Genomic DNA, 47,216 nt, shown 5'->3' on the forward strand with positions numbered 1-47,216 from the left:
GGTGGAGAATTTGGCGCAATAATTACCGATAACATCGACGTTCATATCGGTTACCGCTCTGCACATATTGAAATAGAGTCCATCGATGTTTCATCCAAAACAGCATACATTGGTGCAAGGTACCATTTCTAAAGTTCCGTCAATGGCTAGACCAATTTATTGCGGTCAACTAGCCTAACATTGCAAATAGTCCGATCTCTTTGAGGTCGGATTTATCATTATTGGTTCACTTAACTTCCTTTACATTGCCTCCAAATATAGACCTATTCTTCCACCAATATAAAGTTACGTTGCAACTTATTAAAAAAACCAGCGCTATTGCAAGATAAATCACTCAAACAGGCTGCTATTTTATGTTTAAATTTTGATCTATCAAGCGGTTATATGTTTTAACTTGGTGACTAAGCAAGCAAACACTATGCATTCACGCTTACATTATGAATTATAGTGTTAACATCAGACAATGTTGTAAACCAGGTGTTTGATATGTTGCCTAAACTTTATAAGTTCAGATCTCTTCACGATAGAAACATACAATCGATATCCGAGTGTTCGTTGTGGTTTGATTCCGCTAAGACCTTTAATAACCCTTTTGAATCTCATCACCTGTTCAACAAAGAACTTCAGAATGACTTCAAGGTAATGTGCTTCTCTCAATCGAATGACCATCCCATACTTTGGTCTCAGTATGGTGATAACTTTAAAGGTATGTGTATTGAGTATGATCTTAACTGTTATCACGGTGAGGCAGATCTCAATTGCTTTGAAGTTCAGTATGCTGACAACCCAAGCATGCTTAGTACTCCTTCGCTAGTTGACTTAAAAGCATCGAAATTAGCCGCGAGCGTACTTGGAATCAAACATTCAAACTGGCGTTACGAAAAAGAATATCGCTGGGTACTGCCCAATGAAGAGATTATTGGCAACAAGCTGTATCTGAATAAAGAGTGTATAAGCTCTGTGATTCTCTCAGAACATGCTCCTGCCGATAGAAAACTAAAGGTACTAATGACTTGCCAACACCTCGGCATCCCCGTTAAACACGCTGTCGCTAAACAAGATTCGTGTACATTTGGCACCTTCGGTTAAATAGATATCAGTAAAATGAACGCCCTACGAGACATATTGTCATATCAAGTGACAGTGCAACAAACTGGCATCTAACTCAGATCACCGTAATTCACTCGTATTCATTGGCATTTTAGACAATCATATTAATATCATTTAGTTATAGTGCATTATCCAGGTCAGTTTGTGATATGAAGTCGGATGTACTTTTCTGGGAAACTGTATTTGAACTGTTTCTTGTTTGGTAAGTGCTGTTTCGCCTGTCTACAAGCTTTACTATCGCCGGATGTTCTCACTCTCTTGATTTTTGTATAACCTTTGGAGTGCTTCATTTCAATCATCAGGTCACAATAACCATCGATTTCAACATTGCTCTTTTTTAGGCCTTTCATGACCGTCGCTTTGATTTTTTTGGCTACCGGATTGACCAATGCATCGTCGGGAAATACGACTGGGGATAAAAAAAACAACAAAAGGATTAGATATCTCATACTGTTCTCCTTTATTGGAACTGAGAACAGTATGACGATGGTTAAGGCAAGCGAAGAACTAACTTAGTATGAAAATTGACAAGATAAGACGTAATTCTTGACCATTACGCCTTCTTTGAACCTTTAGATTTGAAGCCGTTATGTGGGAATACATTACGAATACGTTGTTGCACGTTCTTAGGTACATCCTTTGTGAACTTGAGATTATAACCAGAGCGCTTTGCGTACACTTTTAATTCACCTTTAAAAGTGTTGTTGTGGCCAATCTCTTGAAGGTTGTGCTTAAAGCTGGGTGGAAGATGACCTTTAACTTGTTCGATCGCCCCATCGTTAAATTTGATTTTCAATACCGGCCTATCAACCGCGACTAACCAAAAAACCAACGCTGCACCGATTAAGATTACATACATCATAATGTCACCACTACTGTTGATGATTATTTATCGTCAGAAAGGAGCTTGCTTAAATCTTCTTTAAGATTGGTTACTGTCTTGCTGGCCTGTTCACTACGAGATGCTTCGCTTACCAAATACTCGATAGCATCTGATAGCGTACAACCTAGCTCGTTCGCACGCTGGGATAGCTTTTCCCATACACGATAATCAAGGTCGATTGATTTTTTCTTGGTGTGAACTTGTTCAGCATTAAAGTGACGCTTTCGCTTAGCTCGAATCGCTTGCTTGAGCTTGTTATCGAGCTCAGGAGACATGTTGTCAGATATCCACTCAAGAACACCTGTTGGTTGGTGTTCAAGCTTCAATAAGGCTTGTACAGCAACGTCAGCTTCACTTGAATCAATATGGCAGGTGATCGACTCGCCTTCTTTCCATTTTTTGACCAGATAGTTCCATTTCCAACCACATTCCAAGTTTTCAAGCTGCTGATATTTCATGTCTAATCTCGAGAGTTAATCCTAGTGACAGCGTAACCCAAAATAGGCTATTTAACAATTGTTGTCTTGAAAGAATAGACCAAGATCATACTTATATTAGCTTAGTGATTAGTAACTACAACATAGAGCTACAAGCGAGATCGGTTTTTCTATATACTCCCTACCTCATTATCATAATCAGAAACTTAAATGACTCTAGTAGATTGGCGACATGTTACGCCTCAGTACGACGAATATAGCGCTCAATTAGAGCAATTCCCTGACATCTCGCCTTTCCCATTTTCAGACATTCAACATAGATTCAACGATGCGTTAACCCGCTTTGTCCGTTTGTCCAACCTTTCGCGTGTTTTACTTGTCAACGCTCCGGACAATTCGATCTATCGTCAAATGATCGTTGAATCTTTAGTAACTGCTCTAGATGATCACACGTTACCAGTAATAAAAACTGAGTCTTTAAATGCTGTCTCTCTGTTTGACCAAGTTCAATCAAAAGATGGCCAAGTCGTTGCGACAAAGCCTGGCTTACTGGCTAGAGCGAACAATGGTTATCTGATTGTTTCAGCCAACTTGATTCTAGCAAACCCGGGAAGCTGGTTACTGCTTAAATCGGCACTTCTTGGTGAGGCCGTAGAGCCCATCAGTAGCAACCCTGAACACTTAAACCAATCTCCATCTTTACCGCTTACCTACAATATTAAGTTGATTGTGGTTGGAGACCGAGCTCAACTCGGCGATCTTGATTACCTAGACAGTGATATTCAAACCGGCTTCTGCCTATTCAGTGAAATTGAACAAGACATAAAGCTAACAGAAGAGACGTTGACTCAATATCTTGGTTACCTTAAATGGCTCCAACAACGTTATGAACTGCCAAACATCACGCAACAGGCGGTGACAGGCATTCTTACTGCTGGAGCAAGAGAAACTGAAGACCAAAGCTATATACCGTTGTGCCCGATTTGGCACAATGCGTTATTAAACGAAGCTTTGATTGAAGCCGACCATGGTGAGATTGATGGTCACCATATTCAGCAAGCACAACAACACAAATACAACCGCGAGTCGTACTTACCTGAACGTGCTCTTGATGATATTCGAGATGGCCAAGTTATTATCGAAACCGAGGGTGAACAAGTTGGACAAGTTAATGGTCTGACGGTTATCGATGTACCAGGACACCCTGTATCGTATGGTGAACCAGCCCGAATTTCATGTGTTATCCACTTTGGTGATGGTGATATTGCAGACGTTGAACGCAAAGCGGAACTCGGTGGTAACCTTCACGCCAAAGGTATGATGATCATGCAAGCATTTGTAAGCAGCGCGTTAAACCTTGAAGATCCGTTGCCCTATGCTGCTTCTGTTGTATTTGAGCAATCATACTGCGAAGTTGATGGCGATAGTGCTTCTCTTGCTGAGCTTTGCTCTTTGGTCAGTGCTTTGTCGGAATACCCTATCAATCAACAAATAGCGGTAACCGGTGCTGTCGACCAATTCGGTCGTGTACAAGCAGTTGGTGGGCTAAACGAGAAAATCGAAGGCTTCTATCATGTGTGTAAACACAACGGGTTAACTGGCGAACAAGGTGTGATCCTTCCAAGATCTAACTTACGACATCTTGCTCTGAAGCCAGACCTAATTGAAAGCATCAAAAACAAAGAATTCCATATTTGGTCTGTCTCTAATGTAGATGAAGCTATTCCTCTTATTATGAACAAACCATTTAGAGACGATGAACAAGAAAGCGTTCTGAGCAAAATTGCGGAACGTATTGAAAACTTTGAAAGACATGAGCACCCTATTGGAATTGTTGGACGCATTAAAAACTGGTTTGTCTAGTACTGATCGGACTTGTTTAGCGTACACCTGTTCACTAATATGCACCTATCAAAAATTGGAGTAATTGATAATGCAAAACAAACGTGATTCTTACACTCGCGAAGATCTTCTAGCATCAAGCCAAGGCGAACTATGGCCTGAAGGTCCTCAACTACCAGCACCGAACATGTTGATGATGGATCGCATCACTAAAATGTCTGAGACTGAAGGTGATTTCGGTAAAGGTTTGATTCTTGCTGAACTGGATATTACTCCTGACCTATGGTTCTTCGACTGTCACTTCCCTGGTGACCCAGTAATGCCTGGTTGTCTAGGACTTGATGCAATGTGGCAGCTTGTTGGCTTCTACCTTGGTTGGGTTGGCGGCAAAGGTAAAGGCCGTGCTTTAGGTGTAGGCGAAGTGAAATTCACTGGCCAAATCCTACCTACTGCGAAAAAAGTGACTTACGAAATCCACATGAAGCGTGTTGTTAACCGTCGCCTAGTTATGGGCCTTGCAGATGGTCGCGTACTTGTTGATGGCAAAGAGATTTATGTTGCTAAAGATTTGAAAGTTGGCCTTTTCCAAGATACGTCAGCATTCTAATCTAATCATTTAATTAGAGTAACGCAGTTAGATTTTAATAAAGCAGCCATTGGCTGCTTTATTTTCACTCCAATATATTTAGTTATAGTGCACTAGAGTGTGCTGATTAAACAAACTTTCTTATTCCGAAACTGTACTGTATTAGTCCACCAGCAACTGTGTATTCCACTACAAGTATCAGTATCAGCTTAAAGTGTTAGCTCTCTACGCCATTACATTTATTTTATCTAACTTATATGCCCACTCAGAAACTAACAAGGCTCCACTGCTGTACAACAATGGAGCCTTGATCTTTGAATATGTTCCGCCCTATCTATTTATAGAGACCTGATTGCTTATCACCTTTGGCGTCACGCCAACCACCTAACCAATAAGACCGAGAATCCATTTGGCTATATGGGCAAGCTTCTTGTGACCTACCGTTTATACCAGCTTTGTAGCCTTGAGATTGTGCTCGTTCTAGTCGATCACGCTTTTGTCTCTTCATAGTGCAGTCCTCATACGGGTGTTCTATTTACTAACATACAATGATTACAACTTTGCGGAGTTTTTGTGACTCCAACTTTAAGAATCGACCAGTTTTTCACTTTTCTCAAGGCGAAAAAAAGCCCGAATTCAGAATTGTGAACTCGGGCTCAAGAGGTGAAATTATTTAAATTTTCTACGGAACCCTAATAAGCCGAGTACAGTCAAAGCGAACCAACCTAAGCTACCGCCTTTACGATCGACCTTTGCTGTATCAGTACTACGAGCTTGGATATCACTCTTACCTTTACCTTCGATAGGAATCAATTTAACCGCAACAACCTCTTCTACTGCATTAGACGCAGCACCAGCACAGTATGAGTTGTGAGACGTTGTATCGTAGGCTCGTTCATCGTTACCTCTACCGTCTCCATTTGTATCGATCATACATTTTATAGCTGTTGCAGAGATAACACCCGCATCGTTGATACCTGAAGCATCAATGATTCGGAACTTGTTGTTCTCTCCAGAAACGTTGCCATCGTTTGTTAGATCGTCTAACCACCAAGCTTTCTCATTAAAGATATTTTTACGACGTTCGTCTTTCGAACTAGCAACATCGTAAGGGTAAATAAAGCCGCGGTGTCTACGCTCACTGCCATCAACTTCACGCGTTGTTTCTGCGTCAACTTGACCAACAATTTCATTGAAGTTGTTAACGGCTCTAGCTTCACCACTCGAACCAGCAAAGAAGATACCACCCGTTAGGTATGTCGCTGTTGGAGTCGCAACTGAAGCATCAGTAACAACAAACATCTTACTGCCTGCGCTACCATTTTCAGGCACTCGACCATTACGCTTAGAGTTACCAATAACAAACAAGTTTTTGTTGATATCGGTCGCTACAGAGTTACTGTATTTGTAATCATTAGACGAGTTAGAGTTGACCTTAGCCCCCTCAATTGATTTGGTCGTCCAAGTATTCGCGCTGTCAGCTAAGTCCAGAGATTTACTGATGAATACAGATGCATTCATATCTTGCAGATCACCACTACCATCAACAGTATTGTAGCCTACGCCATAAAACTTAGTATCCGATTCGGCAATTGAACGCATGCTACCTTGAGCATAGTAATCGCCTTGTCTAGCAGTTCCACCACGAGTCCAATCGATTTGCTTGGTATTCGTACCATCCCAAATAGCAGCTTTTGAACTAAATACAGGATCCGGCGTTGACGTCTCCGTAATGGTTTCACTAGTAGAAACACTACCTACATTGTAAACAGTACCATTACTTGCTTTGATAGCTTTCCATGCTCGAGTCTCAGAAGATCCTGCAGGCCCATTTGGTGACGTTGTAAAGATTGCGTTATTACGAATGCTACCTTCTGATTTGATACCTAAAGGCTTAACTTCTGATGCGTCGTTCACATAAAGGGAGTTGATCACTGTATTGCGAGTATCGAGTATTGCCCCGCCTTCTATAAATGCCTTTGCATTTACATAACTCAGGTTGTTTCTTTCCTTAAACCAAGTATCTTCCCAGCGAGTTTTCGCCCAGCTTTCACATGTGGAATATCTTAGTTCACGGTTACAATAGTTTTTGAAGTCATCGAACTCTTGTAAATATTGGAAGACAGCATCCATAGCAAAAGGAACTTCTTCACGGTAACTAATAGCTTCAAGTGAATTACGTGTTTCACCTGCTAGCTTAAAGCTATCACAAGCGACACCACCAATAGTACCGGTGGTAAAACAACTTTCAGTTCCGGTAACCGCCGCTGGTTGAATCGCGACACCAAACGTTTCAGAAGCTCCGACAATTGAGCTAGGAGTCGCGACTTCAACTACCTTGTACAGTGCAGCATTCGCGTTAGTTGCAGCCAAAACTAAGGCTGCAACTGTTGTTAATTTAAATTTATTACAAGTCATGATTACTTCTTAACTTTCCTGTTGTAGTGCCTCGAGCTCTTCCCAGCGCTCAAAAGCAACTTCAAGCTCCTGCTCTGCTGCAGATAGCTTATCTAATACTGGTTGTGTCTGCTCTACAGATTTTGAAAAGAAGCTAGGATCGTTGACTTCTTCCTGAAGAGTTTCAATTTGAGTTTCCAATTCTTCCAAACGCAAAGGTAGCGCTTCTAGTTCTCGTTGTAGCTTATACGATAACTTCTTAGCTTTAGCCTTAACTGGCGCAGTTTTGGGAGTTTCCTCAACTACTTTCTCTGGCTTTGATGGCTTTTCAACCTGTCGGTACTCTATAGCCTGCTTTCTTTGTTGCTGAGCATCGTGGTAACCACCAACAAATTCTTCAACAACGCCGTTGCCTTCAAATATCCAACTTGTCATAACCGTGTTATCAACAAACTGTCGATCGTGGCTCACTAAAAGAAGCGTACCCTGATAGTTGGCAAGCAAATCTTCTAAAAGTTCCAAAGTTTCGATATCTAGATCGTTGGTTGGCTCATCGAGAATCAATAAGTTATTCGACTTAAGGAAAATACGAGCTAATAACAGACGGTTTTTCTCACCACCAGACAGTGCCTTCACAGGAGTGCGAGCACGTTTAGGAGAGAACAAGAAATCTTGTAGGTAGCTAAGTGCATGGCGCTCACGGCCGCCTACTGTCACTTCTTGCTTGCCATCCGCCAGATTGTCAATTACTGACTTCTCAGGGTCTAGGATTTCGCGGTATTGGTCGAAGTAAGCCACTTCAAGTTTAGTACCACAATGCAGACGGCCAGAATCAGGCTTCAGCTGATCAAGAAGCAGTTTAAGTACGGTACTCTTACCACAGCCATTAGGGCCGATCAGAGCAATACGATCACCACGCATAATATTGAAGCTGAAATCTTTAACAATCTCTTTGCCTTCAAAGCCAAAGTTAAGATTCTCTGCTTCGAATACAATCTTGCCTGAACGTTGACCATCATCGATCTGAATAACCGCTTTACCCTGCACTTCACGACGATTGATGCGCTCTTCACGCAACTTCTTAAGTGCACGTACACGGCCTTCGTTACGCGTTCGACGAGCTTTAATGCCCTGACGAATCCACACTTCTTCTTGAGCAAGCTTTTTATCGAATTCAGCGTTCTGCATCTCTTCGACACGTAACGCTTCTTCTTTCTCTAGCAAGTAGTTTTCGTAATCGCCAGGGAACGAGCTCAGCTTGCCGCGATCAAGATCAACAATGCGAGTTGCCATCGATTTGATGAAAGCACGGTCATGCGAGATAAAGATGATTGAACCACGGAAGTCTTTCAGGAAGCCTTCTAACCATTCGATTGTCGCAACATCTAGGTGGTTAGTCGGTTCGTCGAGCAGAAGCACGTCTGGGTCACATACAAGCGCACGAGCAAGCGCCGCTTTACGTTGCCAACCACCAGACAAATCCGTCAGTTTTGTTTCAGCAGTGAGTTTAAGCGCCGCCATTACGTTACTTACGCGATCTTCGAAGCGCCATGCGTTGGCATGATCCAACTGCTCTTGCACACGAGTAAGACGATTTAAGTTCTTTTCGCTAGGATCAGTACCGATGAGATCCAAAAGATCATGATAGATCTTCAGCTGTTCGCCGATTTCCGCTAGGCCACCAGCAACGTAATCATAAACGGTGCCTTCTTCGTTACGCGGTGGATCTTGCTCAAGGCGAGACACAACCACATCTTGTGTGATTTGCATCTTGCCGTCGTCCATGATGATGTTCCCTGACAGGATTTTCATCAACGTAGACTTACCCGCGCCATTGCGCCCTACTAAACACACACGTTCGTTTTCTTGCAGTGCAAAGTCCGCACGATCTAATAACGGGTGATCGCCAAACGCTAATTGCCCGTTATGAATTGTAAGTAATGCCATTCTTTTTTAACCAATCATTAAGTTCTAACAAGCCAAATGGCCAGTTAAGCTCTGAGCTTTGAGAAAAGTCAGAGCTTTCAAATTTGAGCACCGGAATAGTGACCCCGTAACGGGAAAAGAGCTCATCATCAAATGCAATGTCGACAACGTTGACGTGATGGCTAATGTTTAACTGTTCCGTGAGTTTGAATGCCATCTCACATAGATGGCACCCTCCTGTACTGTAGAGAGTCAGCACGCTATATCCTTATACAATCTCTTAATTACTTATGTGTAATCAACCAGCAGTTATGAATGTGCTTGTTACGAGAGAAGTCCAATGGAAGCGTTTTAGATGAGATGTTCTGAGCTTTGAGACCTAACGCTTCTAGGCCTTCTACATCCATTTTGAAGTGACGCTTGTTGTTAGAGAACACAATCGTGCCTTCTTCACGAAGAAGACGCTTAAGGTTTTCCATCAATTGAATGTGATCACGCTGAACATCAAAAGATTGATCCATACGCTTAGAGTTTGAGAACGTTGGGGGATCAATGAAGATCAGGTCGTAAGAACCCTGCTCTTTAACCAACCACTGTAAGCAGTCAGCTTGAACAAACTGATGTTGACGACCAACACGGCCGTTAAGCTCCATGTTCTGTTTTGCCCACTCAAGGTAGGTATTAGACATATCAACGGTTGTTGTAGAGCGTGCGCCACCCACAGCAGCATGAACAGAGGCACTGCCTGTGTAAGCAAATAAGTTAAGGAAATCTTTACCTGCAGCCATTTCGCCGATACGACGACGAGTGATCTTATGATCTAAGAACAAGCCCGTATCTAAGTAGTCATGAAGATTAACAATCAGTTTAACGCCGTATTCGTTCACTTCTAGGTTAGAGGAGTCTTGAGCCATTTTTTGATATTGAGATCGGCCTTTCTGCTTCTGACGAACCTTAAGAACCACGTTGTTTGCTTCAACGCCAGTGACTTGAATAGAAGCACGGATGATATCGGTTAAGCGACGTTTTGCTTTCTCTTCCGGTACATCTTTAGGTGCTGCGTATTCTTGAATCACTAGGTGACCTGGGTATACGTCAATCGCTACATTGTATTCTGGTAAGTCCGCATCGTAGATTCGGTAACAATCTAATTGCTCTTTCTTAGCCCACTTGCCAATTTTTCCGATGTTCTTTTTAAGACGGTTTGCGAAGTCTGGGGCAATAAGTTGCTCTTGTTCACCCGTTGGACGCTCTGACATCGGACGGTCTGAAATTGAGTAGTTCTTTTGGTGACACGGTAACGCACCATTGTTCAATTTGAACTGTTTGTCTGCACGCATACGTAAGCAGCTAAGCAGTTCGTCAGAACTAGAGAAGATCGACGCGTTACAACCGCCAAATTCCGCTTTAAGTTGTGCACCGAATGCCGTGTAAAGTGCAATCAAACCCGGCTCTGTGCCAAGACGCTCACCATAAGGTGGGTTAGAAACAATCACACCATCAGTAAACTCTGTAGGACGCTTAAGCTTTGCAGCATCGCCTACTTCGAATTCAATCAGCTCTTCAACACCAGCACGACGAGCATTGTCACGCGCTGTTTTGATCATGCGCTCGTCATTGTCGTAGCCATAGAACTTACACTCTACTTTCTTAACGCCACGACGACCTTGAACGTTCGCTTCAGCTTTCACTTCAGCCCACAGTTCTGGTTCAAAATCTTCTAGTGATTCAAAACACCACTTCTGGCGCTTAACACCTGGAGCCATGTTCGCAGCCATCATTGCCGCTTCAATCACTAACGTACCTGAACCACACATTGGGTCTAGGAAAGGCTTAGTTGCGTCCCAGCCACTACGAAGAAGAATCGCTGCAGCAAGGGTTTCACGCAATGGTGCGCGGCCTGATTCTGGACGATAACCACGTTGGTGAAGACCGCTACCTACCATATCAACACCAAGAATCGCTTTATCACGATGTAGACGAACGTGAATACGAATATCTGGATTTTCTTTGCTGATAGACGGACGAGGCAAAGACTTTTTCTCAAAGCTATCAACAACGGCATCTTTTACTTTCATCGCACCGTATTGGCTATTACGGATTTCGTTGTTTGTACCGTTAAAGTCAACAACAAAACGCTTAGAGCTATGGAATTGATTTACCCAGTTAACCGCGGTGGTTAATAGGTACAAATCCATGTCGTCCATACAAGTGAATTCAGAAAGGACACGTACAAATCTAGAAGCCAAACGACTCCATAAACAACAACGATAAATTTGCTCATTGGTCGCTTTGAATTTAACACCTGCTTGAACAGGTTTTGCATTTGTAATCCCTAGTTGGGTTAGTTCTTCAACTAATAAATTCTCAAGGCCGTTTGAGGTAACCGCTAGATATTGATTCATAGTGTTCTTTTATTGATAAAAATTAGCTCGATTATACCTGAATTTGTTATTAGAGCATCACACTAAACTTGTCTTTTCATTGAATCTTTCGACTAACTGGCTAGCAAACACACAGTCATGAAGCGATCGCTTACCCACATCCCCTTAGAACATAAGACTTATCGAATCAGCACAATTTATGACCAAACATCGGCCAACGCGGCGGTGTGAATTTATATTCACCTTGAAATTGGTATATACCAGACCTAATTTAAGACTGAAAGTTAGCTACAAAAGCACAAAAACAGGGAATAAAGGGAGGTAATTTACACTTCTGGCGATGAAAATAGGCAGAAATTAAGATGAAAAAACAGTCACAAGTTCACTAATTAAATAGTTAAGCGGTGATGTATTTATCTGGATGAGGTTTTTTAGGCACAAAAAAATCGGCTATTGAGCCGATTCTAAGGAAGGTTTGATAGGTTTATGCGTTGCAATGTGTGTTAGAAATGATGAACTAAACTGGGGAATTAACCGACCATTGCAATATGTGTATGGTGAAAATGAAGAATAGAGTTCGCGTCTACCATCCTATCGTGCATCACCTTAATCGAGTCTCCAAAACTTAACCCTTTTGAAGGTGTGAGCAGAAACTCTTCTAAGTCGACAAATGCACATAGGCTCGCACACTCTCCCACTTCTAATACAATGAAGTAACCTAGGCTATGCTCGTTATTCATTTGTACGATATCCCCTTCTTGAGGAGATTCGTGGCCAGCGCCTTGTGAATCGAAGAACCAGCTTTTAGGCTGTACTGGCTTGTGGAAGCGCTTTGCTGCCACACAATATAGTGCGAGTTCAGCTTGGCGAGGCTCAGACAGTTCTAAGCCAGAAATTTGTTCTTTGAAGGTTTGGTATGAAGATGCGTCATCAACGGTGAATTCATTATCTCTAAACGCGCAGTCCACCAGCTTATTGCGGACCAGATTCGTTTTGAAAATCATATCCTCTCCGAGGTTTAGCATTAATGAACATTGCTGCTCATCGTAATACCAACTCCATGTATCGCTAGGTTTAAGCATCATTTCGTCTCACACTGTTGAACCATTCCATTAGGTAAAACGCAAAATTACCTTCAATTACAGTAATTTTACTGAGCAATAGGCAAAAAAAAAGAGGAAATGAATTCCTCTTTCTTATCGCTTCTCTCTACAACTCAGTGAGTTACAGTGTCTCTTTTAGTAAGACGATGCCAAATTATAGCTTTCCTAAAATAACCAAATCTTTTTGATAACTCTGTTTATAAAAGCTCTGGGTTTATAAAAGATCTGGTTTTCGGGGACTATAAATTTTTAACGATGTCGCCTACAAGACCTGGGCCTTTGTAGATGAAACCAGAGTAAACTTGTACAAGCTTCGCGCCTGCCATCATTTTCTCTTTCGCAGCAACGTAAGAGTCAACGCCACCTACCCCGATGATCGGTAATTGGTCACCCAACTCTTCGTGAAGTTTACGAACCACTTCAGTACTGCGAGATTGAACTGGACGTCCACTTAGGCCACCCGCTTCATCGCAATGTTTCATGCCTTCAACGATTGAACGATCCAATGTTGTGTTTGTTGCGATCACACCATCGATCTTATTTTTGATCAATGATTCACAAATTTGGCTAATTTCGTCATCACTTAGATCCGGAGCAATCTTAAGAGCAAGAGGCACATATTTACCATGCTTCTCTTCTAGTTCAGATTGTTTCGTTTTAAGTTCAGACAATAGATCGTCTAGAGCTTCGCCGTATTGTAGAGAACGAAGTCCTGGAGTATTTGGTGAAGAGATGTTTACAGCAATGTAACCAGCGTATTGATATACCTTCTCCATACAGATCAAGTAATCTTCAGCGCCCTTTTCAATTGGTGTGTCTTTGTTCTTACCGATGTTGATACCTAAGATGCCGTCGTAGTTCGACTTCTTAACGTTCTCAATAAGATTGTCGACGCCTAGGTTATTGAACCCCATGCGGTTGATGATACCTTCAGCTTCAACAAGACGGAACAGACGTGGTTTGTCATTACCGGCTTGCGGACGAGGAGTTACCGTTCCTACTTCAACGAAACCAAAACCCATTGCGCCAAATGCATCAATACATTCGCCGTTTTTATCTAGGCCAGCCGCTAGGCCAACTGGGTTTTTAAAAGTAAGACCCATGCATTCTACAGGTCGATTAGGTAATTGTTGGCGATACAAAAGATCAATAGGAGTGCCTGTGAAGCGTTTGAAATTTTGAATTGCAAGATCATGTGCCTTTTCGGCATCAAGTTGGAAAAAGCCAGTTCTGGCTAGACGGTAGAGCATTGTGCCTCCGATAGAAAAAAGCCCCGTGTAAACGGGGCGATATTATTTACTTATTTACTCAACTATTCAATCTATTACTGTCTGTAAGGGTAAGATAATCGAGTTTGTTAGCGAATGAGGTTCTTTATTAAGCAAACGTTATCGTTTCTGCAGTCAGTTTACTCATTTCTAGTCTCTACCATATTACAGCCACCCACTCTTTTAACAACAAGCAAGGTGTCCACGAAGTGGGTCCGTCAAAAGAAGTGGATCCGTAAAAAATCGTTAGACCTATTGATGCCACTTTATAGAAACGAAAAAGGCAAACCTTATGGCCTGCCCTTATGTCTTTCGTTTTATCTAATCACTAATCTGTCGACATGCAGTTTAGATTCAATAACATCAATTCACGCAGTGCTACTGAGAACTTGGCAAACTCATGAACCGAACCTACTTTGAATTCATTGAGGATACTTTCCCAACGATGTAGAGAAACAGAGTTACTTTCCATCCAATCATCAAGCGCTTTAATCACATCGATGTCTGAAGCACAACCGCAGTTAAGCACTTGGCCAGTTAGCTGACGTTGCTGCCAATCCAGATCTTCTCTGAATGCTGCACGTGCCAGCGCTTGCCAGTTGTTATCTACAGCTTGACCATTGATTTGCTTCAAGAACCAGTGCAGAGACAAACGGTCGCCAAGGTTGAAGTAAAGCTTCGACGCTTGTTGTACTGTTTTACCTGTCTCACGAGCCACTGTGGATATATCCAGTGCCGAGTACAAGCTAGACAAACGCGCAACTGAATTAGCCAACTCAGGGGTTACGCCTTGGTCAATCCATAACTGTGCCATTGCGTTATGCTCTTCTACTTCAGAAGCCACTAGGTTTTCATCCAGTTTCTCTGTGATAGTAAGAACATCGCCTTGGTAAAGTTCAATCAATGCTTTCACTGACTGTTTACCGCTACGGTTTCTTAGCAACCAACGAGCCAAACGACGAAGTGTACGACGAACATGGTAGATCAATTCATATTGAGCTTCAGAACTTGAAACATTGTCCAGTTCACGGATGCTCTTCAGAACTTTGCCAAGACCATAGATTTCACGTGTTGCTGCGTAAGCATTGGCAATATCAACGATATTTGCGCCCGTCTCTTCTTGCAGACGAGTAACGAAGTTACAACCCATCTCGTTAACCATTTGGTTAGCCAGTGCTGTCGCGATGATTTCAGAACGTAGTGGATGGTTATCCATGTGCTGAGAATAGTTACGACGTAACGCGGTTGGGAAGTACTGCATAAGCTGTTGAGCATGGAATTCATCATTAGCGATATCATCACTAACAAGATCTTCTTTAAGCACCATTTTACCGTAAGCGACAAGTACAGAAAGCTCTGGTCTTGTTAGGCCTTGGCCCTGCTTTTCACGCTCGAGCAGTGTTTCGTCATCTGGGATGTATTCCAACCCACGATCCAAGTACCCTGCTTTTTCCATTGTATGAATAAAGCGGATTTGCTCTTTTACTAAGCCAACACCTTGATGCTCAGTAACCGAAATAGACTCAGCTTGGCAATATGCGTCGTCTAGAACGATTTCGCCAACTTCATCTTCCATCGATTCAAGCACTTGGTTACGTTGCTTAACGGTTAGATCACCATTAGACACCAAACCATTCAAGAAGATCTTAATGTTTACTTCATTATCCGAACAGTCAACACCACCAACGTTATCAACAAAGTCGGTATTAACTCGGCCACCCGTCAGCGCGTATTCAATACGACCCAGTTGAGTCATACCCAAGTTACCGCCTTCACCAACAACTTTAGCTTTCAGGTCACGGCCATCGATACGCAGCACGTCATTTGCACGGTCACCTACATCTGTATGAGTCTCGTTTGAAGACTTAACGTAAGTACCGATACCACCATTCCAAAGAAGATCAACCTGCATAGACAAGATCGCTTTGATCAAATCATTCGGTGCCATTGATGCTTTCTTAGTACCCAGCATTTTCTGAATTTCAGGCGTCAGAGAGATAGACTTCGCTCGACGAGAGAAAATGCCACCACCTTGAGAAATCAGGTCTTTGTTGTAATCTTCCCAGCTTGAGCGAGGTAGATTAAACAAGCGCTCACGCTCTACCCAGCTTGATGCTGATTCTGGATTCGGGTCGATGAAAATATGCATGTGGTTAAACGCAGCTTGCATACGAATATGCTTAGACAACAGCATACCGTTACCAAACACATCGCCCGCCATATCACCTACACCGATAGCGGTGAAGTCCGTTGTTTGGCAGTTGATGCCCATTTCACGGAAGTGACGTTTAACTGATTCCCAGCCACCTTTCGCCGTGATACCCATGGCTTTATGGTCATAACCGTTAGAGCCACCAGAGGCAAATGCATCGCCTAACCAGAAATTGTATTCAGCAGATACTGAGTTTGCTAGATCTGAGAACGTTGCGGTACCTTTATCGGCGGCAACAACCAAATACGGATCATCTTCATCGTGACGAACAACGCTCTTAGGTGGAATAACCTCACCTTCAATGATGTTGTCTGATACGTCTAGTAGTGCACGGATGAAGCGTTTGTAACAACGTTGACCTTCAGCGAAGATCTCGTCTCGGCCAGACATAGTGTGCTGACGCTTACAAACGAAACCACCTTTTGCACCAACCGGTACAATTACTGTGTTCTTAACTTGTTGTGCTTTAACTAGGCCTAGAATCTCAGTACGGAAATCCTCTTGACGATCTGACCAACGTAAACCACCACGAGCGACTTTACCGCCACGTAGATGCACACCTTCAATGTCTGGTGCGTAAACGAAGATCTCAAACGCAGGAACCGGTGCTGGGATATCTGGGATCTCGCTTGGTCTCATTTTCAGAGCCAACCAAGGTTTAGACTGTTTGTTGTCGTCTAACTGGTAGTAGTTAGTACGAAGCGTTGCTGTGATCATTTCCATGTAACGACGAATGATACGATCATCATCCAAGCTTTCTACGTGATCCAACTGTTCAGTGATCTTCTTAATAAGATCTTGTTGGCCTTTCGCGCTGCCCTTCAATTTAGGATCAAAACGCTTGCCGAATAAGCTCACTAACCCTTTTGCTAGATCTGGGTAATGAGACAATGTGTCTTCAATGTATTGTTGACTGAATGGGAAACCCACTTGGCGCATGTAACGCGCATACGCACGTAAGATTGAGATTTCACGGCCAGAAAGAGCAGCACCCAATACCAAGCGGTTAAAACCATCGCTGTCTAATTCACCTTCCCAAATCGCAGCAAAGGCTTGTTGGAATAGATCGCGCGCTTCACGAAGATCAATCGTCTTGTCACTCTTATGTAGCATCGAGAAATCAAGGATCCAATAAGTCACCCCATTGGTCTTGCGTACTTCATAAGGTGATTCACCAATAACGCGCAGGCCAAAGTTTTCAAGCATTGGCATAACATCAGACAGGTGAATCGGCTCATCACTGTGGTAGAACAGCTTCAAACGAACAGCTTTAGAGTCTGCAGCCTCTTCTTGAGGGCGGTAGAAAAGCATACCCAGTTTGTTGTCTTCACTTAGTGCTTCTAAACGCTCGATATCTGCAACCGCAGAACCAGGCATCATGTCTTCTTTGTACGAACGTGGGAATGCACGCATGTACTCTTTCGATAACGGAAGACCTTTGCTCTCACCGAAGTTAGCAACGATTGATTCAGACAGGCGGTCATCCCACGTAGACGATACTTCCATTAAATTTTGCTCAATTGTTTTCACGTCCACATCCATGTTGTTGTTATCAACACGAACAATATAGTGCGTTCTTGCCAGTGGGCTTTCAGAGAAGTATGTCGTGAATTCGACCTCTTCTTCGCAACCGAAATACTGCTTCAAGATGCGTTGGGTTTGACGACGAAGTTCGGTGTTGTAACGATCTTTAGTAACGTAAACCATGCAGCTAAAGAAACGGCCAAACGGGTCTTTGCGAACAAACAAACGCAGAAGATCGCGATCTTGCATTTGAACTACGCCAGTACCGACTTCTAGCAATTCTTCTTCACGAGCTTGAAGCAGTTCATCTCGCGGGTAGTTTTCTAGAATGTTGTGCAGAGCTTTATAAGAGTATGAACCTTCACGGTAGCCACTCGCGTCTAAGATACGCTCTACTTTCTCGCGAACAAGAGGAATCGTTTCAACGGTTTGGTTATAAACGGCAGAGGTGTAAAGACCAGTAAAGCGGTGTTCACCAATGACCTTACCGTTCTTATCGAACTTCTTAATACCAATGTAATCATTGTAAGCTGGGCGGTGAATGCGTGAAGCCGTGTTGCCCTTGGTTACGATAAGTACATAAGGCTTTTTGGCTTCAAGACGTGCCGAATCCGAAAACTCAGACAGCTTAACGTTACGCACACGATCTGAATTCGCAAACAAACCAAGGCCTTGCTCCTTGGTCGGTTGTAGTTCTGTGTCGCCATTTACAGAAACAAGGTCATATTCCTTGTAGCCCATAAACGTAAAGTTGTGCTCGCCTAACCAACGAAGAAACGCCAACGTCTCATCAAAACGTTGGCCGTCTACAGGAATACTTTCTTTTTGCTTTTCAACTTGATTCGTTACTTCCTCAAGTTTTTCAACCATCTTCAGCCAATCGTTCACGACTAAACCAGTATCGGTAAAGATATCCAGTAGTTCCGTTTTGAGCGCTGTCATTTCAGCTTTGCTGCTAAGACGGTCTACTTCGATATGGAAAAGCGATTGGAATGCACCTTCGTTATTGCTCACGCCGACAACGCTGCCCTTATCAGAGCGAGAGATTTGTGTTGGATTGTGAAGCATAAGGTGAGAAGAAAGGTCTAGGCGAGTCAGCGCCATTTTTACAGAGTCTACAAGGAATGGGCTATCTGGTACGACTATCTCTACGATAGTGTGAGTAGATTGCCAACCTTGACGACTTACTGTCGGGTTAAAAACACGAACAGAGATTTGGTCAGCTTTCTTTTCATTGATGTGATGCCATAAGCTAACTACAGCACCGTATAAATCGGATTCGTTTCTCTGAGTTAGATCGTCGTGAGAAACGTTACTAAACAGGTGTTGAGCAAGTTGAGTTACGAGAGGTCGATGAGCAAGGTCAAGTTTGTCTTGAATCAGTTTGTAAACTTTTTCAAGTAAAACTGGAACCACAGTTTCACGTGCGGTCATAGTCACACTCCACAATTAGAATTTTATTTTATTATTAGGGGGCTTACTTAAGCTAGCGTTTGAATCAAGCCTTCAAGGCCAGTTCTACTAACGAGTTAAGCAAAGGTAATGCATTCATTTATTGTAAAAGCATTATTGATAAATAGTTAATTGTTTTAGAGGTGGTAAGAGGTGAAATGTTTGATTATGTGATTAAGATTCCCTTTAACTCACTAGGCACGCCAAGCTTTACAGAGCTTCCAACTTAATAAACTTATTTTTTTGGTCAGTTGTTAACCTAAACTGTCCTCTAACCCCTATTTGTGTAAGAAATGGTCTGAAGCGAGTTGCAGGTAGCTGTAAGCGTAACCCTGTTGTTGTTATCACTTGAACTTTACTTGCGGCACCCGAGTAGCTAGCCAAAAACTGCTGATATGAGATGTTAAGTTGGAAAATATAGCGATTCATACGATACCTGTATAAATATATAGTGCCGGTATTTTTGGCACTTAACGATGTCTGAAAGTGAACTTGAAACTGCTCTAGCTTATCGAAAATTCGATAAACCAGAAACAAAAAAATCAGTGGCAGATATTCTCTACCACTGATGACTTTTCGTTACTAGTAAACTGTTTATTAGCAAACCGCTTATGATCAAACAGTTACCTGAATAAGCGGCTGATTTAAGCCTCTAGTGCTTTTGCCACTTTCTCGAATAAGTCTTTTGCAAGGTTGTCCATGTTCTTCAGCGTCTCAAGTTCTTTTTTGATTAGAGCTTGGCGTTCATCATCGTACTTACGGAACTTAAGTAGCGGGTCAATCAAACGTGAAGCCACTTGCGGGTTGCTGCTGTTCAGTTCACGTAGGATCTCGCCAGCAAACGCGTAACCTTGTCCTGACTTGGCGTGGAATTGAACCGGGTTCATGTTTAAGAACGAACCAACCAAGTTACGAGTACGGTTCGGGTTCTTCAAGCTGAACGCTTGGTGCGACATCGACGCTTTAATCACTTCAAGTGCATTAGAGCTTGGGTTTGAACCTTGCAATGCAAACCACTTATCCATGACAAGACCATCATGTTTCCACTTGTCGCTGTAATCCGCCATCAAGGTTTCACGACATGGTAGTTGCGCACTGTTCGCCGCGCCCATCGCTGCCATTGTATCTGTCATGTTGTTTGCTTGTTGGTACATAGCAACAACCAAGTCATTACCCTTTTCAGTATGCGCTAAGTAACTTAGACAAACTTTACGTAGAGTACGCTTACCAATCGAATCGTGATCGATCGTGTATTCTGTTAGTGCATGGCTGTGATAAACCGCCGCTAACTCGTCTTCAAGTTCTGCAGCTAGTGTTACTTTCATTGAGTTAAGAACAGATGCGACCGCATCAATATCAACGCGCTCATACCAACCCGACACTTCGTTATGGCTCGGTAGAGAAAGCATTTCTGCAATAAACGCAGGTTCTAGTGAATCACTAAGCAGTACCCCGCGGAATGCATCAACAACAGAAGCAGAAAGTTCAAACTTTTGACCTTGTTGAACGTTATCTACGTTGCTACGGATGTATTTCGCTAGCAGCATTTGACCCGCATCCCAACGAGAGAACTCATTGCGAGCATTCACCATCAGGAAGATCAGCTCTTCATCTGAGTAATCGTATTCCAATTTCACTGGCGCAGAGAATTCACGAAGTAGCGATGGGATCGGTTGCTCTGAAACGTTTTCAAACACAAACGTTTGTTCCGCTTCTTTCACATCTAATACATTGTGAACTGGCTGACCGTTACATTGTAACCCAATCACTTCACCCGACGCGGTGTATAGCTCGATGTCTAGAGGAATATGCAGAGCTTGCTTATCCGTTTGCTCATGAGTTGGAGCCGTTACTTGGCGAGTTGTTAACGTGTACTCTTTCTTTTCTGCGTCGTAGTGACTTTCAACAGACAGCGTCGGCGTACCAGACTGGCTGTACCATAAACGGAACTGAGACAGGTCAACGCCCGACGCATCTTCCATTGCAGCAACGAAATCTTCGCAAGTTGCAGCGGTACCATCGTGACGTTCAAAGTAAAGCTTCATGCCTTTTTGGAAACCTTCCTCACCCAACAATGTGTGGATCATTCGGATCACTTCACTGCCCTTTTCGTATACCGTCAATGTGTAGAAGTTGTTCATTTCTATCACTTTTTCAGGGCGAATTGGGTGAGACATTGGACTTGCATCTTCAGCGAATTGTGGCCCGCGAATAATACGAACATTGTTGATTCGGTTTACTGCGCGAGAACCAAGATCAGATGAGAACTCTTGGTCACGGAATACGGTTAAGCCTTCTTTCAAGCTTAGTTGGAACCAATCGCGACATGTCACTCGGTTACCGGTCCAGTTATGGAAATATTCATGACCGATTACCGCTTCGATGCCTAGGTAGTCGGTGTCGGTTGCTGTTTGGTCGTTCGCTAAAACAAACTTAGAGTTAAATACGTTCAGACCTTTGTTTTCCATCGCGCCCATGTTGAAGAAATCAACAGCTACGATCATGTAGATGTCTAAGTCATACTCAAGATTGAAACGCTCTTCGTCCCACTTCATTGAGTTAATCAAAGAAACCATCGCGTGGTTTGCGCGGTCTAGATTGCCTTTGTCGACAAAGATTTCTAGGTCAACTTTGCGGCCTGATTGTGTGGTGTAAGCGTCACGAAGTACATCAAAGTCACCGGCAACAAGAGCAAACAAGTAAGCAGGTTTTGGATGTGGGTCTTGCCACTTAACCCAGTGACGACCATTTTCAGCATCACCTTCATCTATACGGTTACCATTACTAAGTAAGAATGGATTTTCTGCTTTGTCTGCGATTACCGTTGTGGTGAATTTTGCCAATACATCAGGGCGGTCCATGTAGTAAGTAATACGACGGAAACCTTCAGCTTCACACTGAGTACAGAATGCGCCACCCGACTTATACAAACCTTCAAGTGCACTATTCCCTTCAGGATTTACTTCCGTCACGATCGTGAGTGTGAAATCTTTCGGTAGTCCGCTCAGTGTCAGTTGAGTTTCAGATTGCTCGAATTGCGTCCACTCTTGACCCTCTACTAAAACAGAAACCAACGTCAAACCTTCACCATCAAGTACTAAGGTCGAACTATCTTTCTCTTGCTTAACACTAGACACCGCCGTAATGATGGACGCTGAATCGTACAAATCGAAAGTAAGATCGATTTGAGAAATAGTGTGAGATGGTGATTGATAATCTTTACGATACTTGGCTTGAGGTGTATGTGCCATGACGGGTTCCTTTTGATCGTTATACGTAATTGTATTTTAACTGTATATATCTAAAGGTTGAGGGCCAAGAACACAAGGGGAATATTGAAAAAAGGAGGCATTGTAGTAAAACGCCTCCATGTTTTGCTATTTTATCAACCAAATAAGAAAGGAACGGCTAATAAATGAACTGTGAGCCATATTATCAACAAACCTGACTTTGCGCATCCAACCCGTCATTATCGAATACGATTGAGTACTGCAAACATGTCGCCTTCTTCACCTTGAAGCGTCAAGACGTCGCTGTTTAATGTGTAACGAGTGCCGTGCTCGCCATTTTCATACAGAAGCACCAATTGATCGCCTTCTGTGTAATACACCCCACGACGAACAACCTCACTCCCCACTTCATCGGACACTCTGAACATAAATACAAAGTCAGGTTGAAGCACTAAATCCATTTTTTGAATGTTACTCGCGCGCAGGTCGCTACCTGAAAGCTCAGCACTCGACCAAATACCTGCCAGTGCATTCGGTAAGGCTTTGGTAAACATGACACCGTTGAGGTTCAACATATTATGGTTACTGCTATAGGCGTAAACTTGAGGTTCAGAGGTGTTTAAACCCAAAATAATGGTATCTTCATTGGCATTATACAAGCCTTCCCAATGGTCGACACTGTAGTCTTTCTTTTGAATATCAATGGAGAATGAATAATTTGAATCAAGGGTTAGCTTTATCGCTCTAAAATTTTCAGTACCTTGTTCAGGATCTGGGTTCATCAAATACCAATCACCAAGCAGTAAAGGAAGGTCAAAATGAGATAGATTGCTGTCACTTTTTGATTGCTGATCGCTTGAAGCGACCTCACTCCCAAAAGCAACAAAACTTAAACAAGATAAAAATAGTAGAATCCATTTCATACGCGCCCCCTCGTTTTCTTTAAGCTTAGGCACGTAATGAATAGAAAGCGAAAAAATTTGATCCAAGTCACTAAATTTTAAGTGCAAAGTAACTTAAATGTCATTATTCGACACAAAACAGAGCTAAATAACCCTGAACATTGAGTGTTCTTTGCGACAGTCTCAACGGTTACAATCAGGTATTCCTGTCAAATCATAGACACAAAAAAAGCGAGCCTAGGCTCGCTTTTTAAATTGTGCATCTTTAAACAATCACCTTTTAACAGGTATTTGCTCTATTTCTTGATCATATCCAGCATGATAGCAACAGATTCATCAAGATAAGCATCCGGGGCTTCGTAGTCTTTAGGGATATCATCCAACGTTTTAAATACCTCTAACTTAGCCGCTTTTTGACGTTGATTGATACGCTCTAGACGAAGCACATCCCCATCATCACTCTCTTGTTGACGTACTTTTTCGTTCAAAGAAAGGTCGTTATCATCTTTATCAGCCTTATATTTTTCAATATCTTGCGCGATAAAGCCAAACTCCATGTCTGTCGCAATACGAGCTTGGTGTTGAGCGGTTAAAGCAGTAACTTGCTCATCGTTACGCTGTAACACTGAATAGTTAGCTTTATCTATGCTATCCCAAGGCAGAGCATTATCTTCAACACTTTCACCAGTATCTGCTGGATCAATTGCCGTTGGGTAAGCAATATCAGGCACTACACCTTTGTTTTGCGTACTTCCGCCATTGATTCGGTAGAATTTCTGGATGGTGTATTGAACGTAGCCTAACTCTTTATCGAACAAATCATAAATATGATTCAAAGAGCGGTGTTGTTGCACCGTTCCTTTACCGAAAGAGTTTTCACCAAGGATGATTGCACGACCATAATCTTGCATCGCTGCTGCAAAGATTTCAGATGCTGAAGCACTGTAGCGATTCACCAATACCGTTAATGGACCTTGGTAACTAATTTCGCCATCAGTATCACTGTTCACTTTTACACGACCGTAGCTATCACGAACTTGAACAACGGGCCCCTCTTTGATAAACAAACCAGAGAGTTCGGTTGCTTCCGTTAGTGCACCACCACCGTTGTTTCGCAGATCAACAATGATACCTTCGACACCTTGCTCTTTAAGTTCGGTGATCAGTTTATCAGTATCTTTAGAAAGGCCAACATAGAAGCTTGGTACTTCTAGTACGCCAATCTTCTTGCCATCTTTCTCGATAACTTCTGATTTAACAGCGCGGTCTTCTAAGCGAATCTTATCGCGTACAATTGTGACAACGTGACTTTTTGCATCTTTACCATCTGGCAAGATCTGTAGCTTAACTTTAGTCCCTTTCGGTCCTTTAATTAATTGCACTACATCGTCTAAACGCCAGCCGATAACATCAATAATATCTTCGCCATCTTGACCAACACCAACAATACGGTCACCATCACTCAATTGCTTGCTGTTTGACGCAGGGCCACCAGCAACGAGAGATCGGATAACGGTGTAGTCGTCTGTCATTTGAAGTACAGCACCAATGCCTTCTAGAGATAGATTCATCTCAGACTGGAATTGCTCTGCATTTCTTGGAGAAAGGTAACTGGTATGAGGATCAACTTCTCGCGCGAATGCGTTCATGTAGATCTGGAAAGCATCTTCGTTGTGCGATTGCGTAATACGCTTCATCGCATTGTTGTAACGCTTTTCCAAAACTTCTTGAATCTCTGGCCACTCTTTACCTGTAAGTTTTAGATTCAACGCGTCGTATTTAACACGCTTCCTCCAAAGCTCATTCACTTCAGCGATATCTTTTGGCCATTCCGCTTCGCTACGATTGAGCTCAATACTTTCATCAGTATCAAACTTAATCTCAGTATCTAGTAAAGACAGCGCATATTGGAAACGTTCAAAACGCTTCTGCATGGACAAATTATAAACATCGAATGCAATTTGGTTATTACCGGCTTTCAGTTGGTCATCAATTTGTTTAGATGAAGTAGCGAAAGAGTCAATATCAGCTTGAGTGAAGATATTACGGTTATAATCCAACATCTCTAAATAACGATTAAAGATAGCTTGGGAGAAATCATCGTTGAGATTGAAGTGTTTATAGTGGGAACGAGTAAATCGAGAAGTAACACGTTTACTAGCAGTTTCGTGTTGAACCTCAGGAGCGAGTAGAGGTAAATCGTCCTGATTTAATTTGGCTTCAAGAGCCTGAGCTGAAGCTGCTAGCAAAAAGCTAGCAGCAATCAGTGTCAATTTTGAACGGCATTTCATGCGTAGGAGTATCTCCTTTAAGCGCGCAAGTGCTCCGCTTTAACAACCATTTGTAGGCCGTTTGCTAACTGAACACGCACATCTTCCTTATTGATTTCAACAATGGTCGCAGCCATGTTTCCTGTACCCATGTTCACATTTACTTCTTTACCAGTGATAAATTCATCGGCGTTCAAAGCGCGTGTTTCTACAGGCTTTTCTACTTTCGGTGCTTTAGGCGCTTGACGACGAGGCTGTTGAGCTTTCTTCGCTTTAGCTTTCGCTTTGCCTTCGTCACGAGCTTTCTGTGCTTGTTCTTTACGACGAGCCTGAACTTTCGCTTTGCTTTCTGCAAGTGTCGCTTTAGCGTGCTCAACGTGCTCTTCTTCTAGTGTGCCACATACGTTGCCGTCTAGGTCAACACGTTCTGCGCCAGCTTTTACGCCGTGCAGGTAACGCCATGATGATGTGTACTGTCTTAACGCTGCACGAAGCTGAGTCTTACTTACTTTTTCGTCTTCATTTAGACGTTCAGCAAGATCTTGAAAAATACCAATTTTAAGTGGTTTCGCTTCACCTTCTAGAGTAAAGCATTTAGGGAAACATTCAGCAACATATGCGATAACTTCTTTGCTGTTTTTTAACTTTTCAGTGTTTTCCATGTGGGTTCCTGGTTTTTGCGGTTTTCCGCGAGCATTAAGAAAATATTTTTACGTATTATAGAGAGATGCTTGGGAAAAACCACAGTAAGAGAATAATTTATGCCTTGTTCGCGTGCGAATTAAGCAGCTTTTCCACTTCTGCCATGAAAAATGTTAATCCGTCCTCGTCAATTTGAGAAAAACGACCAACATTTGGGCTATCGATATCAAGAACGCCCGCAATTTTCCCGTCAATCGAAAATGGTATAACGATTTCTGAGTTACTTGCAGCGTCACAAGCGATGTGTCCTTCGAATTCATGAACATCATGAATGCGCTGAACTGTATTCGTCGCGACCGCAGTTCCACACACACCACGCCCTACCGGAATTCGAACACAAGCTGGTTGACCTTGGAATGGGCCAAGCACAAGTTCGTCTTTTTCCTTAGATTGGTCCTGCTTCATTAAATAGAAGCCTGCCCAATTTAATTCATCCAACTCCATGAATAATAATGAGCTGATATTAGCTAGATTAGCAGTTAGATCGGGTTCTGATTCAATTAATGCAACGGCTTGTTTGGTTAAGCGTTGGTAATGTTCTATTTTCATATTAACTTCCAATTAAATTGAGACTTCCATTATCAAGAGAACGCAGTAAAATGCGGCCATCAAACTAAATAGGACTTATTCTCATTACAATGACCAATTCAGAAGACACTATTAGCCGTTCTTGGTTAATAACTCAAGTAAAAAAACACAAGTCCAAATTACTGTTTGCTAACATTATTGCCATACTTGCAACTCTCATTAGTGTCCCTATCCCGTTGCTCATGCCATTAATGGTTGATGAAGTATTACTTGATAAGCCGGCTTCTGGCTTAGAGATGATGAACCATCTACTTCCGACATCGTTGCAGACACCAACTGGCTATATTGCACTGACTTTGCTGTTAGTCATAATCATGCGTACTGTTAGCCAAGCGTTGAACATTCTACAAGGGCGTCAATTCACGCTTGTCTCAAAAACAATTACCTATCAAATGCGCAGTAAGATGATAGATAAGCTTGGCCGCATTAGTATTAGACAATACGAGACCAAAGGCAGTGGCGGTATTAATGCTCACCTGATAACAGACATAGAGACAATAGATAAGTTCATTGGTTCGACTCTATCTAAGTTCATAATTAGCTTCTTAACCGTTTTCGGTACCGCTATCGTGTTGCTATGGTTAGAGTGGCGTTTAGGACTGTTCATTTTACTGGTCAATCCTGTTGTGATTTATTTCTCCCGTAAACTAGGTAGCAGAGTTAAACACCTTAAAAAGTATGAGAACCAATCTTTCGAGCGCTTTCAAAACCGTTTAGTGGAAACCTTAGACGGTATTTACCAACTGCGTGCGGCAAACAAGGAACGTATCTTTCTCGATGAACTTAAGGTTCAAGCAAACCAAGTGAGAGTCGATGCAGACAAATACGCTTGGCAATCAGAAGCTGCTGGCCGTGTTTCGTTTCTGCTGTTCTTATTAGGTTTCGAGCTTTTCCGTGCCGTCGCGATGCTAATGGTGTTATTCAGTGACTTAACGATTGGTCAGATTTTCGCGGTATTTGGTTACTTGTGGTTTATGTTAGGCCCGGTACAAGAGTTGTTAGGGATTCAATTCTCTTGGTATAGCGCAAAAGCAGCACTTCAGCGCATCAACGACCTTCTTCAGTTAGAAGAAGAGAAGCGCCCTATCAGTAAAGTGAACCCATTTAATGAAGATCAAGAAGTGACAGTCGACATTGAAGACGTTACATTCTCTTACACATTAGAAAACACTGTTTTAAATAGGCTATCGCTGCACATTCCTGCAGGTAAGAAAGTCGCTTTGGTGGGTGCGAGTGGTGGTGGTAAATCTACGTTAATCCAGTTACTGATTGGTGTTTATCAAGCGGATTCTGGATGCATTCGTTATAACGGCGAAACCACCGACGACATCAGCTTCGATGTAATACGCAGTCAAATTGCCGTTGTTTTACAACAACCTATACTTTTTAACGATACATTAAGGCATAATCTGACGCTTGGTGCTGAATACGATGAAATGTCGTTGTGGCGTGCACTTGAAGTCTCTCAAATGCAAGATGTCATCAAGCAACTGAGTAATGGCTTAGATACACAAATTGGTAGGAATGGCGTTCGACTGTCTGGCGGGCAACGACAACGCTTAGCGATAGCCCGAATGGTGCTGAGCAATCCTAAGTTTGTTATTCTAGATGAAGCGACATCAGCACTCGATACAGCAACAGAGTCAGCACTGCATAAAGCGCTGAGCGAGTTTTTGAAAGATCGCACAACTTTGATAGTGGCTCATCGATTATCAGCGGTGAAACAGGCCGATCTAATCTATGTTTTAGAAGATGGGCAAGTTACACAGACAGGAACACATGGTGAATTGGTTGAACAACAAGGATTATATCAAACACTCTACGGCAGTGTGTAATCGCACGCCTGATGTTTATTGTTCTAGAGATTTAAATCAGTGTTGTTCTAGGCATTTAAATCAGGTTAAAAGTCTGATTAGTGTTTCAACTTGGGAGGTCGCGTGACCTCCCCATCCGTAACCAACTCTTTATCAACTAAGCAGCAGTTATCGACTCAGCACCAGTGCGACAGTAGCTCTGTACGTCTTTGTCAGGGCTGCGAACTTCCCGTTGATAAAATGGACATCCCTTTGGGGAAATCCGCTTACTGCCCAAGATGCGGTACTCAGCTTTATAGAGGCGGCCCCCCTAGCCTGTCTGGAAACCTTGCAATCGCGATTACCTGCTTATTGCTGTTTATCCCCTCACACTTTTTTGAATTCATCAGTATTCGCCTGATTGGTGTCATGATACCTGCGACGTTACCATCTGGCGTATTTACTTTAATGGGTGAAGGCTTCCCTCTACTTGGCTTGTTGATCTTATTCTGCAGTTCGATCGCCCCGTTACTTGTTTGTACCTCGGTACTCATCACCCATTTATCCTTGCGCTTTAAGATTTTCACACCATTTCGTTATGCATTAGCTATCATTCAGACACTTAAGCACTGGATGATGTTGGATGTATTTCTGGTGAGCGTGGCAATCTCGTGCTTCAAATTACAAGATTACTCAGATATTTTCGTCGGCCCTGGTTTAGTTGGTCTGATTCTACTGCAGCTTTTCAGTGTGTTACTGGTAAGCCGAATCAGTGTGCGTCGCTACTGGGAAGCTTGGGCTAAAGAGTCTCACTACTCTTTCGAACAAAGTAAGAACGTACACTGTCATAACTGTCACCTGTCTCAGCCTGACGGGCACACTTGCGTGCGTTGTCACCATGACTTATATCATCGCAAACCCTACTCTGTACAAAAGACATGGGCTCTACTTTTTGCCGCCTCAGTGGCTATCGTGCCGGCCAACGTCATTCCAATTTCTATCGTGATAACAAACGGGCAAAGATTAGAAGACACCATCATCTCCGGTGTCGCTTCGCTAATTAATAGCGACATGTATGGCATCGCAGCAATCATTTTTATTGCCAGTATCGTCGTGCCTGTCGCGAAAATACTTGGTCTAACGTATATCTTAATTTGTATCAAAATGAAGCGTGCGGTTTACCATAGACAACGTATGACCATCTATTTCATTGTGAAATGGGTGGGAAAGTGGTCGGTAATGGATCTGTTCGTTATTTCGATCATGATGACCTTGGTCGACCGTGGACAAATTTTAAACTTTACACCAGGTTATGGTGCAGTCGCTTTTGGCGTCGTGGTTGTTCTCACGATGCTGGCAGCGGAAAGCTTAGATCCTAGGCTAATTTGGGATAACTACACCTCTAAAGATGAGTCAGTGAATGAACAACGATAACCAATCACAAACGTCATATTCACCAGAAGTCAGGAAAAACAAAGGTATTTCCCCTTTGTGGATCCTGCCGATACTAACCGTCGCATTAGCGGGTTGGTTGGTCATGAAATCGATACACGATGCAGGACAACGTGTGCAGATATATTTCTCAGATGCCGCAGGTTTAGTCGCAGGTCGAACGACTATTCGCTACCAAGGCTTAGAGGTGGGTATGGTGCGCGACATCACCTTGTCCAAAGATTTATCGAGCATCTATGTCGATGCTGACATCTACCCAGAAGCGAAAAAGCTACTCTCAAAAGGCACGCGTTTCTGGCTCGTAAAACCAACAGCAAGTTTATCTGGTATCTCAGGGTTAGATGCGCTTGTTTCAGGTAACTATATTGCTATCCATCCTAGCGAAACCAAGCAAGAACCAGAAACCGTTTTCCAGGCCTTAGAATCATCCCCTTCTGACTTATTGGCTTCGGAAGGCCTGAATATTTCATTGACGACCAAAGACCTGGGGGGTGTGTCTGTTGGCTCTCAAATCGTTTATCGTAAAATTCCAATTGGTGAGGTTTACAACTACCAGCTAAACGACAATGCAAAATCCGTGACGATTCAAGCGGCGATTAAAGATGAATACAGCCATATCATTACCGACCAAAGCCGTTTTTGGAATGTCAGTGGCTTAGGTGCCAGTATCGGATTTTCTGGTGTCGACGTACGCTTAGAAAGCCTCAGTGCTCTGCTTGGCGGTTCAATTGCGGTCGACTCTCCTGGAGAGGGTCAACCCGTAGAGATGAACACCAAATTCAAACTTTACCCAGATTTGAAAACAGCCGGTCGTGGTATCTCGATCAAGATAGCCGTACCCGACGACAACAAGATCAGTGCAACGGGCGCTCCGATCATGTATCGAGGCATCGAAATCGGTCAAATCACTGACCTATCTTTAAGCGAAGGGCGTGAAAACGTCGTGGCATCGGCTGCAATCCAACCGGCATTCAGTGACTTTTTAAATAGCGGCAGTCAATTCGTTTTAGAGGAAGCTGAACTATCACTTACTGGAATGAAAAATATTGCCAACTTAGTCACAGGGAACTTTCTAACCTTGGTTCCAGGTGAGGGTGAAAAAGCGCGTCGATTTACTGCGATTCGCAAAAATGAGTTCAGTCAGGAACAAGAAAAATCCGTTGCGATTCGCTTAACATCGAACAATTCATTCGGGTTAGATGTCGGTACACAGCTACTCTACAAAGGCATTGCTGTTGGCTCTATCATCCAAGTAGGTTTAGTCGATGGTGTAGGTACTGGCTCTGATAAGCACGAAGTGTTTTTGGATGCACTTATCGATAACGAATATGCTCACCTAATCAAAAGCCATAACCGTTTCTTTGTGACAGGCAGTGCAACTGCAGAGCTAACCGAATCTGGCTTAAGTGTAACAGTTCCACCAGCCAAACAACTTCTTACTGGCTCAATTAGCTTTGTTAGCGAAGGTCAGTCGAAAGCACGAACTGACTATCAGCTTTTCCAAAGCAAATCGTTAGCAGAAATCGCCAAGTTTAATCAGTCTGGCTCAAAGACGCTTTCGTTGTTTGCGAGCGAGCTACCTTCAATTTCTAAAGGAAGCCCACTACTCTACCGCAACCTACAAGTGGGTAGCATTTCTGATTTTCAGCTTGTCGATGGTGGCGTGAGAATCAAAGTCACGATCGAAAATCGTTACACACACTTACTCAATGAACATACTGTTTTCTGGAACCGCTCAGGCGTTGAGATTGATGCGTCGCTATCGGGTATCAGTATTAAAGCAGCCCCCGTTAAAACGCTTATTCAAGGCGGTATTGCTTTTGACTCTCTTCCGGGAATAGACAACAAACTCGGTGATGTGTGGAAACTTTATAAAGATTCGAAATCTGCGCGAAAATTTGGTCGTGCGATTACGATTACCTCTTCAGGCGATCAAGAAGTCAGCAAAGGCATGGCGATCAAATATCAAGGCGTCACCGTCGGTGAGGTTACCTTGGTGGTTCCTAACTTCAATAAAGGCGGTATTGAAATTACTGCGCGTATTTTACCTGAGTACGTAGACAAGATTGCCGTTGCGAAGAGTCACTTCTGGTTAGCAGAACCTGAAATCGGCCTTAATGGCATCAAAAACGTCTCTGCACTGCTTTCTAAGCACATCAACGTAGACCCGGGCAATGGTGAAAGAAATACGAAATTTAAGCTTAGCAAGGGGCCAGTACAGCCTGAAGGCAAAATATTCCAGCTACAAAGCGAAACGCGAGGCTCGATATCTGAAGGCACACCTATCCTATTTCGAGAACTAGAAATCGGTAGTGTTATCGATGTTCAACTAGGCGAGTTTGCTGACCGCATCATCTCTACCATTCAAATAGAGCCTGATTACGCATATCTAATCCGCGCAAACACTGTGTTCTGGAACGTGTCGGGCGTCGATGTCTCTATCGGTCTCTCTGGTGCAAACATCAAAGCTGGAACGGTAGACAGCTTATTAAGAGGTGGTATTACATTCTCAACGCCACCGACCAATGAGCTTCAGCCAGTGGCAAACGAAGATCAGTCTTTCTATCTCTATCCTAAAGCTGAAGATGAGTGGAAATCATGGAGAACCGCAATTCCTCGCCCATAGAGTGAATCCTCAGAAGCTCCATGCAAATTAATACCGCTTAACGAAGAATAATTCATCATCAAAATGCAGCCATTCGGCTGCATTTTTGTTGTTTGCTATAAATATGGTTTAGGACGGCCTCATTTTGCTTTAAACTCCCCGCATTAATGCAATAAATCGAGACACTCTTTTGCACGCTAACGTATATATTCCTGAAGAATTTCTAACGCACATCGAATCAATCATGCCTAGTCATCTAGATATGGCTTCTTTTGTCGCATCATGCCAAAAACCACTTCGTAAAAGTATTCGAGTCAACACATTGAAAATCAGTGTTGAGGACTTCTTAGTACGTGCAAAAGAGAAAGGCTGGGAACTGGAACCTGTACCTTGGTGCGAAACGGGGTTTTGGATTACAGCGGACGAAAGTGAAGCGCCACTAGGTAATACGGCAGAACACATGTCTGGCCTTTTCTATATCCAAGAAGCCAGTTCTATGATGCCACCGTCAGCACTTTTCCAAGGTGAGGCTGACTACCAAGCCGTATTAGACACTGCGGCTGCACCCGGTTCTAAAACAACGCAAATCGCGGCGCTAATGAATAATCACGGCGTATTGGTTGCCAATGAATACGCAGCAAGCCGCGTGAAAGTTCTTCATGCCAACATCGAACGTTGTGGCGTTCGTAATGCCGCACTCAGTAACTTTGATGGTCGAGTTTTCGGTGGGTGGTTACCAGAACAGTTTGATGCTGTGCTGCTAGACGCGCCCTGCTCTGGTGAAGGTACGATTCGCAAAGACGCTGATGCGATGAAGAACTGGACGTATCAATCTGTAGTCGATATTGCTGACACTCAAAAAGATCTGATCGAAAGTGCTTTTCATGCTCTCAAACCTAACGGCGTGCTGGTTTACTCAACCTGTACGTTAAGCACGGAAGAGAACCAACAAGTGTGTCATCACCTAAAAGAGACCTTTGGTGATGCGGTTGAGTTCGAGTCTTTAGAAAACTTATTCGCCAATGCTAAAGCAACCACAACAGAAGAAGGCTTTCTACATATTTTCCCACAAGTGTATGATTCAGAAGGTTTCTTCGTTGCGCGCATCCGCAAACTAGCGTCTGTGACACCACCAGAAGTGAAAAAACGTCTGGGCAAATTTCCATTTGAAAAAGCGTCAAAGAAAGCTCAACAAAAAGTCGCTGAACAACTGCTGGGCGCACTCGATATCGAACTACCAAGTGATACTCAAGTTTGGATTCGTGACAAAGACGTTTGGCTATTCCCGGAAGCGCTAGAACCTATGATCGGTGAGTTCCGTTTCTCTCGCATGGGCATCAAGATCGCTGAAACCCATAAAAAAGGTTACCGCTGGCAGCACCAAGTCGCGACAACGCTCGCAACAGGCAATGAAGCCAACATTGTAGACCTTAGTATTGAAGATGCTCGTGAATGGTTCATGGGACGCGATGTTCGCCCTGAAGGCTTGTCAGGCAAAGGTGAAGTACTAGTGAAGTACAATGGTGCGATCATCGGCCTTGGTAAGTGGGTTGGCAACCGAGTGAAGAACGGTTTACCACGCGAACTCGTGCGCGATAAGAACCTATTCTAAATAGCTTTCGGGCTTAACGGCTTAACGGCTTAACGGCTTAACGGCTTAACGGCTTAACGGCTTAAAGAATCGCACAAACAAAAAGCCCAAACAATGTTAATTGTTTGGGCTTTTTGTATTCTACCGGTCATGTAACTCAGTGTGCGAGCGCTTGTAAATCAACGACTAATTATACAAACATCAATTCAAGTCACTATTTCAAATAAGAAAAATCGCACTTTAGGAAATCTAAACTAGACTTCAACCTAATAGTCAAAAGATTGGAACGATTAGCGTAGGCTCTTCGGAGCCCTTTCCCCTAAGCCCAAACAGGAAGGTTTGGGCTTTTTTTTGACCGAAAGAATCGCTTATTTAACTAAGCTGATACCTTCTTTGTCGATAGTGATCTTGCCAGATTTGTACAAACCACCAATTGTCTTCTTGAACGTACCTTTACTGGTTCTGAATGCAGAGAAAATAGCTTCAGGAGAAGACTTATCATTCAAAGGCAGGTAACCGCCCTTCTTCTCAAGAAGATCCAGAACCTTAGTGCTTAGGTCATCCATCTTGGCGACACCAATTTTCTGAAGAGACAAATCAATCTTACCGTCTTCTTCACGAACGTTTTTAATGTAGCCTTTTAGTGTCTTACCAATAAACAGCTTACCGATGATGTCTGATGGGAAAATCATACCCCAGTGTTCACCGTTCACGATCGCTTTGTAACCAAGTTGGCTGCGCTCAGCGATAATGAGATCGACTTGCTCATTTTGCTTATAAGTCGCAGGCGTGTTGTCTAACCATTTGTTGAACTTCGTTGTACCAACGATACGGCTCGATGCTTTATCGATATACACATATACTAAGATTGACTGGCCTTCGTTTAAACGGCCGCGCTGCTCGCTGAAAGGAACAAGAAGGTCCTTACCTTTCACGCCCCAGCTCATGAATGCACCAGTGCTGTTAACACCTTCAACCGTCATCAAGCCAAACTGCCCTACTTGAGCGATTGGTTTTTCAGTTGTGGCAGCGATCTGGTTGTCAGAATCAATGTATAAGAAAACATCTAGCTTTTGACCAATTTCAACACCTTCAGGAGTAAATCGTTTCGGCAGCAACACCGTTCCATAGTCGCTCGCGTCAAGGAATACACCGAAGTCTGCTTGTTTTACTACTTCTAGGTTGTTTATTTGACCAATATTAATCATCAAGATTGTCTCTACTTTAAATTTGGCGGTGATTATACGTGATCTCTGATATGCTTTCGCTAGTTTCATTCATATTTTTATATTCTAGGAGACATCGTTGATCACCGTTGATAAACAAGATGCGATAACACTTAAAATTAACCATGCGATGGCGAAGACCAAAAAGCTCGATATGGACGTTTATCTATTCATTCCCGGTGAACTCGGACTGACTCCTGAAGTACTTTCTGAAAGTGCCTTCTTTTACAGTTCAATTACTCAAAAGCGTGCTTACTACAGTGATAAGACACTATTACCATTGGTACACAGCCGCTTGGCAAAACGCGGACGCTTATCGACGACACAGTATCGTGTGAGTTTGAGTTTGTTCGCCTATCAATACGTGATTGCTTTAGATAAAGCCGTGAGCAGCTTGAATAAGACAGATAGTGACGACGTAACGGCTGATGACGTCGATGAAGTCATCGAACTGGCTTTGGATATCCTCAAGAAGCTTCGTCGTAGTATTCCTTATGAAGAAAACCTAAAGCGCTATTATGCCAATATTGATAACTACCTTTCTTGGTACACGGAGCAAAAATTCTTATCTTTGGTATCACATATGCCACGTGGCAGTGAATACTCAACGATAAAAGAGCGACTCTTGACGCTTTGTGAAAAAGAGACCGCCCATCGAAAACTTAATCGCTATAACTCAGCGAAGGTACGAGAAGACGTAACACGTTTGAGCAACAAGATGCGACTGTTGCGACGTTTGATCGAACACCCTATCGTCCTCAAAGAAAAGACGACATCAATGGGTAAAAACGTGAAGAGAGCCGTTAAAGGCATCGCCACAGGCTTGGTCATGGTGGTAGTTACCACAACCGTTATATTAGCTCGCGACTTTCTAGGAGAGATTACCGCATCTTTCATCGTATCGATGTCATTCATTTACGCTTTGCGTGAAATCTTCAAAGATGATTTAAGAGACATACTGTGGCGCTGGCTGCGTAAAGGCAAGCCCAAGTGGAAGCGTCGCTACTTTGATCCAACAACCAATAAATCTGTCGGCCACAAGCTTGAATGGTTGGACTACGCGAATTTTTCTAAGTTAGCAGACCGTATTCAATCCATACGTAAGAAACGTGTTGTTCAACGTGAAGAGCAAGTCTTGCACTATCGTTCACATACCGAGATGTCGACGTCAACATTCATGAGTGGTTACGAAGAGACTCGTGAAACGTTATCGATCAGCCTGAGAGCGCTGACACGCTTGATGGACAAGGGGTCAAATAACGTATATCGCCTGAATGAAGGGCAAGTAAGCCGCGAGTCTGTCGAAAAGCGTCACCTGCTCAACCTGATCATTAAAGAGAACAATCACGATGATGAGCCTACCTATTACCGCTGGAAAATAGTCATGAACCGTTCAAAAATCGTTGATATCGAGCAAATCACTCAAGAATCATAACATTGTTAGGATGTGCGGTACGGTATGTGGGTATTCAATTCACATACCGCTCTTCCACTTGTTCAACGACTTCTGTCGAACTATGATCTTCAGATTCAGCCCAACCTTATACTTCGGAGCTATTATCTAGCTGGGACTTTCTTAATCGAAAGTGTTAGCGTGAATTCCGCCATTGGTTCGTCGCCATGCAAAGACGGGCAGGTCGCTATGATGGTCACTGGTTGATTCACACGCTCGCCAGTAGACATGGTTTCTGCCAACATAGTGTTGATCAGCTCACCATCGTTACAAGTGAAGTGTACGTCACCTTCTGGACGCTTCAAGAAATTACCTGTCACATCTTTAAATGCCAAAGAAATCTTTTCGCCCTGCTGCTGAGATTTACTCATAGCAAGGAAACCACCTGCTACGTCAGCTCCCACAGCTAACACACCAAAATACATGCTATTGAGGTGATTCTTGGTTCGCCTTTTGAGTGGAATTTTCACTTCAACATGTTGATTATCCAGCGCGAGCAGTTTTGGTCGACATAGCCAGATCAGAGGTACTTTGAAAAAGCCAAACATGCTCAAGTAGAAATTTGCTTTTTGTAGAGGGGTCAGCATTCGGATTACCTAGTCAAATAAGTCATCAGACCAGTTAATCGATTAGCGATGTACATGTCAAAAAAATGTTACAAAAAAGAGATATCATCGCATAATGATATCTCCCTTTTTCTCTAAGCTTTAGTGACTTAGATAAACTCAAACAGCAAGTTGATTTATCTAAACAATAAGCTGGTTTATGCAGTGATGACTGTTTCTACACCTTCGAGATCCGCAATGAACCCTTGTAAGCGCGGGTAGTCCACCAAGCCTTGAGTCACAAGCAGGACGGGCTTCTTTGCGTTCAGCGTTGCTTTAACAATCATACTCAACAAGGTAATAACCGCCTCGTTTTGAGGATCAAAAGCGTGTTGCTGAGCTTCATTGTGCTTGTCTACACCTAAAGTGAAAGACGCTAAGCTATCAACGTTCACCACAACACCATCGAAGTAATGAAGTAACCTTTCGCTTAGTAGCACAGCAGACGGCACATCGCACGAGAACAGAACTTTCAAGCCATTCAGACCACGCGGTAAGCCTTGCTCTGCAAGCAAATCAATAATCTTAGCGGCATCGCTTAATGCTCGTACATACGGTACAACCACTTCAACGTTAATACCCTGCTCTCGCAGCACTTTAATAACCTGACACTCTAAAGCGAAAGCCTTGCTGTACTCGGCTGTCGCATAACGCGCAACCCCACGAACACCTAGTGCCGGGTTTATCTCTTCGGCTTCACAGCTACCACCAAGTAGCGAACGGAAGCCATAGCTATCAGCACTACTTAACGCAATACGAACAGTGGCGTGGTTTGGCTGAACGGCTGCTTGAATGGCAATCACTAAGGTCGAAACAAAATGCTCATCGACTGTTTTATCGCCAAGGATCGCATCTAAAGAGGTTTTTTCGATATCAGTCAGTGTTTCTAAATGACTTTCAATACTTGGATGATAGAAGACACGATCCATGACCAATTCAGATAATGAAACGTATAAGTGGTTGGAATTATTATTATCGTTGTAAGAAGGCAGCACATCACCTAAGACAAGTTCTGGGTGCAAAGTGCTTTGATTTTCTTGAGTCATTGCTGCTCCAGCATTTTTATGTTGTGTTCAAACGAAAATACCGATAGCTGCCTGCTAATACAAGTGAAAATCCCCCATTTGACGTTGGCCTGCTGATAAAAATGAGAATATTAGCAATAACAGAGATAACTTTGACTTAAGAGAGTTTATTCCTCTGTTCAATTCCGTTATCTTAACCACTTCGCAATAGAATAAAAAAGCTATCACATGCCATTAAAAACTGATGAGTTGAGAACCCAAGCTCTGGGTCCTATGCCAACTCCTGCCGAACTAGGCAATGCACACCCTATTACTGACGACGTTGCTGAGCGCATTAAGAATTCTCGCCGCCAAATCGAAGATATCCTAACGGGTCGTGATAATCGCCTATTAGTTATCGTTGGTCCTTGCTCTGTTCACGATACAGATGCGGCACTTGATTACGCTGAACGTCTAAGCCAGATTCAAGATCAATACAAAGACGAACTGTTCGTTGTAATGAGAACCTACTTCGAGAAGCCTCGTACTGTTGTAGGTTGGAAGGGTTTGATTACCGATCCGAACCTCGATGGTTCATACGCACTTGAAACAGGCTTGAATAAAGCACGTAAGCTATTGCTAGATATCAACAAGCTTGGCCTAGCTACCGCGACTGAATTCCTTGATATGATCACCGGCCAGTACATTGCAGACCTTATCACTTGGGGCGCAATTGGTGCTCGCACGACTGAATCTCAGATTCACCGTGAAATGGCTTCTGCACTGTCTTGCCCAGTTGGCTTCAAAAATGCAACTAACGGCAACATCAAAATTGCCATTGATGCGATTCGCGCTGCGCATGCTTCACACTACTTCTACTCTCCAGATAAGAACGGCCGCATGACGGTTTACCGTACTTCTGGTAACCCATACGGTCACGTAATTCTACGTGGTGGCGATAAAGGCCCTAACTTCGATGCTGAATCTGTGGATAACGCATGTAAGCAACTGGCTGAATTCGATCTACCTCAACGTTTGGTTGTAGACTTTAGCCACGCTAACTGTCAGAAACAGCACCGTAAACAGTTAGAAGTAGCGCAAGACATTTGTGAACAAATCAAATCTAACAAGAATCAAATTGCAGGCATCATGGCGGAAAGCTTCATTGTTGAAGGTAACCAGCCAATGACAGATATCAACAACCTAGAATACGGCAAGTCTATTACTGACCCATGCCTAAGCTGGGAAGATACTGCAACAATGCTAGATATGCTTGCAACAGCAATTAAAGATAGAAACTTAGCTTAAGGAAACAACACAATGCCATCATTTGACATTATCTCTGAAGTAGAAGCAGTAGAACTGCGTAACGCGGTAGACAACGCAAACCGTGAACTATCGACTCGTTTCGATTTTCGCGGCGTTGAAGCAAGCTTTGATTACAAAGATGAATCAGTAAAATTGACTGCTCAAGACGATTTTCAACTGAAGCAAATGCGCGATATCCTTCGTAGCAACCTAACAAAACGTAATGTTGATCCTAACGCGATGGAAGCGAAAGCAGCAGACCAAACAGGTCGTACTTGGCACCAAACGGTTATCTTTAAGCAAGGTATCGAAACGGATGTTGCTAAGAAGATCGTTAAGCTAATCAAAGACAACAAAGTTAAAGTTCAAGCTTCTATCCAAGGCGACAAAGTTCGTGTAACGGGTAAAAAGCGTGATGACCTACAAGCTGTTATGGCTCTAGTTCGCAGCGGTGAGCTTGGTCAACCTTTCCAGTTTGACAACTTCCGCGACTAATTTTTGGTTGGAGCGACCAATTATTTGAGTTGTTCATCTATCAACACAATGTCGTGTTTTAAATAGCAAAAAGCCACTTCTTTTAGGGAGTGGCTTTTTATTTATCGGGCAGCTTTATTCGTATACCGCGAGGGCATTTGAACCGAGCTAGATAGATCGAGCCTTAACTGAGCACTTTTGCAGCAGACAGTTTCAGGTCTTTGCCAACCAATAGATTAAACTCTACGCTTGCTGGTGGAATAAATACACACACTCGCAATTTCTCTGCTCTGGCTTGCTCAAGCTTGGTTGATAGCTCTCCGCTATTAACATAGCTCTCTCTTTCTGCATCTCGACGGCATAAGTCTATAAATTCGAATGGACAATCGATTGGTGAAAGTACTAGCTCTGCCTCTTGCATCAGACGTAAAGCCTTCATAGAAAGTAGCTCAACATCTTCTTCAAATTCGATCCAAGTGACCTGCCCTTCACTATCAACTTGCTCAGTCAACGACTGTTGATAGTACGATTCAAGTTGATCCCTATCCGTCACTTGATTAATAAAACTGGACGACAAAAAGCGCTCCCAGAATTTTCGGCGTTCATCAACAGTAGGAAAGGACTCTTTAATTGAATTGCGTTTTGATGCACCGAAATCCGCTATCAAACCTATGTTCTGTGGCAATACAGTTTCGAGTTTTTCTCTAATATTTCTCACCAAAACAGGTGATGCACCCCCACTTGAGATCGCTATTTGGATTCGTCCGCGATTTATCATTGAGGGTGTGATGAAGTCACAATAGGGTAAGTCATCGACCACATTGACAAGAATACCCATTTTTTTTGCATCATTATGTACTTGATGGTTTAGGTTTGGATTGTCTGTGGTTGCCCACACTTGTAAGTAGTTATTCGAGATAAGCTGTGACGAGTAAAAATTTTGAACCCAACGAAGTTTGTCTTCATCGGCTAGCTCTTTTAAGTAAGGTGCAACCTTAGGAGAAACCAAAGTTACATTAGCACCCGCTCGTAGCAAACTGTCGACTTTTCGGCAAGCAACCTCGCCCCCACCAACCACTAGAATTGGCTTATTCTCTACATCCAAAAACATTGGGAAATAACGCATGTTCTTCCTTGAGACTACTTCAATAACTATTCAGACATGCTACCAAATTTGGAGCATATTCATAACTATCCAAGCGTAATAAAAATATTTATTGACCAAATTTCCACCTTTCTTAAGGCTAATCCGCCATCAATACGACTTTAATTCAGAATATTTACCTAGACCACCATCAATATAAAAACCTAAATCTCGTTGCACCAACAGTGTGAACCGTTGCACTATTTACATTCAGTTAACATTTGGTCATTCTAATTGTGTTCGGATTTGTGATTTCATTCAAAATTCTTTTTAAATTATACATTTGTGAAACTACGGATCCTTTCCTAACCTTATAAACAGTTGTTTAAATCGCACACGGTTTCATTTGCAAAATGCAACTCGCGTAATTTGAGCAACAAGGTCATAGACAACGCAACACACAAGAGACACTCAAACGAGTATGAGTATCAGGTGTCACCTGGTTAACAAGGAAGGATACAAATGACAAATAAACTAACACTTCTTGCTTCAGTAGTAGCTGCATCAACTGCGATGATGGCGACATCAGCATCAGCGGCAGAAAGCACTCTGGACAAAGTCACATCTCAAGGTTTTCTAACTTGTGGTGTAAGTACAGGTCTTCCAGGGTTCTCTAACCCTAACTCAAAAGGTGAATGGGAAGGAATTGATGTTGAGTATTGTCAAGCTCTTGCAGCGGCTGTACTCGGTGACAAGACTAAAGTTAAGTATGTACCGCTAACAGCAAAAGAGCGTTTTACCGCGCTTCAATCTGGTGAAATAGACGTACTATCTCGTAACACAACATGGACGCTACATCGTGACACTGCTCTAGGTTTGAACTTCGTAGGCGTTAACTACTACGACGGTCAAGGCTTCATGGTTAAGAAAGAACTTGGACTAACAAGTGCTCAAGAACTAGATGGCGCTTCAGTGTGTGTTCAATCAGGTACAACGACTGAACTTAACCTAGCCGATTACTTCCGTAACAGTGGCATGTCTTACAAGCCAGTGGTATTTGATACGGCAGCACAAACATCAAAAGGTTTCGACGCGGGTCGTTGTGATGTTCTTACAACTGACCAATCTGGTCTATATGCACTTCGCCTAAATCTAGCTGATCCTAAATCTGCACAGGTACTTCCTGAAATCATCTCTAAAGAGCCACTAGGCCCTGTTGTTCGTCAAGATGATGACAAGTGGTTCAACGTTGCTAAATGGACCCTTTCAGCCATGATTAACGCAGAAGAGTACGGCATCTCTTCTAAGAATGCTGACGAAATGCTTAAGTCAAAAGATCCAAACATCAAGCGTATTCTTGGTGTTGACGGTCCTAAAGGTAAAGGCCTTGGCATTCGTGACGATTGGGGTTACCAAGTAATTAAACAAGTTGGTAACTACGGTGAGAGCTTCGAACGTACTGTTGGTACAGGTTCACCACTACAGATCTCTCGTGGCGTAAACGCACTATGGAATGCGGGCGGCTTTATGTACGCTCCACCAATCCGTTAATAAATTTACAAGCATCAATTAGGGCGGACTTTTCCGCCCTATTTATTAAATGGATTTGAGGTTATAGCAGTATGAAACCTAATGAAACTATTTCTCCAACTCAAGAAAAACCACAGCCCAAAAGTGCCAACCTTTTTTACAACCCCACTTTTCGCTCAATTGTTTTCCAAATTCTCGCCGTCGCGGCGCTTTGTGCTTTCTTCTACACGATTGTAAATAATGCACTCACAAACTTAGATTCCCGTGGTATCGCCACTGGTTTTGATTTTCTCTCCCAAGAAGCTGGTTTTGGTATCGGCTTAACACTGATTGAATACGACGAAACATTCTCATACGGTCGTACATTCTTTATCGGTCTTCTCAATACCGCTTTAGTTTCAGTATTAGGCATCATGTTAGCCACAGTACTGGGCTTTAGTATGGGTATCGCTAGGCTATCTTCAAACTGGCTAGTTAGCCGATTTGCAGCTGTCTACATTGAGATATTCCGAAATATCCCTCTTCTTCTACAAATATTTTTTTGGTATTTCGCCGTTCTACAAGCATTGCCTTCCGCTCGTCAGAGTATGAGCCTGGGTGAAGCTATTTTCTTGAATGTACGTGGTTTGTACTTCCCAGCTCCAGTATTAGAACAAGGCAGTAGCATTGTCATCGCATCATTGATTGTCGGTATCATCGCTACTTTTGTTATCAACATCTGGGCTAATAACAAACAAAAACTAACCGGCCAACAAACACCAATGTTGCGAATTGCTGCGGCGCTGATTGTGGGCTTACCATTAGTCACTTACTTTGTTATGGGTATGCCTATCTCTGCGGAGTACCCTGTTCTGAAAGGGTTTAACTTCAAAGGTGGTATCAGCATCATTCCTGAATTGGCAGCATTGATGCTCGCTTTAAGTATCTACACAGCAGCATTCATCGCCGAAATTGTGCGTTCAGGTATTAATGCGGTAAACCATGGGCAAACAGAGGCTGCTATGTCTCTAGGGCTCCCGCGAACAAGAACTCTTAAGCTAGTCATTATTCCGCAAGCATTAAGAATTATTATCCCACCACTAACTAGTCAGTATTTAAACCTGACCAAAAACTCATCACTTGCGATGGCCATTGGTTATCCCGATCTTGTATCTGTCTTTGCAGGGACAACATTGAACCAAACTGGACAAGCTATCGAAGTAATCGCGATGACAATGGGCGTCTACCTGACTCTAAGCCTATTGACATCCGCTCTAATGAACATTTACAACCGCAAAGTAGCGTTGGTGGAGAGATAAGATGAGTACACATCAATTTCAACCTGATCTTCCGCCTCCAGCGAATACTGTTGGACCTGTCGGTTGGTTAAGAAAAAATCTATTTAATGGACCAATTAACAGTGTCGTCACTGTGGTGCTTGCTTACTTTGCTTTCACTTTATTATGGGCAATAGCTGATTGGGCATTCTTGAGCGCTGATTGGATAGGAACAACACGCGATGCCTGTACTAGCGAAGGCGCTTGTTGGGTTTTCATTAGCGTCCGTTGGGACCAATTCATGTACGGCTTCTACCCAGAAGCGGAACTGTGGCGTCCTCGCTTTTTCTACGCAACATTAGCTATTTTTGTTGCTTTGTTAGCTTACGAAAAAACACCTAAGCGTACGTGGATTTGGTTATTCTTCGTAAACATCTACCCGTTTATCATTGCAGGCTTACTATACGGTGGTGTATTTGGTCTAGAGGTTGTTGATACCCATAAATGGGGCGGCCTACTGGTTACACTGATCATCGCACTTGTTGGTATCGTTGTATCACTACCTATCGGTGTCGCACTGGCGCTAGGGCGTCGTTCAGAGATGCCAATCATCCGCAGTATGTGTACCGTTTACATCGAAATCTGGCGTGGTGTACCACTGATTACGGTTCTATTCATGGCCTCGGTAATGCTTCCGCTCTTTTTATCAGAGGGGATGGAGACCGATAAACTGATACGTGCACTTGTCGGGGTAGTACTGTTTAGTGCTGCTTATATGGCGGAAGTAATCCGTGGTGGTTTGCAAGCAATACCAAAAGGTCAATACGAAGCCGCTGACGCTCTAGGGTTGAGCTATTGGAAAAAAACGGGGCTTATCATTCTGCCTCAAGCTCTTAAAATCACGATTCCTTCAATTGTGAATACCTTTATTGGTTTGTTCAAAGATACCAGTCTAGTTTTGATTATCGGTATGTTTGATGTACTAGGGATTGGCCAAGCCGCGAATACCGACCCTGAGTGGCTTGGGTATTCAACAGAAAGTTATGTATTTGTCGCGTTAGTGTTCTGGGTGTTTTGTTTTGGCATGTCGAGATACTCGATTTGGCTAGAAAACAGACTTCACACCGGTCACAAACGATAATTAACAAGATCAAGGACGTATTATGACGCAGCAAACAGAAAACAACTCTCAAGGTCTTATGATCGAGTTAAAAGACATGAACAAATGGTACGGCGAATTCCACGTACTTAAAAACATCAATCTAGAGGTTAAGAAAGGCGAAAAAATCGTTATCTGTGGCCCTTCTGGCTCAGGAAAATCAACGATGATCCGTTGTATCAACCGGTTGGAAGAACACCAAAAGGGTCATATCTTCGTTTCAGGTAATGAATTGACGGAAGACCTAAAAAACATTGAAGCCGTGCGCCGAGATGTTGGTATGTGTTTTCAACACTTCAACTTGTTTCCACATCTGACGGTATTAGAGAACTGTACTCTAGCCCCTATTTGGGTCAAAAAGATGCCTAAAGAGGAAGCCGAAGCCATCGCGATGAAATTCCTTGAGCGTGTAAAAATCCCTGAACAAGCGGATAAATTCCCAGGCCAACTGTCAGGTGGACAACAGCAACGTGTGGCAATCGCTCGTTCTTTGTGTATGAACCCTCAGGTTATGCTATTTGACGAACCAACATCGGCACTAGACCCAGAAATGGTTCGTGAAGTATTAGACGTAATGGTCGAATTGGCCGAAGAAGGGATGACAATGTTGTGTGTAACGCACGAGATGGGCTTTGCTAAAGAGGTCGCAGATCGCGTTATCTTTATGGATGCCGGTGAAATCATAGAAGAGAACAACCCTGTCGACTTCTTTGAAAACCCACAATCGGATAGGACGCAGAACTTCTTGAGCCAAATCTTACACCATTAATATGTTATGATGCATAGACTACAGAGGCGGCTTAGGTCGCCTCTTTATTTTTCGATGTTCTTTTTATTTTTCGATGTTATCGTTCGTTTTCCAAAGGTTATAAATCATTAGCCAGTAACTATAAAAGTTTGAACATCGAGTGTTAGCGACACTTTATCGTCATTAGAAATACTTTGTTACACCTTCAGAAACACTTAACCGACTATTTTGATTATTATTTTAGGTATATAAGAGGAATGAAAGACTTGATTTTTCGAACTTTCAGCCCCATAAATGTACTAATAACTATTGAAGTCACCTTACGAGGAAGATTATGAACAGCCCTATGTTTTCACGCACAGCATCTCAAGAAAGTGCTCTGCAAACCAATAAAGTGTTGCGTAACACCTACGCACTACTGTCTATGACACTACTTTGGTCTGCTGTAGTAGCAGGCGTATCTATGGCGATGAACCTTCCTCGCCCTGGTCTTATCATTATGCTAGTTGGTTTCTACGGTCTTCTATTCCTAACAGAAAAGAACCGTGACAACAGCATGGGTCTAGTCTTCACATTCCTATTTACAGGTTTCTTAGGCTACACCATCGGTCCAATCTTAAACATGCACGTTGGCGCAGGCATGGGTGATGTCATCCTGACTGCACTTGGCGGTACTGCACTGGCATTTATGGCTGCATCTGCTTACGCCCTAACAACTAAACGTGACCTTTCATTCCTTAACGGTATGCTAATGGCTGGTTTCGTTGTTCTGCTAGTCGGCATGGTTGCAAACATCTTCCTACAAATGCCACTACTATCACTGGCAATGAGCGGTATGTTTATCCTATTCTCGACTGGTGTAATCTTGCTAACAACGCAAAGCATCATTCGTGGTGGTGAAACGAACTACATCTCTGCAACGATTAGCTTGTATGTTTCTATCTACAACATCTTCATCAGCCTACTAAGCATCTTAGGCATTATGGGTAACGACGACTAATCGCTTCCATCACTGAATCATATCTAGCCCAAGAGCCCATCTCTTGGGCTTTTTTTAGGTTCATCGCGGATTAGCGGGAACTTAAAACAAAAACGGTAGTAAGTGATATGGT

Annotated in this window: 37 protein-coding genes (1 of these 37 only partly in view); 16 read left to right on the top strand and 21 right to left on the bottom strand. The window is 43.0% G+C overall.

Annotation, left to right across the window (positions count from 1 at the left end; translation table 11 throughout):
- Together ACED42_RS05030 and ACED42_RS05035 are read left to right on the top strand one after the other, a co-directional pair.
- Window positions 1-132, top strand: the 3' portion of a protein-coding gene (locus tag ACED42_RS05030; RefSeq protein WP_371701698.1) for an outer membrane beta-barrel protein. It extends 468 nt beyond the left edge of the window; 132 of the gene's 600 nt are visible here — the last part of the coding sequence; its start codon lies off the left edge, out of view; the stop codon is at window positions 130-132.
- Window positions 133-486: 354 nt separating this feature from the next.
- Window positions 487-1,089, top strand: a complete 603-nt coding sequence (locus ACED42_RS05035; protein WP_371701700.1) for a DUF2971 domain-containing protein — start codon at window positions 487-489, stop codon at window positions 1,087-1,089.
- A gap of 158 nt (window positions 1,090-1,247) precedes the next feature.
- Here ACED42_RS05035 and ACED42_RS05040 read toward each other — a convergent pair whose 3' ends face one another.
- The 3 genes from ACED42_RS05040 to matP form a co-directional block, all read right to left on the bottom strand.
- On the bottom strand, window positions 1,248-1,559 hold the full coding sequence (locus tag ACED42_RS05040) for a hypothetical protein (RefSeq protein ID WP_371701702.1): 312 nt from the start codon (window positions 1,557-1,559) through the stop codon (window positions 1,248-1,250).
- 104 nt (window positions 1,560-1,663) lie between these two features.
- Window positions 1,664-1,972 carry a DUF3634 family protein gene (locus ACED42_RS05045; protein ID WP_012603889.1) on the bottom strand — a complete coding sequence of 103 codons (309 nt, stop codon included), beginning with the start codon at window positions 1,970-1,972 and terminating at the stop codon, window positions 1,664-1,666.
- Window positions 1,973-1,995: 23 nt separating this feature from the next.
- Window positions 1,996-2,451 (bottom strand): macrodomain Ter protein MatP, encoded by a 456-nt coding sequence (gene matP, locus ACED42_RS05050; protein WP_009846670.1) that lies wholly within the window; start codon window positions 2,449-2,451, stop codon window positions 1,996-1,998.
- Window positions 2,452-2,640: 189 nt separating this feature from the next.
- Between matP and ACED42_RS05055 the strand changes: the two genes are divergently transcribed.
- Window positions 2,641-4,293: a Lon protease family protein gene (locus ACED42_RS05055; RefSeq protein ID WP_017099300.1), complete on the top strand. Its 1,653-nt coding sequence runs from the start codon at window positions 2,641-2,643 to the stop codon at window positions 4,291-4,293.
- Between the two features lie 70 nt (window positions 4,294-4,363).
- Entirely contained in the window at window positions 4,364-4,879 is a 516-nt protein-coding gene (gene fabA / locus ACED42_RS05060; RefSeq protein WP_010440782.1) for a bifunctional 3-hydroxydecanoyl-ACP dehydratase/trans-2-decenoyl-ACP isomerase, read from the top strand.
- Window positions 4,880-5,192: 313 nt separating this feature from the next.
- On the opposite strand, the gene rmf is transcribed toward fabA, so the two are convergent.
- From rmf to ACED42_RS05130, 14 genes are all read right to left on the bottom strand, one after another.
- Window positions 5,193-5,366: a ribosome modulation factor gene (gene rmf / locus ACED42_RS05065; RefSeq protein WP_009846667.1), complete on the bottom strand. Its 174-nt coding sequence runs from the start codon at window positions 5,364-5,366 to the stop codon at window positions 5,193-5,195.
- A 161-nt stretch (window positions 5,367-5,527) separates the two neighbouring features.
- Entirely contained in the window at window positions 5,528-7,276 is a 1,749-nt protein-coding gene (locus ACED42_RS05070; protein WP_371701704.1) for a DUF3466 family protein, read from the bottom strand.
- 9 nt (window positions 7,277-7,285) lie between these two features.
- The gene (locus ACED42_RS05075; RefSeq protein WP_009846664.1) at window positions 7,286-9,202 is read right to left on the bottom strand and encodes an ABC transporter ATP-binding protein; all 1,917 of its coding nucleotides are present in this window, start codon (window positions 9,200-9,202) and stop codon (window positions 7,286-7,288) included.
- Complete coding sequence (locus ACED42_RS05080; RefSeq protein ID WP_102249659.1) at window positions 9,180-9,440, bottom strand: glutaredoxin family protein; 261 nt, start codon at window positions 9,438-9,440, stop codon at window positions 9,180-9,182. The genes ACED42_RS05075 and ACED42_RS05080 overlap by 23 nt, the downstream gene beginning before the upstream one ends.
- A gap of 25 nt (window positions 9,441-9,465) precedes the next feature.
- Complete coding sequence (gene rlmKL / locus ACED42_RS05085) at window positions 9,466-11,586, bottom strand: bifunctional 23S rRNA (guanine(2069)-N(7))-methyltransferase RlmK/23S rRNA (guanine(2445)-N(2))-methyltransferase RlmL (RefSeq protein ID WP_371701706.1); 2,121 nt, start codon at window positions 11,584-11,586, stop codon at window positions 9,466-9,468.
- Window positions 11,587-12,095: 509 nt separating this feature from the next.
- Complete coding sequence (locus ACED42_RS05090; RefSeq protein WP_017099303.1) at window positions 12,096-12,650, bottom strand: cell division protein ZapC; 555 nt, start codon at window positions 12,648-12,650, stop codon at window positions 12,096-12,098.
- 257 nt (window positions 12,651-12,907) lie between these two features.
- Window positions 12,908-13,918 carry a quinone-dependent dihydroorotate dehydrogenase gene (pyrD, locus tag ACED42_RS05095; RefSeq protein WP_017099304.1) on the bottom strand — a complete coding sequence of 337 codons (1,011 nt, stop codon included), beginning with the start codon at window positions 13,916-13,918 and terminating at the stop codon, window positions 12,908-12,910.
- Window positions 13,919-14,264: 346 nt separating this feature from the next.
- On the bottom strand, window positions 14,265-19,106 hold the full coding sequence (locus tag ACED42_RS05100; protein WP_371701708.1) for an NAD-glutamate dehydrogenase: 4,842 nt from the start codon (window positions 19,104-19,106) through the stop codon (window positions 14,265-14,267).
- A 228-nt stretch (window positions 19,107-19,334) separates the two neighbouring features.
- Window positions 19,335-19,553, bottom strand: coding sequence for a DUF2835 domain-containing protein (locus tag ACED42_RS05105; RefSeq protein ID WP_004733645.1), 219 nt, complete (start codon window positions 19,551-19,553; stop codon window positions 19,335-19,337).
- Between the two features lie 215 nt (window positions 19,554-19,768).
- Window positions 19,769-22,375 (bottom strand): aminopeptidase N, encoded by a 2,607-nt coding sequence (gene pepN / locus ACED42_RS05110; protein WP_371701710.1) that lies wholly within the window; start codon window positions 22,373-22,375, stop codon window positions 19,769-19,771.
- A 218-nt stretch (window positions 22,376-22,593) separates the two neighbouring features.
- Window positions 22,594-23,277, bottom strand: a complete 684-nt coding sequence (locus ACED42_RS05115) for a hypothetical protein (protein ID WP_009846656.1) — start codon at window positions 23,275-23,277, stop codon at window positions 22,594-22,596.
- 275 nt (window positions 23,278-23,552) lie between these two features.
- Window positions 23,553-25,547 (bottom strand): carboxy terminal-processing peptidase, encoded by a 1,995-nt coding sequence (gene prc, locus ACED42_RS05120; protein ID WP_371701712.1) that lies wholly within the window; start codon window positions 25,545-25,547, stop codon window positions 23,553-23,555.
- A 17-nt stretch (window positions 25,548-25,564) separates the two neighbouring features.
- Window positions 25,565-26,188, bottom strand: a complete 624-nt coding sequence (gene proQ, locus ACED42_RS05125; RefSeq protein WP_009846654.1) for an RNA chaperone ProQ — start codon at window positions 26,186-26,188, stop codon at window positions 25,565-25,567.
- Window positions 26,189-26,285: 97 nt separating this feature from the next.
- On the bottom strand, window positions 26,286-26,777 hold the full coding sequence (locus tag ACED42_RS05130; RefSeq protein ID WP_009846653.1) for a GAF domain-containing protein: 492 nt from the start codon (window positions 26,775-26,777) through the stop codon (window positions 26,286-26,288).
- 89 nt (window positions 26,778-26,866) lie between these two features.
- Between ACED42_RS05130 and ACED42_RS05135 the strand changes: the two genes are divergently transcribed.
- From ACED42_RS05135 to rsmF, 4 genes are all read left to right on the top strand, one after another.
- Entirely contained in the window at window positions 26,867-28,651 is a 1,785-nt protein-coding gene (locus ACED42_RS05135; protein ID WP_371701715.1) for an ABC transporter ATP-binding protein, read from the top strand.
- 90 nt (window positions 28,652-28,741) lie between these two features.
- A complete protein-coding gene (locus ACED42_RS05140) occupies window positions 28,742-30,043 on the top strand; it encodes a PqiA/YebS family transporter subunit (protein WP_371701717.1) in 1,302 nt (433 codons plus the stop codon).
- On the top strand, window positions 30,030-32,687 hold the full coding sequence (locus ACED42_RS05145) for an MlaD family protein (protein WP_371701719.1): 2,658 nt from the start codon (window positions 30,030-30,032) through the stop codon (window positions 32,685-32,687). Before ACED42_RS05140 ends, ACED42_RS05145 begins: the two co-directional genes overlap by 14 nt.
- 169 nt (window positions 32,688-32,856) lie before the next feature.
- Entirely contained in the window at window positions 32,857-34,278 is a 1,422-nt protein-coding gene (gene rsmF / locus ACED42_RS05150) for a 16S rRNA (cytosine(1407)-C(5))-methyltransferase RsmF (protein WP_371701721.1), read from the top strand.
- Window positions 34,279-34,625: 347 nt separating this feature from the next.
- Here the strand turns inward: rsmF and ACED42_RS05155 are convergent, their stop codons facing one another.
- Complete coding sequence (locus ACED42_RS05155; RefSeq protein ID WP_009846647.1) at window positions 34,626-35,534, bottom strand: S1 RNA-binding domain-containing protein; 909 nt, start codon at window positions 35,532-35,534, stop codon at window positions 34,626-34,628.
- A gap of 28 nt (window positions 35,535-35,562) precedes the next feature.
- On the opposite strand from ACED42_RS05155, the gene ACED42_RS05160 reads away from it, so the two are divergent.
- Window positions 35,563-36,918, top strand: coding sequence for a hypothetical protein (locus tag ACED42_RS05160; RefSeq protein ID WP_371701723.1), 1,356 nt, complete (start codon window positions 35,563-35,565; stop codon window positions 36,916-36,918).
- A 122-nt stretch (window positions 36,919-37,040) separates the two neighbouring features.
- On the opposite strand, the gene ACED42_RS05165 is transcribed toward ACED42_RS05160, so the two are convergent.
- Both ACED42_RS05165 and ACED42_RS05170 read right to left on the bottom strand, forming a co-directional pair.
- On the bottom strand, window positions 37,041-37,523 hold the full coding sequence (locus ACED42_RS05165) for a PaaI family thioesterase (protein ID WP_371701725.1): 483 nt from the start codon (window positions 37,521-37,523) through the stop codon (window positions 37,041-37,043).
- A 176-nt stretch (window positions 37,524-37,699) separates the two neighbouring features.
- Window positions 37,700-38,587: a putative PEP-binding protein gene (locus tag ACED42_RS05170; RefSeq protein ID WP_017103473.1), complete on the bottom strand. Its 888-nt coding sequence runs from the start codon at window positions 38,585-38,587 to the stop codon at window positions 37,700-37,702.
- Between the two features lie 207 nt (window positions 38,588-38,794).
- On the opposite strand from ACED42_RS05170, the gene ACED42_RS05175 reads away from it, so the two are divergent.
- Window positions 38,795-39,853, top strand: coding sequence for a 3-deoxy-7-phosphoheptulonate synthase (locus ACED42_RS05175; protein WP_009846643.1), 1,059 nt, complete (start codon window positions 38,795-38,797; stop codon window positions 39,851-39,853).
- A gap of 12 nt (window positions 39,854-39,865) precedes the next feature.
- Window positions 39,866-40,348, top strand: coding sequence for a YajQ family cyclic di-GMP-binding protein (locus ACED42_RS05180; RefSeq protein WP_004733632.1), 483 nt, complete (start codon window positions 39,866-39,868; stop codon window positions 40,346-40,348).
- A 163-nt stretch (window positions 40,349-40,511) separates the two neighbouring features.
- Here the strand turns inward: ACED42_RS05180 and ACED42_RS05185 are convergent, their stop codons facing one another.
- On the bottom strand, window positions 40,512-41,453 hold the full coding sequence (locus tag ACED42_RS05185; RefSeq protein WP_371701727.1) for an NAD(P)-dependent oxidoreductase: 942 nt from the start codon (window positions 41,451-41,453) through the stop codon (window positions 40,512-40,514).
- A gap of 480 nt (window positions 41,454-41,933) precedes the next feature.
- Here ACED42_RS05185 and ACED42_RS05190 point away from each other — a divergent pair, with 480 nt between their 5' ends.
- The 5 genes from ACED42_RS05190 to ACED42_RS05210 all read left to right on the top strand — a co-directional run bounded on the left by ACED42_RS05190 (window position 41,934) and on the right by ACED42_RS05210 (window position 47,104).
- On the top strand, window positions 41,934-42,962 hold the full coding sequence (locus ACED42_RS05190) for an amino acid ABC transporter substrate-binding protein (RefSeq protein WP_004733634.1): 1,029 nt from the start codon (window positions 41,934-41,936) through the stop codon (window positions 42,960-42,962).
- A 71-nt stretch (window positions 42,963-43,033) separates the two neighbouring features.
- A complete protein-coding gene (locus ACED42_RS05195) occupies window positions 43,034-44,239 on the top strand; it encodes an amino acid ABC transporter permease (protein WP_009846641.1) in 1,206 nt (401 codons plus the stop codon).
- 1 nt (window position 44,240) lies between these two features.
- The gene (locus tag ACED42_RS05200; RefSeq protein WP_009846640.1) at window positions 44,241-45,338 is read left to right on the top strand and encodes an amino acid ABC transporter permease; all 1,098 of its coding nucleotides are present in this window, start codon (window positions 44,241-44,243) and stop codon (window positions 45,336-45,338) included.
- 22 nt (window positions 45,339-45,360) lie between these two features.
- On the top strand, window positions 45,361-46,125 hold the full coding sequence (locus ACED42_RS05205) for an amino acid ABC transporter ATP-binding protein (RefSeq protein ID WP_009846639.1): 765 nt from the start codon (window positions 45,361-45,363) through the stop codon (window positions 46,123-46,125).
- Window positions 46,126-46,438: 313 nt separating this feature from the next.
- Window positions 46,439-47,104 carry a Bax inhibitor-1/YccA family protein gene (locus ACED42_RS05210; protein WP_371701728.1) on the top strand — a complete coding sequence of 222 codons (666 nt, stop codon included), beginning with the start codon at window positions 46,439-46,441 and terminating at the stop codon, window positions 47,102-47,104.
- Window positions 47,105-47,216 lie beyond the last annotated feature (112 nt).

Origin of the sequence: Vibrio sp. FF145, from assembly GCF_041439075.1 — a bacterium.
Classification (GTDB): domain Bacteria; phylum Pseudomonadota; class Gammaproteobacteria; order Enterobacterales; family Vibrionaceae; genus Vibrio; species Vibrio tasmaniensis_A.

Excerpts from the sequence above, each read along its gene's own strand:
- ACED42_RS05035 (WP_371701700.1), top strand. The coding sequence starts at position 487 with ATGTTGCCTAAACTTTATAAGTTCAGATCTCTTCACGATAGAAACATA.
- ACED42_RS05040 (WP_371701702.1), bottom strand. The coding sequence starts at position 1,559 with ATGAGATATCTAATCCTTTTGTTGTTTTTTTTATCCCCAGTCGTATTT.
- ACED42_RS05045 (WP_012603889.1), bottom strand. The coding sequence starts at position 1,972 with ATGATGTATGTAATCTTAATCGGTGCAGCGTTGGTTTTTTGGTTAGTC.
- matP (WP_009846670.1), bottom strand. The coding sequence starts at position 2,451 with ATGAAATATCAGCAGCTTGAAAACTTGGAATGTGGTTGGAAATGGAAC.
- ACED42_RS05055 (WP_017099300.1), top strand. The coding sequence starts at position 2,641 with ATGACTCTAGTAGATTGGCGACATGTTACGCCTCAGTACGACGAATAT.
- fabA (WP_010440782.1), top strand. The coding sequence starts at position 4,364 with ATGCAAAACAAACGTGATTCTTACACTCGCGAAGATCTTCTAGCATCA.
- rmf (WP_009846667.1), bottom strand. The coding sequence starts at position 5,366 with ATGAAGAGACAAAAGCGTGATCGACTAGAACGAGCACAATCTCAAGGC.
- ACED42_RS05070 (WP_371701704.1), bottom strand. The coding sequence starts at position 7,276 with ATGACTTGTAATAAATTTAAATTAACAACAGTTGCAGCCTTAGTTTTG.
- ACED42_RS05075 (WP_009846664.1), bottom strand. The coding sequence starts at position 9,202 with ATGGCATTACTTACAATTCATAACGGGCAATTAGCGTTTGGCGATCAC.
- rlmKL (WP_371701706.1), bottom strand. The coding sequence starts at position 11,586 with ATGAATCAATATCTAGCGGTTACCTCAAACGGCCTTGAGAATTTATTA.
- ACED42_RS05090 (WP_017099303.1), bottom strand. The coding sequence starts at position 12,650 with ATGATGCTTAAACCTAGCGATACATGGAGTTGGTATTACGATGAGCAG.
- pyrD (WP_017099304.1), bottom strand. The coding sequence starts at position 13,918 with ATGCTCTACCGTCTAGCCAGAACTGGCTTTTTCCAACTTGATGCCGAA.
- ACED42_RS05100 (WP_371701708.1), bottom strand. The coding sequence starts at position 19,106 with ATGACCGCACGTGAAACTGTGGTTCCAGTTTTACTTGAAAAAGTTTAC.
- ACED42_RS05105 (WP_004733645.1), bottom strand. The coding sequence starts at position 19,553 with ATGAATCGCTATATTTTCCAACTTAACATCTCATATCAGCAGTTTTTG.
- pepN (WP_371701710.1), bottom strand. The coding sequence starts at position 22,375 with ATGGCACATACACCTCAAGCCAAGTATCGTAAAGATTATCAATCACCA.
- ACED42_RS05115 (WP_009846656.1), bottom strand. The coding sequence starts at position 23,277 with ATGAAATGGATTCTACTATTTTTATCTTGTTTAAGTTTTGTTGCTTTT.
- prc (WP_371701712.1), bottom strand. The coding sequence starts at position 25,547 with ATGAAATGCCGTTCAAAATTGACACTGATTGCTGCTAGCTTTTTGCTA.
- proQ (WP_009846654.1), bottom strand. The coding sequence starts at position 26,188 with ATGGAAAACACTGAAAAGTTAAAAAACAGCAAAGAAGTTATCGCATAT.
- ACED42_RS05130 (WP_009846653.1), bottom strand. The coding sequence starts at position 26,777 with ATGAAAATAGAACATTACCAACGCTTAACCAAACAAGCCGTTGCATTA.
- ACED42_RS05135 (WP_371701715.1), top strand. The coding sequence starts at position 26,867 with ATGACCAATTCAGAAGACACTATTAGCCGTTCTTGGTTAATAACTCAA.
- ACED42_RS05145 (WP_371701719.1), top strand. The coding sequence starts at position 30,030 with ATGAACAACGATAACCAATCACAAACGTCATATTCACCAGAAGTCAGG.
- ACED42_RS05155 (WP_009846647.1), bottom strand. The coding sequence starts at position 35,534 with ATGAAACTAGCGAAAGCATATCAGAGATCACGTATAATCACCGCCAAA.
- ACED42_RS05165 (WP_371701725.1), bottom strand. The coding sequence starts at position 37,523 with ATGCTGACCCCTCTACAAAAAGCAAATTTCTACTTGAGCATGTTTGGC.
- ACED42_RS05170 (WP_017103473.1), bottom strand. The coding sequence starts at position 38,587 with ATGACTCAAGAAAATCAAAGCACTTTGCACCCAGAACTTGTCTTAGGT.
- ACED42_RS05175 (WP_009846643.1), top strand. The coding sequence starts at position 38,795 with ATGCCATTAAAAACTGATGAGTTGAGAACCCAAGCTCTGGGTCCTATG.
- ACED42_RS05180 (WP_004733632.1), top strand. The coding sequence starts at position 39,866 with ATGCCATCATTTGACATTATCTCTGAAGTAGAAGCAGTAGAACTGCGT.
- ACED42_RS05185 (WP_371701727.1), bottom strand. The coding sequence starts at position 41,453 with ATGCGTTATTTCCCAATGTTTTTGGATGTAGAGAATAAGCCAATTCTA.
- ACED42_RS05190 (WP_004733634.1), top strand. The coding sequence starts at position 41,934 with ATGACAAATAAACTAACACTTCTTGCTTCAGTAGTAGCTGCATCAACT.
- ACED42_RS05195 (WP_009846641.1), top strand. The coding sequence starts at position 43,034 with ATGAAACCTAATGAAACTATTTCTCCAACTCAAGAAAAACCACAGCCC.
- ACED42_RS05200 (WP_009846640.1), top strand. The coding sequence starts at position 44,241 with ATGAGTACACATCAATTTCAACCTGATCTTCCGCCTCCAGCGAATACT.
- ACED42_RS05205 (WP_009846639.1), top strand. The coding sequence starts at position 45,361 with ATGACGCAGCAAACAGAAAACAACTCTCAAGGTCTTATGATCGAGTTA.
- ACED42_RS05210 (WP_371701728.1), top strand. The coding sequence starts at position 46,439 with ATGAACAGCCCTATGTTTTCACGCACAGCATCTCAAGAAAGTGCTCTG.